This is a genomic window from Oceanobacter sp. 5_MG-2023, assembly GCF_030548165.1.
Lineage (GTDB): Bacteria > Pseudomonadota > Gammaproteobacteria > Pseudomonadales > Oceanobacteraceae > Oceanobacter.
The window spans coordinates 57,672-103,209 of the sequence record NZ_JAUORS010000013.1 but is presented as its reverse complement, the minus strand read 5'-3'; the positions used below and the strand labels follow the sequence as shown (position 1 = coordinate 103,209).

Here is a 45,538-nt window from a genome sequence, read left to right as displayed (position 1 = left end):
GTTTTACCATGGTCAACGTGACCAATAGTACCTACGTTTACGTGGGGTTTGGAACGTTCAAACGTTGCCTTAGCCATGACCTTCTCTCTCTTACGTGGTAGTAGATTTCAGACCGTCAGATACACAAAAAGGCAGGCATTAGCCTACCTTTCTGCAATTTAATCAATGGTGCTGATACCCAGAATCGAACTGGGGACCTCATCCTTACCAAGGATGCGCTCTACCGCCTGAGCTATATCAGCAAATTTTGTAACCTGGAGCGGGTAGCGGGAATCGAACCCGCATCATCAGCTTGGAAGGCTGAGGTTCTACCATTGTACCATACCCGCGAACCTTCAGGCCGAAGCCGGGACTGTAGGCCTCGCTCCTGTCAAATCATCGACATAGCGCTGATTCTGAATTTGGTGGTGGGGGCTGGATTCGAACCAGCGAAGCTTTCGCGTCAGATTTACAGTCTGATCCCTTTGGCCGCTCGGGAACCCCACCGAAGTGGCGCGTAATATATGACTGGAACCGATAGTTGTCAACACTTTTTGTTATTTATATCCATTTTTTTGTCTTCTCCGGTTATGACACCCGGATGGACGTCCCTACTGGCACTGGCTCATTTGCCAGCTGACCGCTTTATCGTCTGCCATGATACGTTGTCGTAACCGCTCGCCCATCTCATCACTGACAGGGATTTCCAACCAGAACTCTTCTACAACATCCAACACTTCACGCAGGGCAACCGGAATATTGTATTGCTTGACCCGTTCCACCAGCCTTTCTGCAGACTCCCGTTGCCGGAACAATCCCAATGACACCCCTTCAGACAACTCACCCTTGGTAATGATGTAGCTGTCGATACCACGCCGCTGTAACTCTTTCAGGATCCGCATCGCCGCATCCCGGCTTGCCCGGGGCGGTACGTGCACCCAAAACTCACGAGGTTCCCCGCCCGGCAACTCGGTTCTGCTGGTCCGTCCATTCATGCCGAGCGCAGCCGCACGGGCTTTTGCATGGCGCGCACTCAACTCATCCTTATAAGGGCCAAGAACAAAGCAGTGCCTGTTGCTCCTGGTCTCCTGACTACGGATGTCTTTCGCCTTCGGCAGAGTCACCGCGGCTTCAGAAATCAATGTCAGCCGCTGTCCCGATGCTATTTCAAGACCAGTGGTTGTCTTAACCGGCACCGACTCCTGCTGCCAGAACACAGCCAGAGCTAGCAAGTTACCTGTCACCAGGCAGAAAAATATCCAGCGCATAGGGTATCCAGTCCGTCAAAGATAAGCTCAGGCCAGTAAGGAACGTCGAGTGCGACGGCCAGCCATTCTCCATCACCACCGGTAAAAAAGGGGATATACCCCTCATAGTCTTCCAGCACATTACGCACAAAAGCAACCTGCTGACGCCGCACCCCGGCGGTGACGCATTGCACCGTATCACGACCGGGTTGCAGTTGTTCGCTGGCCATTTCGTCCAGGTACGGGCGTACCCGTTCGGTATTCTGCCAGAGCATCTGTTGCGCCAATGTGAGCCCCGGCACAATAAACCCGCCTTCATGCTGATTGTCTGACAACAGAAAATCAACCGTCATCGCAGTCCCGGCATCAACGACCAGTACATCAGCATCGCTGTGCTTGCGAGCACCCAGCATCGCCAGCCAACGATCAACGCCCAGGCGCTCAGGGTTGGGGTAACAATGCTGGAAATCCGTATAGTCCAGTAGTGGATGAGACAACCACACCAGTCGATCGGCAAATTGCTGCTGCAGCTGCTGATGCAGTCCGGGGTTATCATGCACACTGGCCACCAGCGCACGTCCAACCGCAGGCCATTGCTGGGCAGCCACGTCCGCATGGGCGCAACCACCACGATGAACAACACCACCGTCGCCCTGATAACGCCACTTTATACGGGTATTCCCCGCATCAATTAACAGGACGGACACTCAATTCTCCTGCAATAACCACTTCAATACCGCGGGTGGTTTGCAACAGCAATTCCCCTTTGCGATTCACACCTTTTACGACACCATAACGTGGCTCGGCCAATCCGCTCAAAACAACCTCCTTGCGGTAAAAGACATCCCGTTCAGCCCAATACGCCATCCAGGGACCAAAGCCATCGCGCTGGAATTCATCCACCGCCCAGTTCAGTTGTTGTAACAGCACCGCGGCAACCGTATTGCGTGACAGACCTGGTTGATAATGTCGCAAGGCGGTCCAGGGCTGTTCGATACGCTCCGCATCCTGCGGGTTCAGCGCCAGATTAAGACCAATACCAATAACAATCTGACAAAAACCAGGCTGTGTCTGACAACCTTCCAACAGAATACCAGCTACTTTTTTATCCTCGATATACACGTCGTTCGGCCATTTCAGCCCAGCCCCTTCAATACCCAGCGCCAGCAGTGCTTTCTCGAGGGCAATGGCCACCATCAGGCTCAAGCCTTCCTGTTCAGCCAAGGTACCTGGCAGCGTCACCAGAAAAGACAGGTAGATATTTTTTCCAAACGGGCTGACCCAGTGGCGACCGCGTCGACCGCGTCCCTGATGCTGCTTCTCTGCCAGAACCGCATAACGCTTGCCCAAATGATCCGGCGCCCGCTGATACAACCAGCTGTTGGTGGAATCCACATCCAGCAAGATATCCAGCCGATCCAGCCGATCTGACATCTGCTGCTCGATACTGGCCTGATCGAGCAGCTCGATGGCATCCTGCAGCCGATAACCTTTACCTTTAACAGAAGAATAGGGAATATCCAGCTCATCCAGCTTTTTCATCTGCTTCCATATGGCGGCCCGACTGACCCCCAATATCTGCCCCAAGTCGTCCCCGGAATGAAAACGACCATCGGACAGTAACGCCAGTAACTGACTGAGCATTGGCACAACTCCCGCTAAATAACCGGGCGACTATAGCAGAAGGTTCGCGGTGCCAGAACGTCAAGCCTCATCGGGAAACAAGACAGTCAGCCGGAAACAGAAAGACAGCCGGGCACCGGTGAGACAACAGCAATCGCATCCCCCCGTTACCACACACATTCAGAACAGGATAAACGGCCCTGACAACGCACTGTGGGAACCACGGAAAAGCTATTCGATATCAGCCAGGCCCTGATTAAAATGGATTTCGATTGCGTGCTGGATATCGCTCACGGTAGGAGGTTTTTCCGTGTGAACCAGGACGATAATCGACTGCGCCTGGACGTGTTCATCTCCATCCGGGTGGGTAAATACCTCCCCTTCCTTTGAGACAAACGCCAACGGGGTACCGAGATTATTTTGTACCACCGCATTCACCACATCAGCCCAACGTTCTCCCTCCAGCCAAACGGGATAACGCACGGCATGATCATCCTCATGGGTGAACATATCTTCAATAATCCGCTCAACGCCGGGGGCCACCATCGCCCGGACAATAATTTCCGGATATGAACGAATGGGTCGTAACAATGCCTTGATCTTCAAGTCCCGCAAACGCGCCCGATTGGCGTCGTCCACAACTTCGGCAATCACCCGCGGCCCCAGATGGCGCTCATACAGACGATAGCAGACATCAAAAGAATAGCTGTCGCTATCCGGAGAATATTCATCCCGCGACAGCACCACAATATGCCGTGCCCGCTCAACACCGGCCCGGGCCAAATCTTCCGGACGACTGGCCAACCCGGTCACATGCACCACCCCCAGCCGTCGTAAACTGTCAGGCAGACCATTGGCAAAGTCCTGATTCAACAGCATGATCGGCGTATCCGTATACTCGCCACTTTCCCGTATCTGGCTGACCATCCTCAAGAAATAGGCTTCATAATTGTACTTCGGTGAATTGATGATCAAAATGTGGTCAGCCATATTCCAGTCCCAGTGTCCGGTGCGGATACGTTCCCGCCGCGCCATTCGAAAATCGACATAATCACTGATCAGGAAAGTCATCAGTGTGATGCCGCAGCCATACATCAGCACAATCGTCATCAGCTGCCCCAGCGGGGTTTGTGCCGACACACCCCCATAACCCACCGTCGCCAGCGTGGTCAGCGTCAACCACACCGCCTGCCAGGGGGTCATGGACTCCAGCCACATCATCGCTAACGCATGAACACCCACAAACAACAGCAAGGTTGATGCGGTACGCGTCATTGAACGAAAAATATTCGACTCAGTCTGATACACCGCATGACGAACACGCTGATGCTGACGGATAAAGCGGGAAACAGGATTCATCGCCGTATCATAAACGCAAACCTCAACCGACGGCATCAATAAACCGACGGTCGAACACCGGGTCAGCCACACCAGAACCAACAGCGGCAGAGAGCCGCGGCCCATCGTCCGTTGTCGCTGTCATTTGTTACACTGCGGCCTCTTTGACATAACACGAGATACACAATGGGATACCACATTTACGGCATCGGTAACGCACTGGTCGATAAGGAATTTGAGGTGGATGACGCCTTTTTTGCCAAAGCGGGCATAGAAAAAGGCCTGATGACCCTGATTGACGAAACGCAACTGACCGGGCTGCTCGGGCAACTGACCGACACCTATGGTCTGAAAAAACGCGCCTGTGGAGGGAGTGCTGCCAACACTATTATAGGAGCCAGCTATTTTGGTGCCAAAACCTACTACACCTGTAATGTCGCCAACGACGAATCAGGGGATTTTTATGTCACCGACCTCAAGGCAGCTGGCGTAGACACCAATCTGGGCGACGATCGTGAAACCGGCACTACCGGCAAATGCCTGGTTATGGTTACCCCGGATGCCGAACGCACCATGAATACCTTCCTCGGTATTACCTCAGACCTGCACGCCCGACATATCAACGAAACCGCCATCGCCAGTTCCGAGTACGTATATATAGAAGGCTACCTGGTGACAGGAGATACCTCGCGGGCAGCCGCCGTTCAGGTACGCGAACTGGCGCGCCAACATGACGTCAAGGTCGCCATGACCTGCTCTGACCCAGCCATGGTGCAATACTTTCGTGACGGTATTCTGGAAATCATGGGCGACGGTGTTGATCTGCTGTTCTGCAATGAGCAGGAAGCCCAACTGCTAACAGAAACCAGCCATCTGGATGACGCCATTACGGCTTTAAAAACCAAGGCCCACACCTTTGCGGTTACCTGTGGCAAAGACGGTGCCCTGGCCTGGGATGGCGAACAACTGCACCGCATTGCACCACACAGCGTCACCGCCGTCGACACCAACGGTGCCGGAGATATGTTTGCCGGAGCTTTCCTCTATGCATTGACCCATGGCCATGACTTTGCGGCTGCCGGCCGCTTGGCATCCGCGGCATCAGCACAGGTTGTCAGCCAGTTTGGACCGCGCCTTGAAGCGGCACAGCACGAACCCTTAAAAGCATCACTGACTCAATAATCCGCCAAAGACCCAGGCTCCGGGGATCATTATGTTGTTTGCCTGGCAATCCTGTTGCCCTGCACGCTCCCCGGATCCCACCTGCACGGCAGCACGACGCCCCACCAGCTGGTTGTTTTTTGTACAATCTGACAGTGCCCGCCCACTCATCATGCCTGAACGTATTTTTCTTCAACTTACACCCAAAGTTATCCACAAAATCTGTGGATAATCTGTCATGTTATTTTCATTTTTACCGGAGCCTATAAGCGATATCAGTAATAATCACTCAGATTATATGATAACCAACTGATTCTCTTGCTGCTAAAAGCTATTCAAAAGCCAATAAAAAAATAAATAACACCTTGTTTTTAAAGAAAAAAATAAAAAACCAACAAATTAAAAGACAACACGGTTAATCCATATCATCGTCCCTCATTAGCTGACAAAAAGCATGCCATATCAAAAATTTTATACACAAGATCTGTGGATAAACATTGATTAAGTTGAGGATCAAAGCCTTATAACTCTGTATATATAACAGAGGATATCTATTTAATCCGGTGCTCACTCTTGGCCACCGGATGGTTTCGAATCACGAAGCCGACTTGCAGGCCTGACGGGTCAAGTCAAACGTCGGCGACACCGAGTCGAGATCATCCGGCAGCCCCGAAGGTCGCGGGTTGCCGCCGTGCAGGAGTAAATAGATGTCCCCGACAGTCAGAGACGGCTTGAGCAGTCAATAGCAGGGTTTGTTGGAAAAGCTACAAAGCAGCAAAGATCTACCGATTACGCTTGTCTGGTTTCCGACACATACCGACACAAAATAAAAAAAACCAGAAAATTCATAACGTTACAGCTCCGACAAACTGGCACAACGCCTGCAAAACCCCGGTATGAGCAACAGCCGTTAATGATATCGAAAATGATCAACGGCAAGTGCCTATTTACCGTCCCAAAAGGAGAACACGCATGGCCAAAATAGGGCTGTTTTTCGGCAGCAACACAGGCAAGACCCGTAAGGTTGCCAAAATGATCAAAAAGAAATTCGACGACGACATCATGGACGCACCGCTCAACGTCAACAGAACCGAGCCTGATGCCTTTGCCAGCTACGAATATCTGCTGATCGGCACTCCGACTCTGGGCGACGGCGAATTGCCAGGCCTGTCATCAGACTGCGATGCAGAAAGCTGGGAAGAATTTTTACCCAAAATCGAAGATATGGATTTCAGCGGCAAAACCATAGCCATCTATGGCCTGGGTGATCAGGTAGGTTACCCGGATGAGTTTCTGGACGCCATGGGAGAGCTGTACGAGTTTTTCACCGAGCGTGGTGCCAAATTCGTTGGCAGCTGGCCAACCGATGGCTATGAATTTGAACAGTCCGCCGCCTTGTTGGACGATAAATTTGTTGGTCTGGCGCTCGACCTCGACAACCAGACCGGACTGACCGAAGAACGCCTGAATACCTGGTTAGGCCAGATTGCCCCTGAATTTGGTTTGCCGCTGTAAATTTGCTTTTCCTTCCTCAAAGCCTTGCATGGCCAGTAATCCCCACTGGCCGTGCCTTTTTTTAGTCCTGATCAAACCTTTCAAGCCTTGTTTCTGACCCTTGCGGCCAACAAGCGGTAACTGGTTATCCCCAAACCATAAAAAAAGGCCGCCAGAGGCGACCCAAAAAACAAAACAGCAGCTCCCGTCAAATCATCAAACGCTTTGGGATGCTGCGGGTAGAGCTTCAGATTTATCTGCAACGTCAACGGTTGCCGTCGGTGTCGGTAAAGGCTCCTGCACCACTTCACCATCACCATATTCTTCCCGCACGCTGAGTTGCGCCGACTCCTCTTCTCCCGACACCTGAACGGTGCACGAAGCCAGATTAGTACGGGATGGCAAGTCAAACATGGTCGACAGCAGCATGGATTCCATCATTCCTCGCAATCCCCTGGCTCCCGTCCCCCGCTTCACGGCTTCCTTGGCAATAAAGGTCAGCGACTCTTCGGTAAAGTCCAATCCGACATTCTGGAAGGCAAACAGCTGGCGGTACTGCTTGGTCAGGGCATTTCTGGGTTCGGTCAAAATCCGTTTCAGGCTGTCGACATCCAGATCCTGCAAAAAGGTAATCACCGGGAAACGGCCGATAAATTCAGGAATCAGGCCAAATTGCAGCAAGTCATCCGGTTGCAAAGCCACCAATAACTGCTCATTACTGATTGCTGAGGCGGTATTGATCGGGGCACTGAAACCAATCCCGGACTTGGGTGGCTGCAACCGTTTGCTGATCAGCTCTGTCAGTCCAGGGAAAGCCCCACCAACAATAAACAGAATATTCTGCGTATTCAGCACCACTTCCTCTCCCCCTTCCCGACGGCCGGATTTGGAAATGCGAACTTCACTGCCTTCAACCATTTTCAGTAATGCTTGTTGCACACCCTCCCCGGATACGTCCCGGGCACTGGCACCACCACTGCCGCGGCTGGCAATCTTGTCGATTTCATCGATATAGACAATGCCCCATTGGGCTTGCTGGACATCCCCTTCGGCAGCTTCCAGCAGGCGCTTGAGCAGGCTGTCAACATCTTCACCGACATAACCGGCCTGGGTCAGAGTAGTGGCGTCACCGATCACAAAAGGCACACCAATAATCCGTGCCAGGGTTTTGACCAGCAAGGTTTTACCAGTACCAGATGGCCCGGCCAGCAGGATATTGGATTTTTCCAGCTCGACCATATCGCTGCCACCGTTAACCGGTATTCTGGCTTCGGCCTGGCTGTCCTGGAACTTCAAACGCAGATAGTGGTTATAGACGGCGACCGATAGCGTTTTTTTCGCTTCATCCTGACCGATAATGTATTCGTCCAGAAAATCCTTGATCGCCAGTGGCGTTTTTAATTCCGGCTCGGACGGATTCTGGGTACGACGCCCCCAACTGCTAACAACCTGATAGGCCAGCTTGACGCATTGCTCACAAATATGACCGTCGTTACCGGCTATCAGGGGAACTTGAGGGGATTTTTCGATCCCGCAAAATGAACATGTAGGCTGTGCGGAGCTTGGGCTGTCTGCCATGGTGACCTCCTGGATCAGTGCGCCACGCCGACAGTCTCCGGCGCGGCAGGTAATCGACTCAGACGCTGGCGGCGCGCTGTTTCAGCCAGAGCTTCTGGGTACGCTTGTTCTGACGCTGTTGCAATTCCTCTTGCAGGCGAGGCAATACCTCATCCAGAGGCATCAGGGTGGCCGGGTGGATTTTTTCACACCACAATAAATGCCAACCCAATTCGCTTTCAATCGGACCTCGCAGCTCGTCTTCCGACATCGAAAACAAGGCCTTGTCCAGCTCAGGGAACAGGGTGCCGGCACGAACCTCCCCCAACAAACCGCCATTCAGGCTGGTCGGACACTCGGAGTGTTTCAGTGCCTGCTCAGCAAAACGCTTGGGCGAACGCTTCACCCGACGCGTGATCTCCTCCAGACGCTGAAAAGCCGCGTTGCGTTCGTTCTCGGCAAAGCCTTCGTTCACGGTAATCAGAATATGTCGGGCGGTACGGATTTCGGGCTTGGCAAAACGTTCTGGATGCAAGTAATAAAACAAGGTCGCTTCGGTCGCATCAACATGCACTCCCCGGCTACCCACCAACTCCATCACCGCTTCGACCGTTAACTCCCGCAACAGACCGTCACGCAAGTCATCAGTCTCCAGCCCGTTATGCTCCAATGCTTCTTCAAATTGCGCATCGGACTCATACCGTTGGCGAATCTGATCCAGAGCCGCGTCCAGTTGTGAGGTCGGAACACTCACCTGTGCCGCTTCCGGGCTGGACAGTATCAACTGTTCCAACGCCAGCTCATTACTGGCGATACGTTGTAATTTGCGCGCCTGCTCAGGCGTGAGCTCATGAGGTGAACAACCGAATTGCTCGCCAGCAATCCGCAGCTCACGGTAACCATTCAGTGGTCTGTCCTCATGCTCGACAGATCGGGCCAGTGCACTCATGCTGCTCCCCCTGCTATTTGTGAATCCTCATGCTCCACCGGCGGACGATCATCATCCGGAGCTTCAAGTGCCGCTTCTGGAACCTGAAAGGTACGACCGTGAAAACGAGCGTGATAAAACAACTTGCCGTCTTCACGGATCACCCGGGATATTTCTCCCAGATCCCCTGGCTGAACCACCGCCTCACCCTGACTCGACATCGACACAGTCGCCACCACCGCATCCCGGAATTCAAAACGGTTGCTGATCCAGTATGCATCCGCCGGGATCAACTCTTCCTCGCGGCAGCCAACCGTGCAGCCGGTATCCAGAAAGTGCACCCGATAGATCAGCTGGTCTTGCAAGTAGGTGCCGACGTCGTAAACACAACCAATGGCACCTCGCTGAATCAGCAGCTCCCCGACGTCCTTGCCGGGGTAAGTACCATCGTTACGGACGTTGCGAATCAGCCTTACTTCATCGCCATACTCATAGGCAGGTTTCACAGGCTCCTCCTTTTGCTTGAATTACAGCAGGCTATCCAATGGTACAAAGCCGGTTTGTGGCTCGTGCATACGGAACACTTTGAATACCTTTTCGGTCAGGGCATCAGATTCCACAAAATCGGAATAAGCACGTTCAAGCAGTGCCCGATAGACAGAGCGCAAGGCTTCGTCATTACCCAGATGTGTTGCCATGGAGTCTTCACTCTGACTCAGGTAGTCGTGATAACGCTGCATGATATGCAGCCGGTTCACATGAACCACAGCCGGATCAAAAGGTACGCCGAAATACTCCAGAAAGTCCTCCGCCGACACCAATTCATCCAATGCGTCTTCCAGGCTCAATTCGTCTTGCAGTTCCATAGCGTTACCCCTCTGTTAGGTCGCTGTTAGATAGCTCTCGTCATCAATCACGTTATTCATCACGTCTTGTCAGCTCATCGTCGGGTCGTCGTCGCACAATGGCCGGACACCCGCCGATGGTCGCAGCAAGTCAGTCGCTTGCTGTCCATTCTTCTCTATTCTTATGATACTGCCGGGGTGGCTGGCTGGTTATTGACCACCACGGCCGGGCCAATCGATTGCAGTAACGATCGGGCACCCAACCGGTCGCTGGTATCAAACTCCACCACCTTGTTCAGCATCCGTATCCCTTCGGCCATATCACCCAGCCGCAATGTCAGATAGGCGGCTCCTTTCAAGGCCAGCAGGTAAAAGCGCACCCGGGTAAAAGATTCCAGCACACCCCGTTTCAAATCGTCGGAGGTGAGCTTTTCCCAATGGTCCGGAAAGCCGATTCCAGGGGCAATCTCAGCCATCACCTCATGGGCGACGGCAATCGCTTCAGGCAAACGATGCTGGTAGTAATAAAACCGGTACAGGCCAACCAGAACCGTCATATGAGCAGGAGCCCGGGCATAGGCTTTTAACAAGTAGCCTTCTGCATCCCCATCGCCGTATGCATATGCTGCCCGGTTCATGAGCTCTTCAACTTCCGCGGTCAGCGGCTCGTCGAAATACATCATCTGGCCTTTGAAATCCTGCAAGTCCATGCTGCTTACCTCACCGTCCCCAATGACTGCCGGGCCTTGATCACCTGGCCACCAGGGCAGTCCTGTTCACAAATCTGATTATCTGTCTCGCAATGGCTGTAGCGCTCTTCGGCATCCCGGCTATCAAGGCGGGATTCCAACAGGTCAATCCGGCTTAACAAACAGCTGATCGCTTTACCAACAGGGTCTGGTATCAAATGATGGTCCAGATCGATGCCATAAGGGTTGAGCAAGCCCGCTTCGCGCAGTTTGACTACCTTGCCTGGAATCCCTACCACGGTGCATTGTTCAGGAACGTCCTCGACCACAACGGAATTGGCCCCAACCCGACTGCCGCTACCGACGGTAATATTGCCGAGAATCTTGGCTCCGGCTCCTACCATCACGCCATCTCCCAAGGTTGGATGACGCTTGCCCTTGTTCCAGCTGGTGCCTCCCAGCGTCACGCCGTGATAAAGCGTGACATCGTCACCAACGACGGCGGTTTCGCCGATCACCACACAAGCGCCGTGGTCGATAAAAAAACGGGCGCCGATTGTCGCTCCAGGATGAATATCCACATTACTGAGCAAGCGGGCAAAACAGGACAGCCAGCGGGCAGCGTAACACCAGCCCCGCAGCCATAACCGGTGCGAGATACGGTGAAAAATCAGCGCGTGTACACCAGGATATGTGGTCAACACTTCGAAGGTCGTGCGGGCTGCCGGATCTCGTTCAAACACGCTGGCAATGTCTTCACGCCATTGCGACCACAACGATTGGCGAGCCGTTAGCTGGCGACTGGATGTAGCTGACATACGTTCATCTCCTCTGTCGGGCCATTGGCGCTATGGCCATGGCCCATGACTGGCTCCAACGCAAGATACAAGTCCACCAACTGGCTGGCCGATGGCACCTGCTTGGAACGAGTGACCCAAATGCGAAGCTGTTGCAGTAACACCGGAACCTGCCAGCTCAGCAGCTCGATACCAATGTCCTGGTAGGCCCGGATCAGCCCGTGTTTACCGGAATGCTTGCCCAGTACCATCTGGTGCTGGCGGCCCAGTTCCAGAGGATCAAGGCCCTGATAATTCAGTGGATCCTTGATCAGGCCATCAACATGAATACCGGCTTCATGAGTGAAGACGCCTGCCCCCACAATGCTTTTGTTCCAGCTGACGCTACGTCCTGAAGCCTGTTCAACCAGGGCCGACAAGCCGGGCATCAACAGGGTATTCACGCCGGTTTCAAGCTGGTGCAAGTGCTTCAACGCCAGGACACATTCTTCCAGCGGCGCATTCCCTGCCCGTTCACCCAGACCATTCACCGTTGTATTGATATGAGTGGCTCCACCCATCACCGCCGCCAGAGTGTTGGCGGTGGCCAGGCCGTAGTCGTCGTGGGCGTGCATCTCCAGTTCCAGATCAGTACGACGACGCAGAGTGCGCATGCTGTCGAGTACCGAGAATGGCTGCATGATGCCAACCGTATCGGCAAACCGCAGACGCCGGGCACCGGCATTGGCGGCGATATCGGCCAGACGGGCAACAAAGTCGGCATCGGCTCTGGAGGCATCTTCGCACCCCAGACAGACTTCGAAACCGGCATCACCGGCGGTGGCTACCAGACGCTCGACCTGGCCTTCGACCCAGCGCCGGTCGCGACCCAGCTTGTGGGTAATCTGTTGATCCGATACCGGAATCGACAAATCCACCATATCCACATCCAGACCCCGTACCGCATCCAGATCCTGATCAAACAAACGGCACCAGGCCAACAGGCGCGACGACAGCCCCAGCTCGGCAATGGCTTGCATCACCTCTCGTTCTTCATCTCCCATCGCCGGAATGCCGATTTCCAGCTCCGGCACACCCATCGCCGACAGATGACTGGCAATGGCCAGTTTTTCATCTGCGGTAAAGGCAACGCCGGCGCTTTGCTCGCCATCACGCAACGTGGTGTCATCAATAACAATGGCAGGAAGTTCTGTGGTCATGGTCGCGCTCCTGTGCTCAGTCAAACTCAGGCGTAAACAGGCGCAAAGGCTTGTTCAGGGTTTTCCACCGGACCGTTTTCATCCCAATAAGGTGACAGCTTGCGCAACTTGGCGACAATCGGTGGCACAGCTTCGATCACCCGTTCGATTTCTTCCGGAGTGTTATAACGGCTGAGAGAGAAACGCACCGTGCCATGAGCTGCGGTATAAGGAATGCCCATCGCCTTCATCACATGGGATGGTTCCAACGAACCAGAGGTACAGGCAGAACCAGACGACGCCGCAATACCAGCCTTGTTCATCAGCAACAGGATGGCTTCGCCTTCGATGTATTCAAAAGCAATATTCAGCGTATTTGGCAGACGGTTGGAGGGATCTCCGGTCACAAAGGAATGCGGTACAGCGGCAAGGATGCCGGCCTGCAAACGGTCACGCAGCTTGGCCACTTCGGTATTTTCATACTCCATGTGCTCCATCGCCAGGTCACAGGCTTTGCCCAGCCCAACGATTCCCACTGTATTTTCGGTGCCGGCACGACGACCACGCTCCTGATGGCCACCCCGCAGCAGTGGACGAAAACGTACACCACGGCGCAGATACAACACGCCTACGCCTTTGGGCGCGTGCAACTTGTGCCCGGACAACGACAGCATATGGATGCAGGTATCCTGCAGGTTCATGGGGATCTTGCCCACGGCCTGCACCGCATCGGTATGGAACAACACACCGGCGGCATCAGCCAGCTCGGCCATTTCCAGTACCGGGAAAATGGTACCGGTTTCGTTATTGGCCCACATCACGGAGACAATGGCGACCTGGTCTGTCAGCAGCTTTTTGTACTCTTCCAGATCCAGTCGGCCCTTGTCATCGACGGCCAGCTTGTGGACGGTGTAACCCTCGGTGGCGAGGTAATCGCACAGGTTCAGTACCGCAGGATGTTCCACCACTGTGGTGATGATTTCCTTGCGTTCCGGCTGGGCTTTCAGTGCCGACAGGATAGCGGTGGAGTCCGATTCAGAGCCACAGGAAGTGAAGATGATTTCCGAATCGTGCTCTGCCCCCAGAATGTTCTGTACACTTTTGCGGGCAGCCTTGAGGGCAAATCCAACCTTGTTGCCAAAACTGTGCATGGAGGACGGATTACCAAACTGCTCACTGAAATACGGCATCACCGCATCAACCACTTCGGGATCGCACATGGTAGTGGCGTTATTGTCGAGGTAAATATCAGCCATGATCAGACTCCTGCAATTTCAACGGGACGTTCGGTGTGAGGGATAACCTTGATAAATTCACCCAGTTCTTCGATCAGCTTCTGCTGCACGCCACCCAGTGTCATGGCGGCCATCTGGCACCCGGAACAGGCTCCGACCAGCTTGACGTAAACGTTTTTGCCTTCCACATCCAGCAGCTCGACATCACCACCATCGGCCTGCAAGGCCGGGCGTAATCCTTCCAGGACTTGCTGGATTTTCAGGATACGTTGCACCGTGCTTAACTTGGCGGGCGGCGTTGGCTCGGCCTTTGTTTCTGCCAGATTCACAAAGCCTTCTTTTTTACCGATTGCACTTGGCGCAAAGGTTTCACCACGAGCAGCCAACTCTTCGGAGAGAATATTCTCGATGCCTTCGTGACAAGAGGAGCAACCACCACCGGCTTTGGTGTAGTTTGTGACTTCTTCCACGGTGCTGAGGTTATTGGCCTTGATGGTGTCACGGATCATCACGTCATCAATCGCAAAGCATTTGCAGATCAATGCACCTTCTTCATGATCATCGGTCCAGACTTCGCCACGATAATTGGCCACTGCCGCTTGCAAGGCTTCACGCCCCATCACGGAACAGTGCATTTTTTCCGGAGGCAGGCCGTCAAGGAAATCCGCGATATCCTGATTGCTGATTTCCAGCGCCTGATCCAGGGTCTTGCCTTTCACCATTTCGGTCAGGGCAGAAGAAGAGGCGATGGCGGAGCCACAACCGAAGGTCTGGAACCCGGCGTCCAGAATAATCTCGGTATCGGGTTCAACTTTCAGTGTCAGGCGCAGGGCGTCACCACAGCTGATGGAACCGACGTCACCAACCGCATTGGCCTCAGTGACCGACCCGGCGTTTTTAGGGTTGTAGAAGTGTTCTTTAACGGTTTCAGAGTAATCCCACATAATTCTGCTCCTGGTATCGATGCCGGATTGCGGCGAGTCTGGATCGGATATAAATCAGCGATTGCATTCAGGCGCTGAATGATTTGCCACAACCACAACTGTTGGATGCATTCGGGTTTTCAAACTTGAAGCCACTGCCTTCAAAGCCGTCGACAAAATCCACCGTCACGCCCTCCAGCAGCGCTGCACTGTTTTCATCAACCAGTACGGTAAGGCCGGAAAAATCCAGTACCTCATCCCCTTGGGTAACGTTCTCTTCCAGCTTCATGCCATATTGAAAGCCGGAACAGCCGCCACCTTCGACCTTGATGCGCAGACCCGCCATCGGGGCCTCGCTGGACTGCATAAAACGGCGAACTGCGGAAATTGCACTATCGGTCATTGTGATCATGATGTTGCCTCCTGTGGCTACGGCCGCTCCCGGCAAATGACTGGAGCCGGCTGGAAAGGGTTGCCTGAAGAGAAGGTGCAATCGATATGCCACGCCAAATACGTATAAAAAAATGTTTATAATTCAGTCAGTTAAAGACAATGTCGGGAATGAAACGATGTAGCGAACACAACGCAGGCAAGGCTTTGTCGTAGTTACTACAAGCGCTTGTGTTGGGTTTATACGACAAGCGAAAGCGAACCTTTGCCAGACCTCGCGCTTGGCAACTGGCGTATATCCCGGCACAAGATAGCCACCAGGAAGTTGCGCAATCGGGCAAGAGGAATGATGAATAACCAAAAATGGCAGGGATGTATCAGGAAGGGAGAATGGAAGCAGGGAACAAGGGCCAGTGAGTGCTTTCCTGGCCACTTGTTTTATAACGTTCTGAGCATTGCTCAGGGCACCGGGATCAGTCGTAATTCAGTCTTGAGCGTGCTCGCTTGCCCCCAGGCCGTCACCGCTTCGACAAACCAGGCCGGTTTGTCTGGATGAACACACAACACATCGTATTCTGCGAACAATTGATCATCTGGCAGTAACTGCACCGTTCCCTGATTCATCCCCAAGGGGGTTTTCCAGTAACATTGCAGCGACTCACTCTGATCAAACGGATCGATGCGGATCTCGGCAGCATCAAACGCCGCCGTAATACCCGGACAATGCTCAGCCAGGCCGATCTTGCCCAGTTCCGCCAGTAACGCCTGCTGAACGGCGTTGATGCGAGCCTTTTCCTCGACCAGGCGCTCGGCCGCTGTCCCGGAGACAGCGTCGTGCTGTAACGAGCTGGCCAGCAGGCTCACTGCCATACCTCATCCGGGGCAACCTTGTCGAGCCATGGCTCGCCACCGATCAAGTGCTGGTCGATGATCTGGTCAATATCCTCCGGGGCAACCTGTATATAAAGTGTACCGCCCGGGTACACCAATACATTGGCTCCAGCCCGGCATGGTCCCAGGCAGCCTGTCGCGACCAGCGACACTTTGCTGAACAAGCCTTTGGCAATCAGGCGTTCAGAAAAAGCCTGCATCAAGGGCGCAGCGCCTTTTTCTCCACAACTGGAACGGGGATGCCCCGCTGGGCGCTGCTGACCACAAACAAAGACATGATATTCTGGTTTTGGCATGACGATTACCCCGCTAGTGCTTCATGTGTGTGACAGCTTTTTGGACAAACACGAGCGCAGGAGACACAGCCAATACAGTCATCTGCATTGGCAATAGTCATTACCTTCATCTCGTCATCATCATCGTAAAAGTCGTCGTCATCCTCTTCGGCATCGACCACATCCGCACGATCAACAAGATCAAATACATCTCGTGGGCATACCTTGTAACAACGGCCACAGCCGATGCAGGTCATCGGGTCCAGTGCCGTGACAAATTCAGGCGTCCACTCTTCTCCGCCTCGTGTGCGGCCAACGATAGTGTCAGTCATGGCCGATCTCCTCTCTCTGGTTATAAGTGCTAATCACGGTTGCTTTGTTGTGCCGGGTTCCCCCAACACCATGACGACTCCTGACATGACAACAAGACGAGACGAGCTCTTGCTGGCCCATTACTCGACTGATGGATCCGGGACGGTTAGCCCGACAGCCAGGAAAGTCCGGTTATTCCAGCGCTATTCTTCAGGCCGTTTCGGCCGCTTTGGTTTTTGTTTCATATTCCGCCTGAGCTGCTTTCCAGGCCTCACAGGCCGCGATCGCTTCCTCGGCCAGGGCTGGCAAGGTCTGGTACTCAGTCCAGAAAGTGTCTTCAACCACGTCGTGTATTTTTGACGCTATTTCAGTCGCCATACGTTTTTTGGCGCTCACGTTCTTTTTCAGTGCCTTGATCTCTTCGGGAGTCATAAACCGGCCTCCATTTATCCAATACGTTCATCGGGCCACGCTCGGCCGTGACCCGGCCTCGTTACATTTCGGCAACATCCCGATGATTGTTAATCATTGAGACGGCCTTGCCGCTGACCTTTTCGATCTCGGCAATCATTTTTTCAAGCGAATCAAAACCGAAGCGGTGCACATCACGCAGGGTTTTATCCAGTACCACCAGCTTGCCCACAATGATCATGGCGCGACCAAAACCTTCGTGAGTAATATTGATAACAGGGACAGCCATTAATCCGGCTTCCTGTTCAATGGTTGTCGCCAGGGCGTTGTAATACGCCTTGATGCGTGACACGGTGGTTTCGTCCGGATCACCCACTACCGGGATTTCGCGGCGGCGTTCCTTGGTCAGGATCATGGGGTCCAGCACTTTGTCGTCACTCCAGGTGTCGTAAGTGCCGTAGCTGTCCATGGCGCGCAATTGCACTACAACCTGACGCACCAGCGGGTTGGCCAGCTGCTCGTGATCAGCATCAATGACTGTGTCGTTCATGGTGTTTCTCCTGAGGATGAAATAGTAGCGGGCGAATTATTCGCTCCAGCCTTCCGATTCCATGGTGTCAAAACGGTTGGGGTTAAGGTGTTGCTGACTACGAATCGCTTTGGCCAGCCAGGCTGATGGCCCTTCTCGCAGCTCCTGCTGCAAGTTGATCAGCATCTCGCTGATTTCGGTGCCGTCGCTGACCTTGACCGGTTGAATCCCCAGCACCAGTAGCTGCCGCACCGCCGATGCGCCACACGCCCGGCAATACACCGCAACACACCCCCGGAGCATCTCCAGTTTTTCAGCCAGCTTGTCTTCGTTGCCATCCTGTTTCAGGTCGCCAAACTCACTGACCTCGAGCAAATAGGCATTCTCGGGATTCACGCCATAAATCGAAAAGGCATGCGCTGAGCCAAAATGCTGATCAACCGTTATCTGGTCTGATGTTGCAAAGGCAACTTTCAACAGCGTGCCGTCTTCGTTGTCATCCACCACTGCCAGTTTGCGAGTAATACTCATGCATCTGTCCTCTTTACTGATCAGCGACTCAATGAGACGAGACATCACCAGGGTATGACCCGGCTGGCACAGCATCGTGTTTTTGCGAATAACGGGAATGATATGGCTCCAGCTCGTGATGCTGACTCAAGACAAGATTAGCCAGATCAAACAGCGCCTGGCTGGTACCGCGATAACCAAACCAGCAGCGCTGAAAGCCTCCCACCACGTCGTATTGGGGAAAGCCAATCCGGAACAGCGGGATACCCAGTCGCTCGGCACTCTCGGCACCATGACTGTTGGTAAGCAGAAGCTGTGCCCCGGACGCGGCAGCAGCCATTTCCAGGTCTTCCAGATCACCAACTTGCACCGGTACATCGTGCAAGGTTTTCAAGGCCGGCCCCTGAGTCGGTACTACGGCGGTCACTACCTCAGCTCCCATGCCTTGTAGCAGACGCGTGAAACCGGTCAGCATGTCCGGGTCGGAGGCTATCGCCACCCGTGACAGTCCCAGCATAAAATGGGTATCCAGCATGGCATCCTGCAGCTGTTTGCGCTGACGCACCCAGCGTTCAGGTACTGGCCGGCCGCTGAGTTGCGACAAGGTGTGGAACCACTGATCGACGCTTTCCAGCCCCATCAAATGACCAAAACAATGTGTCGGTACTGCCGTGTGTTTTTCCAGCCATTGGGCACAGCTGTGCAAGCTTTCGCCAACAGCCAGTGTGGCCAGGCTTTCACCAGCCGTAGCGATATCAGCAACAGTGACCCCACCGGTAGTGACCGGGCTGAAAGGCTCGTCGGCCAGATGGCCATCCAGAGAGCCGGACAAATCCGGAATCAACAGCGGCCGTAATCCAAAGCTTTCGATACTCTCGGCGACAAATTCCAGGTCGGTTGGTGACAAATTGGCACCACAAAGGACATTGATCTGTTTGTGACGCAAACCGGCACACGGTGCCTCGGGGTCGACTTCAGGCACCAGGGTTTGCAGTATCCCTTTAACGGTAAGCGCAAAACCACTTTCAAAAGAACCACTGAAGTCGGGGGTATTCACCGCGGTCACGGCCGTGCCAACAAACTGGGGGTACTGTTTCCGGAATTCTCCGACGGCGCGCTTGATATCAGCTCCCTGGGTTTCTGCCAGGCCGGTTGTCACCAGGCCAATCAATGCGGGGGCACTTTTTTCGCAGATCACTTTTAGCGCTTCGACAATATTGTCGTCGGCCCCCATTACCGAGCTGACCTGATCCATGGCGGTAGTTTGTAGTGGCACCGGCTCGCGAAAGTGGCGCACAAAAAATACTTTGGCAAATGCGGTACAGCCTTGAGAGCCGTGCATCAGCGGCACCGCGCGTGCAACACCCAATACCGCCAGTGCCCCACCAACCGTCTGACTGGTTTTCAGTGGGCTGACCGACAGCGCTTTTTTACGCTTTTTAATCACGCCGGACTGGCCTGGTGCCATCTTGACAATATTATTCATAATCCTGCCCCCGCTTCCTGTACCGATAACAGATCACCCTGGCTGGCAGTAGCTTCCCACGGTGCTGGCCGACGAACCGATTGCCACACCGGGCTTTCTATCGTTAGCGCCAACTGCCGTACCAGCTCCAGCATGCCGTCATAGCCGGCATAGCCAAATTCACGCTCCTGGTTGATATCCAGAAACGGGATACGGGCTTTCAGGGCGGTATACATATTGCGACCACCGGCAATCAGAATATCGGCCTGATAATCCCGCACAGTGGTCAACAGGGCTTTGGGGTTGCCCTCATCCAGCATTTTGACGTCATCCCCCATCAACTCACGGATGCGGGCCTTATCTTCTTCAGTGGATTTTTTGGTACCGGTAGCGACCACTTTCATACCCAGATCCTGCAGTGCTGAAATAACAGACCAGGATTTCACTCCGCCGGTGTAGAGCAGCACACGCTTGCCGTCCAGCCGTTGACGCCAAGGTTCCAGCGCTTTACGGATGCGCTGCTCTTCCCGTTCGATCAGGGCTTCTGTGCGTTGGCTCAAGTAGTCATCACCGATACACCGTGCAAAATCACGCAGGGCCTGTGAGGTATCGGTAATGCCGTAAAAGCTACCTTCAAACCAGGGGGTACCAAAACGTTCCTGAAGCTTGCGCGCCACGTTCAGCATCGCCTTTGAACACACCATCATGTTGACTTCGGCACGATGCATGGTCTGCACTTCATGGAAACGGGCATCACCGGACAAGGTACACAGCACTCGGATACCCAGCTCGTCCAGCAACGGCAAGACGTACCAGAACTCACCGGCAATGTTGTATTCGCCAATCAGATTAACGTCGTGCACCTTGATACCGGGACGCTGTACCGACTCCGGTAATGGTTCAGGCTCACGATGCCCGATCACATATTTGACCATGGCATCACCAGCGATGCGGTTACCCAGATTCTTGGTGCCGTAAAAACCAGCGGCATCAACAGGAATCACCGGTACTCCCCAACGGGCCTCGGCTGTTTTGCAAACGGCATCGACATCATCACCAATCAGAGCCGGTACACAGGTGTTGTACACAAATACGGCAGGTGGGTTGTAATCTTCGACAGCCTGTTTGATGGAGTGAAACAGACGTTTTTCACCACGTCCCATGATCACGTCCTGCTCGGTCAGATCAGTGGTCATGCCGATGCGATACAGGGTGGGGCCACTGGAACGGGTACCCCGGTTATCCCAGGAGCTACCGGCACACGCGATTGGGCCATGCACCACATGAGCGACATCGGCAATTGGCAGCAGGGCAATCTGGGCACCATCAAATGCACAACCGCCGTCTGTAGCACCGGGCTTGGGCTTGGCACATCCAGACTTTTCCTTCTTGTTGTGTTCACAAGCTGGCTCGTCCATCAACTCGGCAATGTCTTTGGCTTTCATGCTTTGCCCTCATCTGCGCATCGGTGTCTTTAGCGTTCCAAAAAACCAGCTGCAAACCAGAGGCCACCACCTAACCTATTGATTTAAATGGATTAATTAGCAAGCCACGATGTAGCAAACACAACAAGACAAAACGATTGGAGGGGATATGACAATGACAGACAGGCAACCGTAAGCGTGTCACCGGCGGTAGTCGTTCACCTATCAAGGACACCGGAGCGCCAAAGTAACGTTCTGGGACATGTGCACAGAGGCAATGTTTCAGGGCCATGTGATACAAGGTATGGAATTACCATCGTCATCAAACATGGAATCAGGAAGGGATATTACGGTGGGTAATAAAAACAATGGGCAGCGAATATATCCGCTGCCCACTTATATCAAGATTCTTTCCAGGATTTTACAGTATCAATACCGTACTCTGCGATCCATTGATCCAACAGACGAGGATTACGTTTGATTTTGTCAACGCTCTCATCAGTGTTTGGATTACGATAAGTACCAACTTCCAGTTTTGGCTTCGCTTGAACCACTTTCTTTTCTCGTTTGCTACCACGCGCTGCAGCACGCTCAAAATGTTTGAGCAGGCTATTGTAGATAGCTAATGGTGATTCCTCACGAGACATTTCCAGAATCCATTTCTCAATTTGTTCTGAACGGGCAATATATAGCTCAGACTCAGACAAATCATTTTGCTCGCACAAACGCTTGATCTCGACATCGAATGCCTCCAGACCCTTGAGTTTCTTCTCGTGCTCTTTTTTCATCTGCTCAAGTTCAACAATTTTTTGTTGATGCAGCTGAATTTTCTTATCGATATCGTTATCCAGAATGCTCACATTCACCTCGGCTATGGTATGGCAACACATAGAAAATCGCCCGGAATGACCCTGAAAATCATAATCTGGCATGTGCATTGGTACATTCTATGTGTTTTGGTTAGTGTTAACGCCAGTATAGACCCGCCACTGTCAGAACTCTACACCGAATATGTAATAAAATATCCTATTTAATCCAGACGACCAGCCTATTTATTTTATTATTAGTTCCCGCTTAGAAAATATCGAATGAGTTTATTGACGCCAGAAAAGTTCCATCCATATTGGCAGATAATACGAGCCGCTGAATTGATCCAACAACAGCAAACCATGCAAACAGCACTTGCCCATCAAAATGATACACATTATCATTTTTCTCCTTGAGCTTCGTTCGGACGGAAAATTCTATGACCATGACACTGGATCAGGTAGGTATGGGTGAACATGTACGAGTAACCGGATTCGCCGCGACAGAAGCCCAGTTCCGCCGCAAACTACTGGCACTGGGTGTTGTTCCTGGCGCCGAGATTGAAGTCCGCCGTGTCGCCCCTCTTGGTGACCCCGTTCAGATCCTGCTTCGTGGCACATCGGTAAGCCTGCGTAAACAAGAGGCGAGCATTCTTTTGGTGGAGAGTATTACGTGAAACCTGCTGTAATCGGCCTGATTGGCAACCCTAACTGCGGTAAAACGACCCTGTTCAACCAGCTGACCGGGGCGCGTCAAAAAGTAGGCAACTGGCCAGGGGTCACGGTTGAACGCAAGGAAGGTATCGTACTGATTCGCGAGCAGTATCAAACGCTGGTTGACCTGCCTGGTACTTACGCACTCGACTGCCAGGATGACGACCTGTCCCTTGATGAACAAATCGCCCGTGATTTTGTCATCGGCGGCGAATCCGATCTGGTTATCAATATTCTTGATGGCTCGAATCTGGAACGTAATCTTTACCTGACGTCCCAATTACTTGATATGGGTGTCCCCATTGTCTGCGCCGTCAATATGCTCGACGTCGCCGAACGGGAAGGCATACATGTCGATACCCAGCAACTCTCGACATTATTGGGCGTACCGGTGGTGCCGATTATTGCATCTACCGGCGATGGTATTGAAGAATTACGCCGTGTAATCGGCCATGCACTCCAGCATGCGGCCGTGCCAACCCCCATGTGGAAAGTCTCTGGTGAGATCCAGACGGCTCTGGATGAGCTGATCGAAGTGTCCGGACAAACCCTGTCAAACCCCCGCTGGATGGCTGCCCAGGCGCTGGAAAGTGATTTTCACGCCAGCGCCAATATCGGAGAAGCCTATCGGGATGCCTTTGTGCAACGGGCGACCGACTGGCGTCAGCGTATTGAAAAGCAACAGGGCCAGCCCATTGATGTCCTGATCGCCAATTCCCGTTTTGAATCTATCCGGCGTTTAACCCACCAGGTCATCAGCCTGCATCACACCGGACAATCATTAACGGAGCGTATCGACAACTGGGTAGTAAACCGTTTTCTTGGTATCCCTTTCTTTCTCGGCGTCATGTATTTGATGTTTACTTTCGCCATTAATTTTGGCGGTGCCTTTATTGACTTTTTTGACATGGCATCCTCTGCCATTTTTGTTGAAGGCAGTCGCTATCTGCTGCATGCCATATCGGCTCCGGAATGGCTTATCACCCTGATCTCCGACGGCCTTGGTGGCGGCATCCAGCTGGTTGCCACCTTTATTCCGATTATCGGCGGCTTATACCTGTTTTTATCCATTATTGAAGACTCAGGCTATATGGCGCGGGCCGCCTTTGTTATGGATCGTCTGATGCGTGCGGTTGGGCTGCCCGGAAAATCGTTTGTACCGCTTATCGTTGGCTTCGGCTGTAACGTGCCATCCGTAATGGCAGCCCGAACAATGGATACCCATAAAGATCGTTTATTGACCATTGCCATGGCTCCCTTTATGTCATGTGGTGCCCGGCTGTCGGTATTCGCCCTGTTCGCCGCGGCCTTTTTTGCTGACAACGGTGCCACGATGGTGTTTTCGCTTTATATATTAGGTATCGCCATGGCCCTGATTACCGGTCTGGCCTTGAAGAACACTCTGTTCAAACCGGAATTAACCCCGTTTGTTATGGAACTGCCGGCCTACCATATCCCGACAGCCAAAGGTGTATTGATTAAAACCTGGGAGCGCCTGAAGTCTTTTTCAATGCGAGCCGGTAAAACCATTATTATTGTTGTTACTGTACTGAGCTTTCTCAACTCCATCGGTACGGACGGTTCCTTCGGCAATCAGAATAACGAAAAATCGGTATTGTCTGGCATTGCCCGAGTAGCTACTCCGGTATTGGCGCCCATGGGAGTTCAGCAGGATAACTGGCCTGCAACCGTTGGTATCATTACCGGTATTTTTGCCAAGGAAGCCGTCGTTGGTACGCTGGACGCCCTGTATACCCCGGACATCGAGGAAGATGATCGTCCGTACTATTTACCAGGGTTATTACTGGAATCCCTGCAAACCATTCCTGCAAACCTGGCTGACGTTGCCAACAACCTGCTCGACCCCCTGGGACTGAATCTGATCGGGGCCGACCAGGCTGAAGAACAAGGTGTACACTCCGGCACCTTCAGCGCGATGGAAGTGCTGTTTGGTAGCCAGCTGGCTGCTTTCTCTTATCTGGTCTTTGTCTTGCTGTACACACCTTGTGTTGCCACTCTGGGCGCCATGGTGCGGGAGGCCGGTATCAAGTGGATGCTGTTTGTTGCAGGCTGGAGTACCGGCCTGGCGTACACTGCCGCTGTTCTGGTGTACCAGATTGGTAGCAGCCCCAGCCACCCTCTCAGCTCCGCTCTCTGGTCACTCGGCTGTTTGGGCTTTATTGCCGGTTGTCTAATGCTGATGCGGCGGCACGGCAAACGCCGCGACGCGCTGTTGATTCCCATTGTCCAAATCAACTGAGCCTGGTTATCTGAATGCTCAGCCGGGTCTCACCCGGCTGAGCAGCTCGCCCAATCCGGCATAGTCCTTGCCGCCCAGACGGCTTAATGGATCCAGGGCTTCAGCATTGATTTGCTGCCTCTGTTTGACGGTCTCCAGCACCGCCTCATCGGCGTAAAGCTGATCTACTTGCAAAAACACCAGATGCTGTGGTCCCGGCCCCAGATCAACTTGTTGCTGGTAATGACAGGCGAAAGCCAGGGGAACATCGGCCAGCCTCGGCAAACCGCCAGCAACAAATCCAGTCACCGCCAACCCCAACTGATCGACCTCACTGTCTCCCAGAGCCAATGTTGCGGAACTGGCATTCACGGCATCCAGATCAGCAACACGGGGAATATGCACCACGCACTCTCCTGTTCTGCGCAGATTTTCATAGCTGTCTTTTTCCACCCCTGTCGGCTTTTGTCCCATCGAAACCACCAGGGTTGGCGGGTTCGAGCAAACCGGCGCAAAAAAAGAATACGGTGCCAGGTTCAGGCTACCGGAAGGATTGCGGGTCATTACCCAAGCGATAGGACGCGGCAGTATCGCCTGGGTCATTAAAAAATAGCGTTGTGATGCTTCTATCCCGGCAAAATCAATAATCATGTCAGATCCACTCTGGTCGCAGCGATAAGGTAAATACAACAGAACAATGAGCCATAAGCCCGGCAGCAGACCGCTGCCGGACGGGTTTACACCGGCAGAATGGCACCTTGCAACACGTCTGTCACCAAGACCCATACCAGGATTCCTGATATGGTCGCGACTTCTGAATCAGCGTTACTCAGGTACACAGCATGCTGTCATTACAAAGTGTCTTTCCTCTCCTTGCTATCGCCGTCAGCTGGCTGGCCTGGAGCGACCCACAACCATTACTGGGCTGGAGCGGCGCAGTGATTCCCTTACTGATGTTTATTATGTTTTGTATGGGACTAACGCTGAGAGTGCAGGATTTCCGCCGTATCTTGCGCAAGCCGGAACCCGTTGCCATGGGGGTCACCCTGCAGTATTTACTGATGCCGCTACTGGGCTGGTTACTGGTGCATCTATTGGCCCTGCCAGCAGAGATTGCACTGGGAGTGATTCTGGTAGGAGTCTGCGCTGGCGGCACCGCCTCCAATGTCATGACGTATCTGGCCGGTGGTGACGTTGCCCTGTCGGTCAGCATGACACTGCTGTCGACCCTATGGGGAGTAGTGCTCACACCCTGGTTGCTGGTTTTCTATGCCGCAGAGAGTGTCAGCATCGATATTCTGGCGATTCTGCTCACCATGGCCAAAATCGTTATTTTACCCATTGTCGCCGGGATTGCTGTCAGCCATTACCTGCCGGAACTCCGTCAGGCCGTCAATAAACACCTGGCCAATGCTGCGACCATTGCCATCCTCGCGATTATTGCCATTGTGGTTGCCCTTAATGCCGATGAAATCGCCACCGTAGGCGTCATGACCTTACTGGCGGTGATGCTACACAACCTGCTGGGCACAGCGCTGGGTTATGGACTGGCGCGCTGGCGCGGGTTTACCGAAGTCGAATGCCGCACCATAGCAATCGAGGTCGGCATGCAAAATTCCGGGCTGGGGGCGGCACTGGCACTGCAGTTCTTTACCCCACTGGCTGCCTTGCCCGCCGCTCTGTTCAGCGTTTGGCATAACATCAGTGGTGCCTTGCTGGCGTCGTTCTGGAGCTGGCAGACCCGTCGCCGGATTCGCCAGCTACAATCGGGCAAACGCTGTCACTCCGACTGATAACGTAAGACCTTGAGCCCTGCCGTTTCATCCACCTCAATAAAGGCGGACGGATTCGGCAAGCGCTCGATATAGCGCCACTCCGGGCATTCATCAGCCACTTGCTGACGCAAGAACGCTTCCCCCAGTTCCGGGGCATTCAGACACAGCAGCAACTCGGCAGAAGGGGCGAGCATTTCCCGCAAACGGCGTAATAATCTGGGATAGTCCTTGCGAATATCGACACTGCCTTTCTGGAAGGTCGGAGGATCGGCGATGACCAGATCGTATGGGCCATGTTTTTTCAGGCGTCCGAATGAGCGAAAAATATCCACGCCTTCGAATACCACTCCCCCAAGATCATGACCGTTGAGGCGATGATTCTCTCGGCCAATCGCCAACGCCCGGCGGCTCATATCAACATTCACCACCCGCTGCGCCCCTCCGGCGACGGCAGCCACTGAAAAACCGCAGGTATAGGCAAACAGATTCAATACCCGTTTGCCCGCGCTGTGCTCCATGACCCAACGACGGCCATTGGCCATATCCAGAAACAGGCCGGTATTCTGGAACTGGCCAAAACTGAGTTCATAACGCAAGCCATGCTCAGTCACTTCCAGACGGGAAGGCAATTCACCCACCACCGCCTCCATCGGTGCCATAGGACGACAGCGGTACTGTATCCCGATGACTTCGGCCTGGGGCAGAGTGGCGATCAGCCAACGTGACAACTGCTCGATCCAGCCGTCTGCCGGCTCCCGATAAACAGTCAGCAGCAGCAGAGGGGCATACCAATCGATATTGATGTGTTCGAAACCGGGTTCACTATGACCCCGGCCATGAAACAAGCGCTGGGCTTCTTTTGATACTGGCAAACGAAAATCAGGAATCATAAAGGCTGTTTTATCCGGATCGATCCATTTAAGCGGTCACGGCAACAAGGCCAAAAGCCTGTCGTGTAACCCCAGAGAGGCAGCGACCAAGGCATGATAAACAAGACATTTCTGCTGCAATTCTGGCAATTATCTTGCTAAAAAGACAATAATCCAAGGCAATTTGAGCCAATCAGATTCCTCTGATAGACAATCTCTCAATTCAGGCTCAATTCATGGCCAACTATTTTGCATCAGTCCTTGGTCAGCAGAACTTACTGAGCTACTATGACGGTGAGCTTGTCGTTTCAAGCTCTATTGGCGAGTGCTCCAAATTCACCCAATGTGTGCAGGATACTGGTCGATATCGGCATTGATTGCTCACCGGATGAACGGCCAGTAGCGCAGTGCCAGCAAAATCGCATTAAATTGGCTTTGGCCAACATCAATTTCAGGAAATACAAATGGCAGATCAAGTTCAGGGCACTGTTAAGTGGTTCAACGATGAGAAAGGATTCGGCTTTATTGAGCAAGAATCTGGTAAAGATGTTTTTGTTCACTACAGTGCTATCAACGGTGCAGGCCGTAAGTCACTGCAGGAAGGCCAAAAAGTGACCATGGAAGTAACCATGGGTCAAAAAGGTCCTCAGGCTGAAAACGTCAACCCTCTGTAACATCCTGGGCCGTTCTACGGCCATGGCCCTGTTATCTGTTTGGTCACCCTTTGTGTTTTCACCAGGCGTGTCACCCTTCAAGATTCGCTGGCCAAAAGTCCGCTGAAGCCTCTGGCTTCAGCAGACCCCTCTTTTCTATCTCGCATACCACGATCTCCAGCCATTCTCAGTGACGCATTGTCCCCATGATTGACCAAGGCGAACTGTTCGACATTCCCAATCCGTGCCGCGGCATCTGTACGGTGAATAACAAGGGATACTGCAAGGGTTGCTTACGCAGCCGGCAGGAACGTTTCCACTGGAATGACTTCACCCATTTTCAAAAACAGCTGATTATCAATCTATGCGAACGCCGCCGTCTGAAATTAACAGCCGGACGAGCACGACCGGTCGATGCAACGCAGCCAGAAGAGACTCCGCAAAAGGATCTGTTTGCCAGCGCCAGCAGCGCGACAAATTTGTATCAGGATGATACACACACAATACCGACTCCCGCCGTAGAGGCTGAGACTCCACCACTGGAGCGCGCCTCCAGAACCACACCGCAGCAAGCCAGTCAGATTGGGCTGTTTGATGGCCAGAAGCCATCTGCTACGGAATAAACAGCACCGGCGCCTTATCTGACCCGGATTCAGCCTGGCAAGCGCAGGGCTTCAAATCGAGCCATCCAGTCCAGAGTCGTCGAGGTTGCCCGACTGGGTCGATACTCCGCCCCAACCCAGCCGTCATAATGACTGTTCTCGATCGCAGCAAATACCTCATCAAATTTGACACGCCCGGTACCAGGCTCCTGCCTGCCAGGCATATCGGCAAACTGAATATGACCAATCTTGTGGCCATGACGACGGATAAAGCCAGCCACATCCACCCCCATACGCGACATATGGTAAATATCGAACTGGGCCTTGATGTTGGGGTGCTTCAGTTCCACCATAATGGCCAGCATTTCCCGCCCGGTGCAGACCAGAAAATCGGGCATATCAAAACGGTTAATCGCTTCAAATGTCGTGGTAATACCAAATGGAGCAAAGCTGTCGGCGGTTACCTGCATATTGCGGAGAAAGGTCGCCATATATTCATCGCGACGCTCAGGATGGCGACAGCGCCCTGGCAACACATTCACGGTAGGAATTTTCAAGGCTCGGGCATACGACAGGCATTCAACAACCGCTGCTGCGTATTCTGCTGTTTTGCCCGGCACACAGGCCAGGCCTTCGCCGCCCTTCAACAGATCGCCAGCCGACACATTGATCAGTACACATTCAAGGTCGTTGTCACTTAACTGGCGCTTGAGATCAGCGATCGGATAGTCATACGGAAACTGGATTTCAACCGCTCGGAAGCCATCCCGACGAGCCGCGGTAAACCGTTTCATAAAGGGTAATTCTGTATATAAAGTGGATAAATTAGCGCTTGTCTTCACCTGACAATATCTCCATATACAAGTGAATCAATGTAGCAGGATCTTGCTCTCCAAACCCTCTACCTGCGTGTTGGCGTAATAATTCAACGCCCAGCCCTGCCATCGGCACGGCGCTACCCAACGACTGCGCCAGATCACTGGCCATATTCATATCCTTGAGTAAAGTGTTGACCCGCCATTTGATATTGTCAAAATCGCGGACTGCCATTTTCGGGCCCGTCAGCTGCAGTGGTGTCGTATCCGCAAAGCCCCCCTGTAAAGCCTGCGGCAATAACGATGTTTGTACGCCGGCCTGCTCTGCCAGGGCAAAAACTTCCGCCATCACCAGCACATTGCAGCTGACCAGCATCTGGTTGCAAATCTTGGCAACCTGCCCGGTACCGGTTGCTCCCATATGGGTCAGTTGCCGCGACAGCACAGCCAGGACAGGCCGCAGTTGATCTATAACGGCTCCATCACCACCGGCCATCATTGCCAATGTGCCCTGCTCGGCACCAACAACACCACCGGATACCGGAGCATCAACCCAATTAATACCACAGCAAGAGCTGAGTTCTGTGGCCATTTCCCGGGTTGCTTGTGGTGCAATACTGGAAAAATCCACCAACACCTGACCTTGACGTCCGGTGGCAGTCACCCCCTGGGGGCCAAAAACAATATCACGAACGGCACTGGTATTGGTGACACAGACCATTAACACATCACATTGTTGTGTCAGTTCTGCTACCGATGTCGCTTGCTGGGCACCTGCTGCTACCACTGTCGCCATTTTTTCAGGCGTTCGGTTCCAGACCCGCACGGAATAGCCAGCCTGTAGCAGCCGTAACACCATAGGGGTACCCATGAGACCCAGCCCGACAAATCCGATCTTCACTGCCTCATCCTCGAAAAATAACCATCAATACTATCAAAGACTTATCGAGTTTAAACCCGCTTCCAACGGATTATTATCAGCAGACTTGATCTGAAAACAGTGTCGGTCAAAGGACCCTTTTCAACATTCTTGACAGCCGTCGGATCGACCCGCACTCAACAATCACAAGCCGGAACAATCAACCTCTTTGTTCACCTGGCATACTCACGCTACCGCCTGATCCACAGGCCATTCAGCCGTGTGTCATGTGCTTGTACCTGCTGCATGTTACAGTCTATCGGTGCCTGATTCGAAGTGATCTTCCATACCGCAGGCGGCGCCTGGATGACCAGCACCGAACCACTGCTGACAGAGCGCCACCCGCTCTTCTGCCGGGCGCTGCAAATCTGCAGCAGCTAGTGCATCAATAACTTTCAAGCGAGGCAATAGCCCGGCACCATTCGCCAGCTGTATCGCCAGCCCCGGACGCGCGTTTAGCTCCAGTAATAACGGGCCATGCTGGCGATCGATAACAATATCGGCACCGAGATAACCCAACCCGGTCATGTCATAACAACGGGCGGCCAGTACCAGCAGATCTTGCCATTGGGGAATAAACAGCTCTGACAGCTTCTCCTGGGTATCCGGATGTTGCATCATAGGCAGGCCATTCTGTACTCCATGTAACGCCTGTCCATTTGCCAGCCCAAGACCGACACCGACGGCACCCTGGTGCAGGTTGGCCTTGCCATCCGAGGCTCGGGTCGCCAATCGGGTCATCGCCATCACCGGATAACCACGACAGACAATCACCCGGACATCCGGTACCCCTTCATAGGAAAACCGTTGCAAGGAGTCATCAAACTGGATGCAACGCTCAATAATGGCGACATCCGGTGATCCGCCCAGACTGTGGAGGCCGGCAAGAATGTTGGAGGCATGGCGCTTGAGCTCACTCAGCATAATCGGACTGCCATTGGCCCGCACCCAATAATCCCCCTCACAGCTCTGAACCACCACAATTCCTTTACCGCCAGAGCCTTTGGCCGGTTTGATCACAAAAGCCGGGATTCCGGATAACTGCTGCCCCAATGTCTCGACTTCATGTTGTGACTGAATGGTGCCAATCAACTCTGGTACCGCAATGCCCGCCTGCTCTGCCAGGCGCTTGGTTTTTAATTTGTTATCCACCAGTGGGTACAACGTACGTGGATTATAACGGCTGATATACAAACGATTACGGGCATTCATGCCCAGAACCCCTGCCTGATGCAATTGCAACGGCAGCATCAAGCGGCGCCGCAGTGCCTGCCAAAGCGGCCGAAACGCCAGCTTACTCATGGCGCAGTGCCACAAAACGACGTAACTCCAACAGGCGATAGCCAGTGTAGGTGCCCAGCATCAATACCAGTGCCAGAATCACCAACTGCACACCAATATAGTTAAACGTCAGGTGGCGTATCAGCGGGTCACTCATTGCCCAATAGGCAACAACCGCGGTCAGCAAGCTGCCTCCGCCTTGACGCATCACTTCTCTGCCGCCTTCTTCTTCCCACAGAATCGACATCCGCTCAATCGTCCACGACAGAATAATCATCGGGAAGAAAGTGATTTTTAAACCTTCGGTCAGACCCAACTTGTAAGATGCCACACTGAACAAGCCGATAATGGCAATCACCGTAATAATCACCGCCGATATACGCGCCACCAGTAGCAGGTTAAGGCGCGACAGGTAACTGCGAATCACCAGTCCGGTAGCCACCACCAGCAGGAATCCCACCAGCCCGGTAACCAATGAGGTCTGAATAAAGGCCACCGCAATCAGTACCGGCATAAAAGTACCCGAAGTACGGATGCCCACCAGAATGCGCAACAGACACACCACCAACGCCCCTATCGGCAACAGCAGAATGGTCTTGAACATGGCCTGCTCTTCTACCGGCAGACTGTGTATGGAAAAATTCAGTAACTCGTGCTGATCCGACAGCCGGTTGGCCACACTGGCAAAGGTCGACTCCTCGCGCCGAATCATGGCAAAACGCACCTGCGAATCATAACCACCCGACACTTCCAGCACCGGTTCCCCGCGCTGCTCCCATAGCAGCAGTGGCGCATTCCGATCAAACAAGGCCGGGTTGCGGGCCTGTAAGGGGATATCAAACACCTGGCTGCGGTTGTCTTGCCAGACCCGAATATAAGGCAACAGCTGCTGTTGTCGACGACCGTCCTGCAAGCGCAGGCCATATACCAGCCGTGCCGGCACACCCGCCTTGTTGAGCATGTCCACCAGCAACTGCGGCAGGCTCTGATCAAATTCACTGATCAACAACTCCACATGCTGGGCACGAGGTTCGGCTGCAAAAGCTTTCAGTAACTCTCGCGCCAGACTGAAATTATCCGCTGACGTCCGATGTGCCAGCGCCAGCAATTGCCCCACGGCACTGGCGTAAGGTTCCGGCCAGCTGCTTTCCGTTACCGCCGGTGCTGGCTCTGGCATCAATTCGTAAGCATCACTTTCCAGCACATCCGCACGATAGAACAAGGTCTGCCGCCCGCTGGCGGTACGCTTGGTCCACTCGGCAACCGGATTGCCCCCATCGATAAAATTCAAGCCATAACCGGGAGAGGCACCACTTTCACGCAGCAGCATAAATCCGGGCTGATTGGACGGCCGAGCCAGAACAGCCCGAACCGGATCACCGTCAGTACTGAGCTCAACCCGGGCTTCAACCGACCAGACCACTTGTGATTTCCCTGGTAGCAGGGGCACGTCATACACCCAGTGACGATGAAGAATCTGTGCAATTCCTGCACTTAACAGCAGCAGTATCAATGCAATATAAGGCCAGCGAGATCCGTTCATTGCTCTTCACTCACAACAGGTATCTGCAAATCGGGCTGATATTTACCCAATAGAAATTTTTTCCCGACATCAATCAAGGTGACATCTTGCAGAAATGACCGCCCCAGCAAAATCGGATATGTCATTTGCGAGCGATCAGCCAATGAGAATTCGGCTTTTTGCTGTAGTTGTTGCCCCAGGTGCACCGTCAACTCCACCACCGGCCGCCGATCCAGATCGGCATTTGACGCCTGCCGGATCAACACGTTACGTACCAGTTTGGCTTCGATCTTCCGGGGTTCCGATTCATCATCGTGTTGTAGCAGAAAACGCACCCAGGGCTGACCGTTACGTTCAAAGCGGGTGATGTTGCGAGCACTCAGTGACGACGTCGCCGCACCACTGTCAACGCGGGCACGGTAATGATGCCCTGGCGGAGTGAGATAAATCCATTCGGTGGCGCCGACAACCAGCTTATCGGTATCGGTTGTGGTCTCAGCACCAGTGGTTGGACAGCTGACCGGAGCCGGGTTAGCGGCGGTCAGACGCCGCACCTGCCGCTGTAATGCCTTCAGCTGGGCCTGTTGCTCCTGCTGCCCGGCCAGCACCGGATCCAGTTCCGGGCAGCTCAAGTCAATATCCGGATTATGTCGAGCAACCACCTCTTCAATCGCCGCCATGTTAACGGCTCGATGCTCAGGCCCCGGCCAATGACTGCAAGCGGACAAGAGCCCACCGATCATCGCTATCAACCCTACCCGCCTGACCCAGCTGGACATACAGAACTACTCCACCGCACAAAAATCCAGTATTGAACCATAAAGGCGGATAAAGTTGCGTTCTACTGTTACCCAGACTGTCATAAATAACCGTTGGCCCACCCGCTGGCCAGTATCACACGCGCGGTGCGGTTTTTATTTCACAAAATATTTGCCTCAGAACATCGAGCTCATCGGCACCGAACACCAGTTACCCCGGGCACAAATGGCATCCACCCATAAGCGCTGCATCACCCGGCTACTGCTGCGGCCTCGGGGGGCCAGTGCTTCCATTTCATGCAATTGAGCCATGGCCGGATAGATCACCGGATTGTTCAGGATCTCCGGCTCCACAAAACGATTAGCCGATGCCATCGCGGTGGGATATTCCAGATAGTTGGAATTCTTTGCAGCGATGTTACCTCGCATCAGGAAACGGATCAGTTGGTACGCCAACTCTGGCGAATTGGCGTTGGTCGGAATCGCCATCACATCAATCCATAACGCCGCCCCCTCCCGGGGAATAAAATACGACAAATCGGCATTGCCCGCTGCCGCTGTCAGCAAATCACCGGAATACCCCACAGCCACACAGATCTTGCCGCTGGCCAGGTCATCCAGATACTGGGTTGTGTGTAAATAGCTGACCTCACCCAACGAATCTTTCAGCAATTGACCAGCCTGTTGCAGCTGCTCTTTACTCAGACTGTTGACGGAATACCCCAGATACGACAGCGCTGCCGCAAAAATCTCATCCCGCTCATTCAGCAACCCGATACCACACTGGGCCACTTTTTGCCGCACATCCGGATCAAACAGCAAGGCCCAGGAATTTTCATAATCAGCCAGGCCCAGCTCCGCCAGCGCCTTGCGGTTCACGCCCAATCCGGTCGTCCCCCACATATACGGCACGCCGTTCAAGACACCGTCATCCTGCTGACTGTAGTCACTCAGAATATCCGGACGCAATGAATCCCAGTCCGGCAGCTGCTGAGTCATCAGAGGCCGAACCAGCGACTTGCTAGCCAGAGTGTTCATGATACGGCTGGGTGGGAAAATCAGATCAAATTGCTGACGATCATCAAAATACAAGGTAGCGAACTTATCCAGACTGTCGAACTCGACGTAATCTATCTCGATATTGAATTCTTTCTCAAAAGCTTCCAATACACCCGGTTCAATATAATCACTCCAGTTCAACACCCGTAACACTGGTGTTTCTTCCTGGGCCTGTACAGCCAATCCGCCCAATGACAAAGCGCACACCAACAGCCAACCGGCCAATCTCGCTAGCATCATGATTTTTATTCCATGGTTCATCGTTTTTACCGGTGCTGGCATAGCACCAAGAGATGGAACAGAGAGAGGATCAAGCGGTGTGATTACAACACCACAGCACTTGACCTCTATCCACCCAGAGCCAAGTGTTGTGGCTCAGACAGGTAAAAAGACATACCCCCTAGAGGGTAGATATTTCCCCTGGCCAGAAAAGGCCGGGGACAGGAAGCCGCCAAGCCGCAAGCCGTTGGCTGCCAGAGAGCCAACTTGCGCTGCAACAGAGTTTTTAACTGGTCAAATAAATACGTGGGACACGTCGGGTAACACCCGTAAACAGGTGATAGGAAATGGTATCGCAATGAGCGGCCACTTCATTGGCATCCAGCTGAGAGCCCCATAGTTCAACGGCATTACCTACCGCCGCACCGTCCACATCGGTCAAATCAACGGTCATCATATCCATCGACACCCGACCCAGAAGACGCGTGCGCTGACCGTTCACGATCACCGGCGTCCCCTCTTCTGCCTGACGTGGATACCCATCGGCATAACCCATCGCAATCGTCCCGATCCGGGTTGGTTTGGTTGCCACAAAACGACTGCCGTAGCCGACACTGTCGCCATTCTGAACCCAGCGGGTCGCAATCACCTCGGTAACCAGCGACATCGCAGGCTGTAACTGCAACGCAGTCTGGTTATCAAAATCCAATGGTGAAGCACCATAAAGAATGATACCTGGCCGCTGCCACTGCTTGTGCGCCATCGGGTGCACCATCAGTGCCGCCGAATTGGCCACACTCATATCCAGACCCAGCGCCTGAGCAACTTCAGTCAGACCCGTCAATTGAGTCTGTACATCAATACCGGGGGTGACCCGGGTATCGGCATTGGCAAAGTGGGTCATCAATGTGACCTGCCCCACCTGGGGCAAGGCCAACAGCTGCCGACTCACATCAGCCACCTCATCCAGCGCAAACCCCAGGCGATGCATGCCGGTATCTACCTTCAACCAGATATGCAGCGGTTCAGCGACACGAGTCGCTGCCAGCGCCTGGATCTGGTCGTACCGATGAACTGCGGTCCAGAAATTCTGTTCAGCGATCACCGGTAATTCGTCATTGCGGAAAAAACCTTCCAGCAACAAGACCGGCTGAATAATTCCCGCCGCACGCAGTTCCAGCGCCTCCTCAATACAGGCCACCGCAAACGCCGGAGCGTAAGGAGCCAGTGCCTGAGCCACCGGGACAGCGCCATGACCATAGGCATCCGCCTTGACCACTGCCAACGCCTGACCGGCGGGATGTAATGAACACGCCAACTGGTAGTTGGCAATAATATGATCCAGACGAATCCGGGCCTGCGCAGGACGAGACATGTATAACTACTCCACAGTGACGATCAGCGGCTGGTTACAGCGCCAGAATCGCCTCAACTTCAATATCAGCTGCTTTTGGCAGCGCCTTTACGGCATACGCCGCACGAGCGGGATATGGCTCATCAAAATAACGCGCCATCACTTCATTCACTTGCGGGAAGAAATCCATATCCGACAGCAAAATGGTCAGCTTGGCGGCATCATTCAAAGAACCACCAGCCGCTTCAGCTACCGCTTTCAGGTTCTCGAACACCCGTACAGCCTGAGCTTCAAACGACTCGGTCACCATTTCCATGGTGGCAGGGTCCAGCGGAATCTGACCGGACATGTACAGCGTATCGCCCACCTGAACGGCTTGTGAGTAAGTGCCGATGGCAGCCGGAGCCTGATTGGTTGCAATAATCTTCTTGTTGCTCATAAAAACCTCATTATTCATTGAACGTCGCCTGATCGAACATCCGGCGACCAGGACAAATAGTACTGCCATAAAGCCACCGGCCGCAGTAAAAACAAGGTAACGGCCGTTAACTTGCTTGCTGCAGACCGGCGCCAGAGCCAGCTCGGAAATACCCGCTCAGGGCGCGACTAGAGATAGCGATGGACTGACAAGCCTTCGGTGCTGATATCAGGATCACGCTCATTCACAATATCGGCCAACAAACGTGCCGAGCCTTGTGACATGGTCCAGCCCAGGGTGCCATGACCGGTATTCAGATACAGATTATTAAACGGCGTTTTACCGATAATCGGCACACTGTCTGGTGTCATTGGCCGCAGACCACACCAGAACTCGGCCTTCTCCAGATCCCCGGCCCCTGGAAACAGATCGCTGACAACAAAATCCGCAGCCTTGCGACGGCTTTCTTTCAGGCTCAGGTCGAAGGAGGCAATCTCAGCCGTACCACCAACCCGGATACGCTCATCAAAACGAGTCACCGCCACCTTGTACTCTTCATCCATCACCGTAGATTGGGGAGCCTTGCTTTCATCCAGCAATGGCAGTGTCAGTGAGTAGCCCTTGATCGGATAGATCGGTAACTTGATGCCTAATGGATTCATCAGCATCGGAGAATAACTGCCCATCGCAACCACATACTTATCAGCGGTCAAACGTCCTTTGGAAGTCACGACCCCATGGATTTCACCACCAGACGCTTCCAGTCCCTTGACCTCGGTATCCATCATGAAAATCACCCCGAGGTCACGGCAAGCCGCCGCCAGCCCCTGGGTAAACTTGCGACAGTCACCGGTACCGTCGTTCGGGAACATCAAGCCACCAACAAACTTCTGGGAAACATTCGCCAGCGCCGGTTCATGCTGAATACAAGTCGCATGATCAATCACCTGGTGCTCCACACCGCACTCACGCAGGGACTCAAGGTCGGCACCGATGGAATCCATTTTTTCCTGATCCCGGAACAGCTCAACCGTGCCCTGATGGCGCTGGTCGTAATGGATCGGGCGGTCCTGCTGCAACTGATCAAAACAAATGCGGCTGTACTCCGTGATACGCAGCATACGATTCTTGTTAATGCGATAAGCATCTTCACCACACTGGCCGAGCATCTTCAGCATCCAGGCCGAGGTGCTGACATTAAATGCCGATGGACTGACCATAATCGGTGCCAGATCCTGCATCATCCATTTAACCGCCTTAAAAGGGATACCCGGTGCTGCCCATGGGTTGCAATAGCCATAAGACAACATGCCGGCATTACCGTAACTGGTTTCATCTGCCACACCAGAGCGGCGTTCCACCACCGTCACCTCATGCCCAGACTTGGCCAGATACCAGGCAGACGAGACGCCCAACACACCCGCGCCCAACACCAGAATTTTCATAACGACTGCCCCCACAAGATCACTGCATCACAAAGTCCGGTGCGTTATTCCGCGCTGCGATAGCAACACCGACAGGAAAACATCACCGCGTTTAATGGTGAAATTCTAGCGATAAAATCATAGAAAAAGCCTTTAATATTTACTCAAATACAGTATATTTCACTGGAAATTAAAGACTATTCAGAAGATAACCCTGAATAAATAACATTCATGACAATCTGATTTCAGGGAGATCAGCCCGATGGCAGCCACCAGTGATTACAAGCGCAAACCACTCGACAGGCTCGACCGCCGCATTCTGCAAGAACTGCAAAAAGAAGGCCGCATCAGCTACGTTGACCTGGCCGAACGAGTCAGCCTCAGCTCCACTCCCTGTATCGAGCGCGTCAAACGCCTGGAGAAAGACGGTTATATCGAGGGTTATTACGCCCGGCTGAACCCGGCGCTAATGGGTTACGGCATGCTGGTCTTTGTCGAAATTTCATTGTCTTACCAGTCACCAGACGCCTTCCAGCGCTTTAATCAGGCCGTCGATACCCTGCCTTACTTACTCGAATGTCATCTTGTCTCAGGCGACGCCGACTACCTGATCAAGGCACGTATCAATGACATGTCCGAATACCGAGCCTTACTCGGCGATATGTTACTGACCCTTCCCGGCGTAAAAAACTCCAGAAGTTACATTGTTATGGAAGAAGTCAAAGAAACAGCCCAATTACCGGTACAACTGCAACAAAGCTGATTCTGGTTGTGCCCCGTGCCAACAACCCCACACAGTTGCTACCGACAGACCCGTTTTTACCCGCTACGCAGGATGGTTTGGGATGGATATTCGCAGAGAAAAAAGTCGAAAAAAGTTAAGAAATGCACTGGCAGAGCTACTCAAGAAGCGGCCTCTGGAACAGATCAGCATTGAACAAATTGCCGACAAGGCCGGTGTCACCCGCCCGACCTTTTATTCCAATTATCAAAATCGCCAGGACATTATCATTGAACATATTGAACAGTGGCTGGCGCGGCGCGAGCAACTGTTCCAGAACTTTCTCGAAGATGAAGGCACCCCGGAACCGGATCGCCTGGTAGACTTTATCCAGCATCTGCTGGAAACCCTTTGCCCGGACGATACCCTGCTACAACTGGCATTGTCCGGCCGGGCCGGAGAGCAGGCCCTGCAACGGATCCTGAACCAGAACACCGATTTCTTCCGCCGCGGGGCCAGTCGCAGCTTCAACGAACCACCCAGCGAAGATGATATCCTGCTGATTTCTACTTTCTATGGCTCCGCCACCATCGGCATCATTTCCGGCATTATCTCCGGTAACATCCGCCAGCAACCAGCCGAACTGGCGCAGCAACTGGCAGATATGATCTACAACGGTATTGGCCATCGCCTGCTCTAGAACTGGCCGACAACCTGGGCGGTACAGGCACTAGCCTTCTCGCACCACCATCACGCTGCACTTGGCATGACGCACCACACGCTCAGCATTCGAACCGATACTATAACGACCCTGACCGGGTTTCTGCGCCATCATCACAATAATATCGGCATAGCGGCTACCCGCTTCCTCAAGAATCTTTTGATGCACCACACCACGACGAACCCGACTGCTGTAATGCAGGGTTGCTGGCATCAAATTACGCAGCAAGGCCAGCAACTTGTCTTCGTTATCACGCTGGCGCAACGAGTTAAATTGCTGATCCGGGTACAGCACCACCACGTTATTGTCTTTACTGTCATCGATATACAGAAAAATAAAATCCACATGAGGATTGTCACTGGTCAGTTCTCTTGCCGCCTCAATCAACAACGGCAGTTCCTGCGGATAGGCAAGATCCACAGGAATCAATACTTTGTAAAACATAAGCCCTTCTTCCTAATCCATAAACCCTGTCAGGGGCCACAACACAACCGGTAACATCATGCGGCCACACAACACTGACAGGCCAAGTAAACGATATAACGGTGTATTAACAACCATGTTGATATCCGCTGGCATCATGCCTTGCCGTCAGAACAGAAGCATTCAAGGTATCCAATCTGTGACATCAACAGCGGTGGACTGTACTCTCATCAGTCTGTAGACGTTACTGAATAACGAATAATCCACATTGCCAGATTCCGTAACACCAGCGTCGCAGGCTTGCTTGCCACCGTAACAAGACCTGACGACACAATGCATCAAACCCACCATGATGATGATGTAAATACGCCTGACATTCTGCTGCCAGGTACCGTACTGACCATACCGACGCAGAGGCACACTTTTGTAATGGCCATCAAACACGCCCTGGGCCAGCTGGGGGATTATGAAATCAGACAACTCAAGGTATTCAAGGCCGTTGCCGACTGCGGCGGCTTCAGTGCTGCCGAAACCCTACTGAATATCAGCCGCCCAACCATCAGCATTCACATTGCCAATCTGGAATCACGACTGAATCTGATCTTGTGTCGCCGGGGGCGAGGGGGATTCGCCCTGACCAAAGAAGGCGAAGTGATCTACCAGCAAACACAACAACTACTCGATGCGCTGGAAGGCTTCCGCAACACCATCAACAACCTCAGTTCGACGCCATCAGGCAAGTTACGTGTGGCACTGAGTGATTCTTTTGCCAACGACCCTCGCTGCCAGTTCACCGCCATCATCAACCACTACGCCCACCAGGCACCCGCGGTCGAAGTAACGGTGGACGTCTCACATATGATCGAGATGGAACGCAAGGTACTCAACGATGAACTGGATCTGGCCTTTATTCCCTATCACCGGCAACTGGAAGGGCTGGATTATATCCACCTGTTCAGCGACCGCTGCTACCTCTACTGCGGCGCCAGCCACCCGCTGTTTCATCAGGATGACAGCCATATCAGTAACACACAGATCAACGCCATTCCGCTGGTTCATGCCGGACTGCAACCCCATGAAGAGGTGTATCAACAAATCGCTGCCATGAACCTTGCCGCGGTTTCCTATCATTACGAAACCCGCGTCGCCCTGATACGGTCCGGTATCTATGCGTCGTTTCTACCCGAAAATATTGCCGCCCCCTACGTACAGGACCGGCAACTACGCGCCATATGCCCACAGACCCGGCATTATTCCCTCGGCGCAGCCGTGATCAGCAAACGCACCAGCCAGCCGAACCGCGCACGCACTCTGTTTATCCAGACAGTGCAATCCTTGCATCAACAGGGTAAACCGAATGCGCCCTACTGACTATGCATCTTACCAAGACGCCCTGCCAAGATGCGCCCTGCCAAGGAATAAAGACAGCAGCCAACCTGAACACCTAAAACTACCCATCAGGATATATACCTCTGGCATGCTGTAGCCCGCACAATAGGGTCTGTTTTTATGATCCGGAGACTGTGCCATGAGCGAGAACCTGACAAGCCCGACCTGCTGTGCCGACTGGACCGCCAAAGCCAGCGAGATCACAATCCCGGCGTACGCCTGGGTCAATGGCAAACCAGCGGCCGCGCTCAGCGGCGCGACTCAGCCCTGTTTCAACCCGGCGACCGGTACCATACTGGCCGAGCTGCCGGATAACGCCCCGGAAGATGCCGATGCCGCCGTTCGCATCGCTCGCCAAGCCTTTAACAGTGGCGTCTGGTCTGCCATGGCTCCCAGCGATCGCAAACGCATCATGGTGCGTTGGGCGGACTTGATTGAACAGCACCGGGAAGAAATCGCGCTGCTGGAAACCCTCGATGTCGGCAAACCCATCAGCGACACCCTGAACATCGATGTACCCGGCGCGGTAAATACCATCCGCTGGACAGCAGAAGCCATCGACAAGGTATACGGCGAAATCGCCCCTACTGCGCCTGGCACTCTGGCGCTGGTACAGCGTTTACCTCTGGGAGTAGTGCTGGCGATTGTGCCGTGGAATTTCCCTCTCTCGACCACCGCCTGGAAACTGGCCCCGGCATTGGCTGCCGGCAACTCGGTGATTCTCAAACCCGACCCCAAAACCCCGCTGACAGCCCTGAAGCTGGCGCAACTGGCGACGGAAGCCGGTTTGCCCGACGGCGTACTCAATGTATTGCCCGGCGATGGCATCAACCTTGGTAAACACCTGTCCTTGCATCCGGATATCGATGGCCAGACATTCACCGGCAGCACCGCCGTTGGCAAACTGCTGATGCAGTACGCTGGCCAAAGCAACCTGAAACGCACCTTTCTGGAATTGGGCGGCAAAAGCGCCAACATCGTCTTTGCCGATGCCGACCTCGACAAAGCCGCGTTATGGGCTGCCGTCGCCGGATTTTACAACTGCGGCCAGACCTGCACCGCCGGGACGCGCTTGCTGATTCAGCAATCGATCTACGATGACTTTATCGAACGGATGATGGCACACAGCCAGTGCTGGACTCCGGGCAACCCCCTCGACCCCGACACCCGCATGGGTGCCGTCATCGACCAGAACCAGATCAACACCATCCAGCAATACATTCAGATTGGCCAGCAAGAAGGCGCACGGCTGGTACTGGGAGGCGAGTCCGCCACCAACACCGGCCTGGGTGGCTGCTTCCATCAAGCGACCCTGTTTGCCGATGTCGACAACCGCATGACCATTGCCCAGGAAGAAATCTTTGGCCCAGTGGTATCGGCTATCCCCTTTAGCGATGCCGCTGACGCCATCCGTATCGCCAACGACTCCCGCTATGGTCTGGCCGGTGCCGTCTGGAGTCAGAACATCAGCACCGCGCTCACGGTTGCCAACGGTGTCCGTACCGGCACCATGGGAGTGAACAACTACTTTGGTGGCGATATTACCGTGCCCTTCGGTGGCTTTGGTGAATCCGGCAATGGCCGCGATAAATCCCTGCACGCCCTGAATGACTACAGCGAACTAAAAACCACCTGGATCGAATACTGATGCTTATCGCGATCACGTCTGGCTGAGCGCCAATAACCGTACTCGCCATAACATCCCTCCGATAACATCCCTCCTGTGGCATACAGAGCCTGTATGACATGCGAGGGGCCATCCCGGCTCGCTACTTCATATAACCCAGCAGCCTGGCGGCATTTTCTTTCATGATCAGCGGCCGCACTTCTTCCTTGATATCAAGCTTCTCAAAATCCCGAATCCAGCGATCAGGCGTAATAACCGGCCAATCAGAGCCAAACAGCATCTTGTGCTTCAGGATACTGTTGGCGTATTGAACAAAGATGGGCTGAAAATACTTCGGCGACCAACCCGACATATCAATGTACACATTCGGCTTATGAGTCGCGACAGATAACTGCTCGTCCAGCCAGGGGAATGCCGGATGCGCTGCCACAATGGGCATATCCGGAAAATCCGCCGCCACATCATCCAGCAACATCGGGTTGGAGTACTTCAGCCGCATATTCATACCACCACGAGCACCGGCTCCGACCCCGGTCTGACCGGTGTGAAACAGTGCCACGGCACCTTCTTCCGCAATGGCTTCATACAGCACATAGGCCGAACGGTCGTTAGGGTAAAAACCCTGCATCGTGGGATGAAATTTAAACCCCTTCACACCAAACTCACGCACCAGTCGGCGAGCCTCCCGTGCTCCCATACGGCCCTTGGCCGGATCGATTGATGCAAAGGGAATCAGGATATCGCTGTTTTCCGCACAAATCGCCGCGACTTCTTCATTGTCGTAACGCTTGAAGCCAGTCTCACGCTCAGCATCCACCGGAAAAATCACCGCTGCGATTTTTTTATCACGGTAATAATCAGCCGTATCCTGCACCGTTGGCATCATATTGTGGCCAGCCGGATTCTTGAAATACTTGGCGAAGTCTTCCTGAAACTGATAGTAGCCATCATCCCGGTCACAGCTGCAGGGCTCTTCTGCATGGGTATGGAAGTCGATAGCAATAATGTCGTCGATGTTCATCATGGTGTCCCCTGTTATCCAATCTCGGGTGATATTGTTGTTATATGCACCGGTAGCGCGGTTACAGCGAAGCCAGATTCGGCTTCGCTGTAACTTGCCAGATACTCTACACACTCAACAACAGAAGAACCACAACTGTTTAACACACAAACAATTATTTTCTACTACGAAAAAAGCCGTCAGCAACGGTATGGCCACTTTCAATACGCCGGAAAATCCTGCTCCAGCACAGCCCAAGTCAGCCTGAACCCTCGGCCGCCATCGGCTTTTGGGTGGCTGTCGAGAGCCTTAGACCATCGCGGATATTGAACCCCATCAAGATCAGGTTCACCGCTCCGGCCAACAACTCCAGCGCCTGTACGGTATAGAAAGTACTGCCAAAATCCCCTGCCGCAGCCAGTGAGCGCAAGTAAATCGCTGCTGGGATCAGAATAAAAACACCATTCAGTGCCACAAACCGCATGCGCTTTTTCTTGCGGCCAATCAGTCCACTGCTGCGGGTTCCAGCCAGTTTGGCCCCACTGATACCAGTCACAGCCATCGCCAGTACCAGTAACCAGATCGCGTAAAAAATGGCATTTTTAACCTGATAAATAAGATCCGGATCGCCGGTCAGCTCGACCACAATCGTGCTGCCCCAAAAAGTAACGATCAGAGCCATGGCCAGTCTGGCAAACCAGATATGTGCTTGTTGAAGTTTCATAATCACCTCACCATAAAGAACGATATTTGCGATGGCAGGAACGACAGGCCGATGTTATCTGGTCCAGCGCATCCTCATTGGATACCTCTGCCACTGCCGCAGCAGCGATATCTCGATACGCCATTTGCCAGCTCATCATATCCCGCTCGAATGCATCCCAATGCCGCCACACCGCTTTCCGGCTTCTACCCTCTCCCGAGGACTCTGGCGGGAACAGCGTCAGTAACCGCTGTACCTGTTGATCCAGCTTCAGCGCCGTGGTTTCGACTTCAGACCAGTGTTCGTCATCCACTGATTGCTCCAGA

General features: G+C 53.4%; 50 protein-coding genes and 3 tRNA genes (1 of these 53 running past the window's edge). 12 read left to right on the top strand and 41 right to left on the bottom strand.

Annotation, left to right across the window (positions count from 1 at the left end; translation table 11 throughout):
- Positions 1-166 precede the first annotated feature (166 nt).
- The 7 genes from Q4551_RS10610 to Q4551_RS10580 all read right to left on the bottom strand — a co-directional run bounded on the left by Q4551_RS10610 (position 167) and on the right by Q4551_RS10580 (position 4,208).
- Positions 167-242, bottom strand: a tRNA-Thr gene (locus Q4551_RS10610).
- A gap of 13 nt (positions 243-255) precedes the next feature.
- A tRNA-Gly gene (locus tag Q4551_RS10605) sits at positions 256-329 on the bottom strand.
- 73 nt (positions 330-402) lie between these two features.
- Positions 403-486 (bottom strand) — tRNA-Tyr (locus Q4551_RS10600).
- A 104-nt stretch (positions 487-590) separates the two neighbouring features.
- Positions 591-1,247, bottom strand: coding sequence for a hypothetical protein (locus tag Q4551_RS10595; RefSeq protein ID WP_303433691.1), 657 nt, complete (start codon positions 1,245-1,247; stop codon positions 591-593).
- Entirely contained in the window at positions 1,220-1,933 is a 714-nt protein-coding gene (locus Q4551_RS10590; protein WP_303433689.1) for a type III pantothenate kinase, read from the bottom strand. Before Q4551_RS10590 ends, Q4551_RS10595 begins: the two co-directional genes overlap by 28 nt.
- Positions 1,914-2,870 (bottom strand): biotin--[acetyl-CoA-carboxylase] ligase, encoded by a 957-nt coding sequence (locus Q4551_RS10585; RefSeq protein ID WP_303433687.1) that lies wholly within the window; start codon positions 2,868-2,870, stop codon positions 1,914-1,916. The genes Q4551_RS10590 and Q4551_RS10585 overlap by 20 nt, the downstream gene beginning before the upstream one ends.
- 210 nt (positions 2,871-3,080) lie before the next feature.
- Positions 3,081-4,208 carry a potassium channel family protein gene (locus tag Q4551_RS10580; protein ID WP_303433685.1) on the bottom strand — a complete coding sequence of 376 codons (1,128 nt, stop codon included), beginning with the start codon at positions 4,206-4,208 and terminating at the stop codon, positions 3,081-3,083.
- A gap of 165 nt (positions 4,209-4,373) precedes the next feature.
- On the opposite strand from Q4551_RS10580, the gene Q4551_RS10575 reads away from it, so the two are divergent.
- Together Q4551_RS10575 and Q4551_RS10570 are read left to right on the top strand one after the other, a co-directional pair.
- Positions 4,374-5,369: an adenosine kinase gene (locus Q4551_RS10575; protein WP_303433683.1), complete on the top strand. Its 996-nt coding sequence runs from the start codon at positions 4,374-4,376 to the stop codon at positions 5,367-5,369.
- 951 nt (positions 5,370-6,320) lie between these two features.
- Positions 6,321-6,863 (top strand): flavodoxin, encoded by a 543-nt coding sequence (locus Q4551_RS10570; RefSeq protein ID WP_303433682.1) that lies wholly within the window; start codon positions 6,321-6,323, stop codon positions 6,861-6,863.
- 195 nt (positions 6,864-7,058) lie between these two features.
- Here the strand turns inward: Q4551_RS10570 and clpX are convergent, their stop codons facing one another.
- From clpX to Q4551_RS10475, 19 genes are all read right to left on the bottom strand, one after another.
- A complete protein-coding gene (gene clpX, locus Q4551_RS10565) occupies positions 7,059-8,420 on the bottom strand; it encodes an ATP-dependent Clp protease ATP-binding subunit ClpX (RefSeq protein ID WP_303433680.1) in 1,362 nt (453 codons plus the stop codon).
- Positions 8,421-8,478: 58 nt separating this feature from the next.
- Positions 8,479-9,348 carry a nitrogen fixation protein NifM gene (gene nifM, locus Q4551_RS10560; protein ID WP_303433678.1) on the bottom strand — a complete coding sequence of 290 codons (870 nt, stop codon included), beginning with the start codon at positions 9,346-9,348 and terminating at the stop codon, positions 8,479-8,481.
- On the bottom strand, positions 9,345-9,833 hold the full coding sequence (locus Q4551_RS10555) for a nitrogen fixation protein NifZ (protein WP_303433676.1): 489 nt from the start codon (positions 9,831-9,833) through the stop codon (positions 9,345-9,347). The genes nifM and Q4551_RS10555 overlap by 4 nt, the downstream gene beginning before the upstream one ends.
- 21 nt (positions 9,834-9,854) lie before the next feature.
- Complete coding sequence (nifW, locus tag Q4551_RS10550) at positions 9,855-10,193, bottom strand: nitrogenase-stabilizing/protective protein NifW (RefSeq protein WP_303433674.1); 339 nt, start codon at positions 10,191-10,193, stop codon at positions 9,855-9,857.
- 161 nt (positions 10,194-10,354) lie between these two features.
- The gene (locus tag Q4551_RS10545) at positions 10,355-10,882 is read right to left on the bottom strand and encodes a hypothetical protein (RefSeq protein WP_303433673.1); all 528 of its coding nucleotides are present in this window, start codon (positions 10,880-10,882) and stop codon (positions 10,355-10,357) included.
- 5 nt (positions 10,883-10,887) lie between these two features.
- Positions 10,888-11,637 carry a serine O-acetyltransferase gene (gene cysE, locus Q4551_RS10540; protein WP_368501386.1) on the bottom strand — a complete coding sequence of 250 codons (750 nt, stop codon included), beginning with the start codon at positions 11,635-11,637 and terminating at the stop codon, positions 10,888-10,890.
- Between the two features lie 14 nt (positions 11,638-11,651).
- The gene (gene nifV / locus Q4551_RS10535; protein ID WP_303433670.1) at positions 11,652-12,857 is read right to left on the bottom strand and encodes a homocitrate synthase; all 1,206 of its coding nucleotides are present in this window, start codon (positions 12,855-12,857) and stop codon (positions 11,652-11,654) included.
- A 26-nt stretch (positions 12,858-12,883) separates the two neighbouring features.
- Positions 12,884-14,092, bottom strand: a complete 1,209-nt coding sequence (gene nifS / locus Q4551_RS10530) for a cysteine desulfurase NifS (protein ID WP_303433669.1) — start codon at positions 14,090-14,092, stop codon at positions 12,884-12,886.
- Positions 14,093-14,094: 2 nt separating this feature from the next.
- Positions 14,095-15,015 carry a Fe-S cluster assembly protein NifU gene (gene nifU, locus Q4551_RS10525; protein ID WP_303433667.1) on the bottom strand — a complete coding sequence of 307 codons (921 nt, stop codon included), beginning with the start codon at positions 15,013-15,015 and terminating at the stop codon, positions 14,095-14,097.
- A gap of 67 nt (positions 15,016-15,082) precedes the next feature.
- Positions 15,083-15,406 (bottom strand): iron-sulfur cluster assembly accessory protein, encoded by a 324-nt coding sequence (locus Q4551_RS10520; RefSeq protein WP_303433665.1) that lies wholly within the window; start codon positions 15,404-15,406, stop codon positions 15,083-15,085.
- A gap of 437 nt (positions 15,407-15,843) precedes the next feature.
- The gene (locus Q4551_RS10515; protein ID WP_303433663.1) at positions 15,844-16,254 is read right to left on the bottom strand and encodes a hypothetical protein; all 411 of its coding nucleotides are present in this window, start codon (positions 16,252-16,254) and stop codon (positions 15,844-15,846) included.
- Complete coding sequence (locus tag Q4551_RS10510) at positions 16,245-16,571, bottom strand: ferredoxin (RefSeq protein ID WP_303433662.1); 327 nt, start codon at positions 16,569-16,571, stop codon at positions 16,245-16,247. The genes Q4551_RS10515 and Q4551_RS10510 overlap by 10 nt, the downstream gene beginning before the upstream one ends.
- A 5-nt stretch (positions 16,572-16,576) precedes the next feature.
- Complete coding sequence (gene fdxB / locus Q4551_RS10505) at positions 16,577-16,882, bottom strand: ferredoxin III, nif-specific (RefSeq protein ID WP_303433660.1); 306 nt, start codon at positions 16,880-16,882, stop codon at positions 16,577-16,579.
- Positions 16,883-17,072: 190 nt separating this feature from the next.
- Positions 17,073-17,294: a CCE_0567 family metalloprotein gene (locus Q4551_RS10500; protein WP_303433658.1), complete on the bottom strand. Its 222-nt coding sequence runs from the start codon at positions 17,292-17,294 to the stop codon at positions 17,073-17,075.
- Positions 17,295-17,355: 61 nt separating this feature from the next.
- The gene (locus tag Q4551_RS10495) at positions 17,356-17,823 is read right to left on the bottom strand and encodes a NifX-associated nitrogen fixation protein (RefSeq protein ID WP_303433656.1); all 468 of its coding nucleotides are present in this window, start codon (positions 17,821-17,823) and stop codon (positions 17,356-17,358) included.
- Between the two features lie 36 nt (positions 17,824-17,859).
- Complete coding sequence (locus tag Q4551_RS10490) at positions 17,860-18,333, bottom strand: NifB/NifX family molybdenum-iron cluster-binding protein (RefSeq protein WP_303433654.1); 474 nt, start codon at positions 18,331-18,333, stop codon at positions 17,860-17,862.
- 28 nt (positions 18,334-18,361) lie between these two features.
- Positions 18,362-19,798, bottom strand: a complete 1,437-nt coding sequence (nifN, locus tag Q4551_RS10485; RefSeq protein ID WP_303433653.1) for a nitrogenase iron-molybdenum cofactor biosynthesis protein NifN — start codon at positions 19,796-19,798, stop codon at positions 18,362-18,364.
- The gene (gene nifE, locus Q4551_RS10480) at positions 19,795-21,222 is read right to left on the bottom strand and encodes a nitrogenase iron-molybdenum cofactor biosynthesis protein NifE (RefSeq protein ID WP_303433651.1); all 1,428 of its coding nucleotides are present in this window, start codon (positions 21,220-21,222) and stop codon (positions 19,795-19,797) included. The genes nifN and nifE overlap by 4 nt, the downstream gene beginning before the upstream one ends.
- 380 nt (positions 21,223-21,602) lie before the next feature.
- A complete protein-coding gene (locus tag Q4551_RS10475) occupies positions 21,603-22,061 on the bottom strand; it encodes a hypothetical protein (RefSeq protein WP_303433649.1) in 459 nt (152 codons plus the stop codon).
- Positions 22,062-22,289: 228 nt separating this feature from the next.
- Between Q4551_RS10475 and Q4551_RS10470 the strand changes: the two genes are divergently transcribed.
- From Q4551_RS10470 to feoB, 3 genes are read left to right on the top strand one after another with little or no spacing between them, the layout of a single operon-like run.
- Entirely contained in the window at positions 22,290-22,424 is a 135-nt protein-coding gene (locus tag Q4551_RS10470; RefSeq protein ID WP_303433648.1) for a hypothetical protein, read from the top strand.
- Between the two features lie 23 nt (positions 22,425-22,447).
- The gene (locus Q4551_RS10465; RefSeq protein ID WP_303433646.1) at positions 22,448-22,684 is read left to right on the top strand and encodes a FeoA family protein; all 237 of its coding nucleotides are present in this window, start codon (positions 22,448-22,450) and stop codon (positions 22,682-22,684) included.
- Complete coding sequence (feoB, locus tag Q4551_RS10460; protein WP_303433644.1) at positions 22,681-24,981, top strand: Fe(2+) transporter permease subunit FeoB; 2,301 nt, start codon at positions 22,681-22,683, stop codon at positions 24,979-24,981. The genes Q4551_RS10465 and feoB overlap by 4 nt, the downstream gene beginning before the upstream one ends.
- Before the next feature lie 18 nt (positions 24,982-24,999).
- On the opposite strand, the gene Q4551_RS10455 is transcribed toward feoB, so the two are convergent.
- Positions 25,000-25,611, bottom strand: a complete 612-nt coding sequence (locus tag Q4551_RS10455) for a flavin reductase family protein (protein WP_303433643.1) — start codon at positions 25,609-25,611, stop codon at positions 25,000-25,002.
- A gap of 191 nt (positions 25,612-25,802) precedes the next feature.
- Between Q4551_RS10455 and Q4551_RS10450 the strand changes: the two genes are divergently transcribed.
- Positions 25,803-26,753: a bile acid:sodium symporter family protein gene (locus Q4551_RS10450; RefSeq protein ID WP_303433641.1), complete on the top strand. Its 951-nt coding sequence runs from the start codon at positions 25,803-25,805 to the stop codon at positions 26,751-26,753.
- Here Q4551_RS10450 and Q4551_RS10445 read toward each other — a convergent pair.
- Complete coding sequence (locus Q4551_RS10445; protein WP_303433639.1) at positions 26,741-27,625, bottom strand: class I SAM-dependent methyltransferase; 885 nt, start codon at positions 27,623-27,625, stop codon at positions 26,741-26,743. The two genes, Q4551_RS10450 and Q4551_RS10445, sit on opposite strands and share 13 nt — an antisense overlap.
- Before the next feature lie 443 nt (positions 27,626-28,068).
- Between Q4551_RS10445 and Q4551_RS10440 the strand changes: the two genes are divergently transcribed.
- Both Q4551_RS10440 and Q4551_RS16245 read left to right on the top strand, forming a co-directional pair.
- Complete coding sequence (locus Q4551_RS10440) at positions 28,069-28,278, top strand: cold-shock protein (protein ID WP_303433637.1); 210 nt, start codon at positions 28,069-28,071, stop codon at positions 28,276-28,278.
- A gap of 185 nt (positions 28,279-28,463) precedes the next feature.
- The gene (locus tag Q4551_RS16245; RefSeq protein ID WP_368501384.1) at positions 28,464-28,880 is read left to right on the top strand and encodes a DUF1289 domain-containing protein; all 417 of its coding nucleotides are present in this window, start codon (positions 28,464-28,466) and stop codon (positions 28,878-28,880) included.
- A gap of 29 nt (positions 28,881-28,909) precedes the next feature.
- Here Q4551_RS16245 and Q4551_RS10430 read toward each other — a convergent pair whose 3' ends face one another.
- From Q4551_RS10430 to Q4551_RS10390, 9 genes are all read right to left on the bottom strand, one after another.
- Positions 28,910-29,653, bottom strand: a complete 744-nt coding sequence (locus tag Q4551_RS10430) for a hydroxypyruvate isomerase family protein (RefSeq protein WP_303433635.1) — start codon at positions 29,651-29,653, stop codon at positions 28,910-28,912.
- Positions 29,654-29,684: 31 nt separating this feature from the next.
- Positions 29,685-30,575 (bottom strand): NAD(P)-dependent oxidoreductase, encoded by an 891-nt coding sequence (locus Q4551_RS10425; RefSeq protein WP_303433634.1) that lies wholly within the window; start codon positions 30,573-30,575, stop codon positions 29,685-29,687.
- Between the two features lie 267 nt (positions 30,576-30,842).
- Complete coding sequence (locus Q4551_RS10420) at positions 30,843-31,844, bottom strand: alpha-L-glutamate ligase-like protein (protein ID WP_303433693.1); 1,002 nt, start codon at positions 31,842-31,844, stop codon at positions 30,843-30,845.
- Positions 31,845-31,887: 43 nt separating this feature from the next.
- Positions 31,888-33,417: an inactive transglutaminase family protein gene (locus Q4551_RS10415; RefSeq protein ID WP_303433632.1), complete on the bottom strand. Its 1,530-nt coding sequence runs from the start codon at positions 33,415-33,417 to the stop codon at positions 31,888-31,890.
- A complete protein-coding gene (locus tag Q4551_RS10410) occupies positions 33,414-34,076 on the bottom strand; it encodes an ATP-dependent zinc protease (protein WP_303433631.1) in 663 nt (220 codons plus the stop codon). Before Q4551_RS10410 ends, Q4551_RS10415 begins: the two co-directional genes overlap by 4 nt.
- A 255-nt stretch (positions 34,077-34,331) precedes the next feature.
- On the bottom strand, positions 34,332-35,453 hold the full coding sequence (locus Q4551_RS10405; RefSeq protein WP_303433629.1) for an extracellular solute-binding protein: 1,122 nt from the start codon (positions 35,451-35,453) through the stop codon (positions 34,332-34,334).
- Positions 35,454-35,718: 265 nt separating this feature from the next.
- A complete protein-coding gene (gene alr / locus Q4551_RS10400; protein WP_303433627.1) occupies positions 35,719-36,807 on the bottom strand; it encodes an alanine racemase in 1,089 nt (362 codons plus the stop codon).
- A gap of 34 nt (positions 36,808-36,841) precedes the next feature.
- Positions 36,842-37,225: a RidA family protein gene (locus Q4551_RS10395; RefSeq protein ID WP_303433626.1), complete on the bottom strand. Its 384-nt coding sequence runs from the start codon at positions 37,223-37,225 to the stop codon at positions 36,842-36,844.
- 167 nt (positions 37,226-37,392) lie between these two features.
- Positions 37,393-38,649 (bottom strand): D-amino acid dehydrogenase, encoded by a 1,257-nt coding sequence (locus tag Q4551_RS10390; protein WP_303433624.1) that lies wholly within the window; start codon positions 38,647-38,649, stop codon positions 37,393-37,395.
- A 241-nt stretch (positions 38,650-38,890) separates the two neighbouring features.
- Between Q4551_RS10390 and Q4551_RS10385 the strand changes: the two genes are divergently transcribed.
- Positions 38,891-39,391: a winged helix-turn-helix transcriptional regulator gene (locus Q4551_RS10385; RefSeq protein WP_303433622.1), complete on the top strand. Its 501-nt coding sequence runs from the start codon at positions 38,891-38,893 to the stop codon at positions 39,389-39,391.
- 82 nt (positions 39,392-39,473) lie between these two features.
- Positions 39,474-40,049, top strand: a complete 576-nt coding sequence (locus tag Q4551_RS10380; protein ID WP_303433620.1) for a TetR/AcrR family transcriptional regulator — start codon at positions 39,474-39,476, stop codon at positions 40,047-40,049.
- A gap of 30 nt (positions 40,050-40,079) precedes the next feature.
- Here Q4551_RS10380 and Q4551_RS10375 read toward each other — a convergent pair whose 3' ends face one another.
- Positions 40,080-40,514, bottom strand: a complete 435-nt coding sequence (locus Q4551_RS10375) for a universal stress protein (RefSeq protein WP_303433619.1) — start codon at positions 40,512-40,514, stop codon at positions 40,080-40,082.
- Positions 40,515-40,922: 408 nt separating this feature from the next.
- Between Q4551_RS10375 and Q4551_RS10370 the strand changes: the two genes are divergently transcribed.
- Entirely contained in the window at positions 40,923-41,864 is a 942-nt protein-coding gene (locus tag Q4551_RS10370; protein WP_303433617.1) for a LysR family transcriptional regulator, read from the top strand.
- Positions 41,865-42,021: 157 nt separating this feature from the next.
- On the top strand, positions 42,022-43,530 hold the full coding sequence (locus Q4551_RS10365; RefSeq protein ID WP_303433615.1) for an aldehyde dehydrogenase: 1,509 nt from the start codon (positions 42,022-42,024) through the stop codon (positions 43,528-43,530).
- 121 nt (positions 43,531-43,651) lie between these two features.
- On the opposite strand, the gene Q4551_RS10360 is transcribed toward Q4551_RS10365, so the two are convergent.
- The 3 genes from Q4551_RS10360 to Q4551_RS10350 all read right to left on the bottom strand — a co-directional run.
- Positions 43,652-44,533: an amidohydrolase family protein gene (locus tag Q4551_RS10360; protein ID WP_303433613.1), complete on the bottom strand. Its 882-nt coding sequence runs from the start codon at positions 44,531-44,533 to the stop codon at positions 43,652-43,654.
- A gap of 235 nt (positions 44,534-44,768) precedes the next feature.
- Positions 44,769-45,233 carry a hypothetical protein gene (locus tag Q4551_RS10355; protein WP_303433612.1) on the bottom strand — a complete coding sequence of 155 codons (465 nt, stop codon included), beginning with the start codon at positions 45,231-45,233 and terminating at the stop codon, positions 44,769-44,771.
- Between the two features lie 7 nt (positions 45,234-45,240).
- Positions 45,241-45,538 carry the 3' portion of a cytochrome c gene (locus Q4551_RS10350; protein ID WP_303433610.1) on the bottom strand. 116 nt of this gene lie beyond the right edge of the window, so 298 of the gene's 414 nt are visible here — the last part of the coding sequence; its start codon lies off the right edge, out of view; it ends in the stop codon at positions 45,241-45,243.

What these genes read in the sequence shown, in the direction of transcription:
- Q4551_RS10595 (WP_303433691.1), bottom strand. Translation starts at nt 1,247, where the DNA reads ATGCGCTGGATATTTTTCTGCCTGGTGACAGGTAACTTGCTAGCTCTG.
- Q4551_RS10585 (WP_303433687.1), bottom strand. Translation starts at nt 2,870, where the DNA reads ATGCTCAGTCAGTTACTGGCGTTACTGTCCGATGGTCGTTTTCATTCC.
- Q4551_RS10580 (WP_303433685.1), bottom strand. Translation starts at nt 4,208, where the DNA reads ATGAATCCTGTTTCCCGCTTTATCCGTCAGCATCAGCGTGTTCGTCAT.
- Q4551_RS10575 (WP_303433683.1), top strand. Translation starts at nt 4,374, where the DNA reads ATGGGATACCACATTTACGGCATCGGTAACGCACTGGTCGATAAGGAA.
- Q4551_RS10570 (WP_303433682.1), top strand. Translation starts at nt 6,321, where the DNA reads ATGGCCAAAATAGGGCTGTTTTTCGGCAGCAACACAGGCAAGACCCGT.
- clpX (WP_303433680.1), bottom strand. Translation starts at nt 8,420, where the DNA reads ATGGCAGACAGCCCAAGCTCCGCACAGCCTACATGTTCATTTTGCGGG.
- nifM (WP_303433678.1), bottom strand. Translation starts at nt 9,348, where the DNA reads ATGAGTGCACTGGCCCGATCTGTCGAGCATGAGGACAGACCACTGAAT.
- nifW (WP_303433674.1), bottom strand. Translation starts at nt 10,193, where the DNA reads ATGGAACTGCAAGACGAATTGAGCCTGGAAGACGCATTGGATGAATTG.
- Q4551_RS10545 (WP_303433673.1), bottom strand. Translation starts at nt 10,882, where the DNA reads ATGGACTTGCAGGATTTCAAAGGCCAGATGATGTATTTCGACGAGCCG.
- nifV (WP_303433670.1), bottom strand. Translation starts at nt 12,857, where the DNA reads ATGACCACAGAACTTCCTGCCATTGTTATTGATGACACCACGTTGCGT.
- nifS (WP_303433669.1), bottom strand. Translation starts at nt 14,092, where the DNA reads ATGGCTGATATTTACCTCGACAATAACGCCACTACCATGTGCGATCCC.
- nifU (WP_303433667.1), bottom strand. Translation starts at nt 15,015, where the DNA reads ATGTGGGATTACTCTGAAACCGTTAAAGAACACTTCTACAACCCTAAA.
- Q4551_RS10520 (WP_303433665.1), bottom strand. Translation starts at nt 15,406, where the DNA reads ATGATCACAATGACCGATAGTGCAATTTCCGCAGTTCGCCGTTTTATG.
- Q4551_RS10515 (WP_303433663.1), bottom strand. Translation starts at nt 16,254, where the DNA reads ATGGCAGTGAGCCTGCTGGCCAGCTCGTTACAGCACGACGCTGTCTCC.
- Q4551_RS10510 (WP_303433662.1), bottom strand. Translation starts at nt 16,571, where the DNA reads ATGCCAAAACCAGAATATCATGTCTTTGTTTGTGGTCAGCAGCGCCCA.
- fdxB (WP_303433660.1), bottom strand. Translation starts at nt 16,882, where the DNA reads ATGACTGACACTATCGTTGGCCGCACACGAGGCGGAGAAGAGTGGACG.
- Q4551_RS10500 (WP_303433658.1), bottom strand. Translation starts at nt 17,294, where the DNA reads ATGACTCCCGAAGAGATCAAGGCACTGAAAAAGAACGTGAGCGCCAAA.
- Q4551_RS10495 (WP_303433656.1), bottom strand. Translation starts at nt 17,823, where the DNA reads ATGAACGACACAGTCATTGATGCTGATCACGAGCAGCTGGCCAACCCG.
- Q4551_RS10490 (WP_303433654.1), bottom strand. Translation starts at nt 18,333, where the DNA reads ATGAGTATTACTCGCAAACTGGCAGTGGTGGATGACAACGAAGACGGC.
- nifN (WP_303433653.1), bottom strand. Translation starts at nt 19,798, where the DNA reads ATGAATAATATTGTCAAGATGGCACCAGGCCAGTCCGGCGTGATTAAA.
- nifE (WP_303433651.1), bottom strand. Translation starts at nt 21,222, where the DNA reads ATGAAAGCCAAAGACATTGCCGAGTTGATGGACGAGCCAGCTTGTGAA.
- Q4551_RS10470 (WP_303433648.1), top strand. Translation starts at nt 22,290, where the DNA reads ATGAGTTTATTGACGCCAGAAAAGTTCCATCCATATTGGCAGATAATA.
- Q4551_RS10465 (WP_303433646.1), top strand. Translation starts at nt 22,448, where the DNA reads ATGACCATGACACTGGATCAGGTAGGTATGGGTGAACATGTACGAGTA.
- Q4551_RS10455 (WP_303433643.1), bottom strand. Translation starts at nt 25,611, where the DNA reads ATGATTATTGATTTTGCCGGGATAGAAGCATCACAACGCTATTTTTTA.
- Q4551_RS10450 (WP_303433641.1), top strand. Translation starts at nt 25,803, where the DNA reads ATGCTGTCATTACAAAGTGTCTTTCCTCTCCTTGCTATCGCCGTCAGC.
- Q4551_RS10445 (WP_303433639.1), bottom strand. Translation starts at nt 27,625, where the DNA reads ATGATTCCTGATTTTCGTTTGCCAGTATCAAAAGAAGCCCAGCGCTTG.
- Q4551_RS10440 (WP_303433637.1), top strand. Translation starts at nt 28,069, where the DNA reads ATGGCAGATCAAGTTCAGGGCACTGTTAAGTGGTTCAACGATGAGAAA.
- Q4551_RS16245 (WP_368501384.1), top strand. Translation starts at nt 28,464, where the DNA reads ATGATTGACCAAGGCGAACTGTTCGACATTCCCAATCCGTGCCGCGGC.
- Q4551_RS10430 (WP_303433635.1), bottom strand. Translation starts at nt 29,653, where the DNA reads ATGAAACGGTTTACCGCGGCTCGTCGGGATGGCTTCCGAGCGGTTGAA.
- Q4551_RS10420 (WP_303433693.1), bottom strand. Translation starts at nt 31,844, where the DNA reads ATGCTGCCGTTGCAATTGCATCAGGCAGGGGTTCTGGGCATGAATGCC.
- Q4551_RS10415 (WP_303433632.1), bottom strand. Translation starts at nt 33,417, where the DNA reads ATGAACGGATCTCGCTGGCCTTATATTGCATTGATACTGCTGCTGTTA.
- Q4551_RS10410 (WP_303433631.1), bottom strand. Translation starts at nt 34,076, where the DNA reads ATGGCGGCGATTGAAGAGGTGGTTGCTCGACATAATCCGGATATTGAC.
- Q4551_RS10405 (WP_303433629.1), bottom strand. Translation starts at nt 35,453, where the DNA reads ATGATGCTAGCGAGATTGGCCGGTTGGCTGTTGGTGTGCGCTTTGTCA.
- alr (WP_303433627.1), bottom strand. Translation starts at nt 36,807, where the DNA reads ATGTCTCGTCCTGCGCAGGCCCGGATTCGTCTGGATCATATTATTGCC.
- Q4551_RS10395 (WP_303433626.1), bottom strand. Translation starts at nt 37,225, where the DNA reads ATGAGCAACAAGAAGATTATTGCAACCAATCAGGCTCCGGCTGCCATC.
- Q4551_RS10390 (WP_303433624.1), bottom strand. Translation starts at nt 38,649, where the DNA reads ATGAAAATTCTGGTGTTGGGCGCGGGTGTGTTGGGCGTCTCGTCTGCC.
- Q4551_RS10385 (WP_303433622.1), top strand. Translation starts at nt 38,891, where the DNA reads ATGGCAGCCACCAGTGATTACAAGCGCAAACCACTCGACAGGCTCGAC.
- Q4551_RS10380 (WP_303433620.1), top strand. Translation starts at nt 39,474, where the DNA reads ATGGATATTCGCAGAGAAAAAAGTCGAAAAAAGTTAAGAAATGCACTG.
- Q4551_RS10375 (WP_303433619.1), bottom strand. Translation starts at nt 40,514, where the DNA reads ATGTTTTACAAAGTATTGATTCCTGTGGATCTTGCCTATCCGCAGGAA.
- Q4551_RS10370 (WP_303433617.1), top strand. Translation starts at nt 40,923, where the DNA reads ATGGCCATCAAACACGCCCTGGGCCAGCTGGGGGATTATGAAATCAGA.
- Q4551_RS10365 (WP_303433615.1), top strand. Translation starts at nt 42,022, where the DNA reads ATGAGCGAGAACCTGACAAGCCCGACCTGCTGTGCCGACTGGACCGCC.
- Q4551_RS10360 (WP_303433613.1), bottom strand. Translation starts at nt 44,533, where the DNA reads ATGATGAACATCGACGACATTATTGCTATCGACTTCCATACCCATGCA.
- Q4551_RS10355 (WP_303433612.1), bottom strand. Translation starts at nt 45,233, where the DNA reads ATGAAACTTCAACAAGCACATATCTGGTTTGCCAGACTGGCCATGGCT.